A 55,460-nucleotide genomic window follows, 5' to 3' on the forward strand; every position below is an offset into this window, starting at 1 on the left:
ACAGATTGTTGGAGTCTTCAAAAAAGAAGGAAATCAAACTGTTTCTGTTGAACGAATTTATCAACACATTTGGGCTGATAAGAAGAATAGAGGGACTCTTCATATGCATCTTAGAAGGCAAGGTAGAAAATATAGAAAAAGAGGTGCTAGTAAGGATACTAGAGGTATAATAAAAAATAGAGTAAGTATAGAAAAACGACCTGATATTGTTGATAAGCGAGAGCGTTTTGGAGATTTAGAGGTTGACTTAATCATTGGAAAAAATCATAATCAAGCAATTTTAACTATAAATGTATAGAGCTTCAGGAGTATTTAAAATGAAAAAAGTAGTATCAAAAGAAGCAGCATTTATTACTACTGCAATAAATGACCTATTAGAAGACTGGATCCCTTATTTACACACCATTACAGCAGATAATGGAAAAGAATTTGCTGGACATCAAAAAGTAGCAGAAAACTTAAATGTTGATTACTTCTTTGCTCACCCATATCATTCTTGGGAGAGAGGATCTAATGAAAACCTAAACGGCCTGATTCGTCAATATTTCCCAAAAGGTTCTGATTTTAGAAGCATTACTGAACAAAGAATATATGAAATAGAAACAAAGATAAACAATAGACCAAGGAAGAGGTTTGGATACGAAACCCCTATATTTGTAATGAATAAATTATTGTTTAACGAAGAAGTTGCATTTATGAGTTGAATTCAGCTCTTTTTATATTGGAAAAAGCTGAGATCCTCCTTGTTTTGAGTATTTTTACCTAAAATACAAAATTATGTTTAGTAGTGGTCAATTGGTATTTGCAGGTTTCTTTGTTGTAGCCTTTATCTCCATGATGATTTGGAGTTATAGAAAAGATGTTCAACATCATAAAATACATTATAAAAATGTTGGTTATAAAGTTGGAATTGCTTGTGTTTTGATTGTTTTTGTGTTTATTATTCTACGAATTTTAATTCATTAGTCAAAGGATTCTGTTTGGTCTAATAATATATTGATTTAGATTAATTGAACCCTGCCTACTAAAAAAATATAGAAGATTTAAAGTTTGTATTTGTTTTTAAATATTCAAACTGATAAAGGCATAATTTGTACAATTTTTGAAAATAAGATTCTTCGTGGTACTAAAGTAAAATATAGCAAAAGCATCGCTAAACTCTTTTTAGTAGTTTGTTAATTAGAAATAGAATCATACTTATACGATTGTTTTTTAGTTATGTAGTGCTTTTGTTTATATTTACAATCGTTCTTAGTCTGTTTTTTTATATCTATTTAGAACGTTATTCAATTATTAAATTTTCAGAATGAGTGCACTCGAACAAATCAATGGATTAAAGTTAGAAATGTCTAAATCTGTTATTGGTCAGAAAAAACTAATAGACAGGTTGGTTTTGGTTTTATTATCAAACGGAAATATACTTCTTGAAAGTTTGCCAGGTTTGGCTAAGACAAGAACGATTAAATCATTAGCAAAAGAGTTGAATTGTGGTTTGAGTAGAATTCAATTTACGCCCGATTTATTGCCTTCAGATATAACAGGAACGGAAATTTATCAACCTGACTCAGAGGAAAAATTTATTTTTCAAAAAGGACCGATATTTAGCAATCTTATATTGGCTGATGAAATTAATAGAGCACCTGCAAAAGTGCAGTCTGCTTTGTTGGAAGCGATGGAAGAAGGACAAGTTTCTGTAGCGGGATCTACCTATAAAATGGAACCTTTGTTTATGGTAATGGCTACTCAGAATCCTGTGGAACAAGAAGGAACTTATCCTTTACCGGAAGCTCAGATGGATCGATTTTTAATGCATGTAACAATAGATTATCCCGATGACAATTCAGAATTGTTGATTATGAGATTGAATCGTAAGGAGCAGAGTGGTATAAAAGAGGAAGAAAAAAAAAAATTAGATCCAAAAGTTGTTTTTAAAGCTAGAGAAGAGATTGCCAATGTTTCTATATCCGAAAATATGGAACGTTATATTGTAGATCTAATTTCAGCAACTAGAACTCCCGAAAAATATACTAAAGATTTGGCAAAATGGATAGAATATGGAGCAAGTCCGAGAGGTACAATTGCAATAGATAGATCTGCAAGAACACATGCTTGGATGTCTGGTCAGAATTATGTGTCTGTAGATAATATTAGATCCGTAATGCACGATTGTTTACGACATAGAGTTAGTTTGAGTTATGAAGCAAATGCTGAGGGGGTTTCTGTTGAAACTGTTTTGAATGAAATTCTAAATCAAGTTGCGGTAATTGGATAATAGCTTATCATGAATAATGAACCATTTCCTAAGAATGTTTTTGTCTCTCTGAATGATTTGATCAAAATGGAGCGTGTATCCCAGAGCTTTAGCCTTTTGGCGAATAAGCAAAGAGTTAAAAGTATTTTGGGAGGAAAGCATGCTTCTAAATTAAGAGGAAGAGGGTTGGATTTTGAAGAAGTGAGAAATTATGTTCCTGGAGATGATGTACGGAATATTGACTGGAAGGTTACGGCTAGAACACAAAAAACACATTTAAGAATTTTCACTGAGGAAAAGGAAAAACCAGTCTTGATAATTGTCGATCAAACCAAATCAATGTTTTTTGGGAGTCAGCATAAAACCAAATCGGTTGTTGCAGCTGAACTCGCTGCAATTGTGGCTTTTAAAGTTGCTAAAGAAGGAGATAGAGTTGGTGGAATCGTTTTTGGAGATAACGGTGTAGATGCTGTGTTACCCAAAAGAAACAGGAAAAATATCCTGCTCTTTTTTGAGAAGTTAGTCAAAAGAAATAGAGAGCTGAAAGATTCGAATCCTGAAGGATTTGAATTGGGTATCAAACGAGTTTTCGAGAGGATAAGGAATATTATTACTCATGATTATTTGATCTTTATTATTGGAGATTTTCATCGGTATTCTGAAGAAGTAATCAAACATATCTCTTATATGTCAGTTCATAATGATGTGGTTTTGGCTAAGGTCTATGACTCATTAGAGCGTGAATTAATTCCTGTGAAGTATGTAGGTGGAGATGGAAAAAATCAATTGTTAATAAATGGTTTGGAGAAAAAAATAAAAAATAAATTTCAAAAAGGTTTTGATAATGATTATCTGAAGTTTGAAGCTGAAATGAAAAAACATCGAATCCCAATATTCAAAATAAATACAGTGGAAGATGTGAGTCATCAAATTAAAAATATCTTTAAAGGAAGTTAATATGTTTTTATGCTTATTTTATCAGATTCAATTTTTGTTCATGGTAGCTTTACAAAAAGAACAATTAACTGAGGATTTGGGACCTTTGATAGAGCCTGATGCAGTTCCTTTTTCTTTTGATGCGATAGGCTGGAAGTTTTGTGTGTCAATCATTTTAATTAGCATTTTAGTGTTATTAGTACTTCAGGTAGTAAAATATCGAAAGAACTCTTATCGAAGAGAGGTAATAAAAAAGTTAAATAATTTTGATAGGTTAGAGTCTTTTTTGAAAAATAACGAAGTTGTTAATTTTTCAAATTACCTATTAAAGCGTACTGCGATTCAGGTTTATGGAAGAGAGAAAGTGGCAAGTTTATATGGGTTAGAATGGTTGAATTTTTTAGATTCTAAGAGCAAATACACAACATTCTATACTTGTGTTTTAGTGTTTGATAAATCGTCTTATGGAACTGGAGAAATTGATAAGAAAGAACGTGCTAAAATTGTAGATTTAACTGTAAAATGGATAAATACTCATGCCTGAAAATTTTGAACTCATAAATAGTTGGGTGTTTTGGTTGGTTCCTTTACCTCTTTTGATTTTTTTAATGACTCCATCGCTAAAGATAAAAAGTGCATCATTATTAATACCAAATATTAAAAAGGCTTCAGAATACACAAATCAAAGACCTAGGCCTTCTTCTTTGGTGAAAAAGAAGTCAGTTTTAGAGGTGTTTGTTCTTATCCTAATTTGGTTGTTATTATTGACAAGTTTATCTTCACCACAATTGGAGGGAGAAGCTGAGTTAAAAGTGAAAAACTCCAGAAATTTTCTGATAGTCGCCGATTTGTCTTTTAGTATGGCACAAAAAGATTGGAAAATTGACGAAAAATCAGTTAGCCGTTGGCAAGCAGTAACTTCTGTGATGCACGAATTTATTGAAAAAAGAGAAGGAGATAGAATCGGATTAATCCTATTTGGATCAAGTGCTTATGTTCAAGTGCCTTTTACACCAGATTTATCAACGGTTGAGATTTTGTTAGACGAAGCGGCCGTTGGATTAGCGGGACAGACAACCTCTATTGGAAAGGCTATACTGAAGGGGGTTGATTTATTTGCAGAAGATACCATAAAAACAAAAGTTATGCTGTTGTTAACGGATGGAGTTGATGCCGGAATAGGGATATTACCATTGGATGCAGCGGAAATAGCCAAGAGAGATTCTATTCTAATATACACAATTGGTATTGGAGATCCGCATAGCGGAAACTCTGATTTGGATGAAAAGACATTGGAAGATATTTCTGAAATTACTGGATCCCAGTACTTTAGAGCTATTGATTCGGAAGAGCTGAATCAGGTATATAAAGAGTTGGACAAATTAGAACCTATAGAGTATGAAGAGATGAGTTATAGACCAAGAACACTTCTTTATAAATATCCATTGGTATTAGCGATGTTTATTTTTTTAAGCTATTCGCTATTGACAAGTATTGTCTTATTTTATCGAAAACAAATTAAAGATCGTCATGTTTGAAATAATACGTACAGAGTTGTTAGGTAATTTTCATTTTTTAAGACCAGAGTATTTATGGTTGTTAATTCCATTATTAGTAATTGTAGTTCTTTTTGTTTTTTCAAGACAAGAAGAAATATTATGGAAAAAAAATATTTCTGAACATTTACGACCTTTTATGATTCATAAAGGAAATCAATTGAAGGAAATTATATGGAAAGTAGTTTTATATAGTACAGTTATTGTTTCTGTTTTTGGATTAGCTGGTCCTGCATGGGAGAAGATCGAAATACCAGGGAAAACATTAGAAACACCAGTTGTTCTTATACTGGATTTATCTCAAAGTATGATGGCAACAGATATTCAGCCGACTCGATTAGAACGAGCAAAATTTAAAATACTTGATTTATTGAAAGTAAATCCAGGTGCTCGTGTAGCATTGGTTGGGTTTGCTGGAACCTCACATATAATATTGCCTTTAACAAACGATTATTCATTGATTGATGCTCATATAAATCAATTAAACCCCAGTGTGATGCCGTTTTATGGTAGTGATTTAGAAGCAGGACTAGAAAAAGCGATTGCCATAAGTTCTATTACAAATGCCCCAGCTACTTTTATTATATTTACAGATGATTTTGATGAGAATTCGTTTGAAATCATTAATAGAGTAAGTCAAGAATCAACAGCTAAATTTGAAATATTTCCTGTAAATACACGTACAGGATCAACTATTCCTTATGGTCGTTACAAAACAAAGATGAAGAATAAACAAGGGAAAGAGGTTTATTCGAAACTTAATTTTGGAGTTTTAGAAAAGTTGCACTCCTTAGAAAGAGTGAGGGTTAATTATTTAACTCTTGATAATAGTGATGTGGTAAGTGTTGCAAAATCGATTAAAAAGAATTTAAAATTTACTGATGAAGTAGAGAAAAAGGAAGATGATTGGCAAGATCAAGGGTTGTTTTTTGTAATACCGTTCGCATTATCTATTTTGTTTTATTTTAGAAAAGGAATGACTGTATATATTATTCTTTTTGGGATTCTGTTTGGTTCATGTTCTCAAAAGGACAGGTTTAAAGATTTATGGTTTACTAAAGATTTCCAAGGACAAAAAGAGTTTGATAAAAAGAAGTATGAAACGGCTGCGGTTTTATTTAAAGATCCTTTAAGAAAAGGAGTTAGTTTTTATAAAGCTGGTGTATATACTGAGGCGATTCGTTTTTTTTCAAAAGATACAACTGCTGAGGGAATGTATAATTTGGGATTGTCATATTATAAAAATGGTGATTACGTTGCTGCTGCCTTAGCTTTTGGAAAGACAATTGAGTTGGACCCTACAATGAAAATTGCGCAAGAAAATAAAATGATTGCTCAGCACATGTTAGAAGGAACAAGTGAAATGCCAGAGGATGCTACATTGGATAAAAACAATAAAGAAAAAGCACAAAATGAACAAAATAAGAGTCCAGAAGATTTAAGTGGCGGAGGCCAAGAGGCTACCGAAAAGGATATGCAGAAAAAAAGATTGGAAGAAATTACGAATACTGATATTCGAAAAGGAAAGGAGTTGGATGAATTGCCAGATGACTTTGAACTGGGGAAAGTTGGACAAGGTCCGAAAATATTGATGCAAAAAGAAGATGATGATCCGTCATTGTTTTTGAAAAGAAAATTTAGACATCAAGTGAAAGAGTATGGGGTCAAACCAAAACATAAAATGAACAAATGGTAACCCTTAGGAAAATATTTTTACTTTACCTTTTTTTGACTTATTCATTCTCGCTAATAGCTCAGAGACATATTCGGTCAGAAGTCCATTTTAATAAAGCTTCTGTTTATGTAGGGGAACCGATAGAAGTTAGTCTCTCTATATATTCATCTACTTGGTTTACAGAAGGAGTGAATCCGGGTAATATAAAAATTAATGGAGCTTATACTGTTTATTTTCGTTCTTTAAGTACTTCCAAAAAGTTTGATAATAGGTTGTATTCTGGTGTAACATTTTTTTTTAATGTATTTCCATATAATGAGGAGGATGTGGAGTTTCCTTCTTTAGAATTTATTGTTGAAACACCTAATGAAGGAGGATATGTAGGGATAAAGAGGAAAGTGAAAACTAGAGCTAAAACTATAGTTGTAAAGCCAATCCCTCCAGGTATAAATAAAGATTCCTGGATGGTTTCTTCTTCTGTACGTGTTTATGACTCTTGGAAAGGAGATCTATCGAAGGTAAAAGTTGGTGATGTTTTGGAACGAAATATAACTATAAAAGTTGGCGGGACTATTTCAGAGTTAATTACTGATATAGAATGGGATACGATTAATAATGTTAGTTTATACCCGAAACGGTCGTCTTTAAAAAACAATAAATCGAAAATGGCAATAAGTGCCGAAAGAGTTGACGGAACACGTTATTTGTTTGAAAAAGAAGGTGAAATTACAATTCCTGAAATCGTGATTACTTGGTGGAATCCTAGGTATAGTAAAATGTACAAAAGAGTTTTAAAGAAGAGAGTTATTAACGTAGAGACCAATCCAGATTTAGGGATGTTGGAAACCGTACGTAAAAATTTGGAAAATACAGTAGTTACTGAATTGGATAAAAAATTCAAGTTTGAGATTTTCGGAAGGTCGTTAAAGACGTTTTTATCATTTTTTATTGTGTGTCTGATAGGAGTTTTTTTAGTATTTAAGATAGGGAAATGGAGTTTTATAAAAGCTAGAATAAATAGAGAGCTGTATAGGAAGTCTGAAGCATATTTCTTTCAGCTGTTTGTGAAAGAAAGAGACATAAAATTAAAACAACAAAGATTATATAAGTGGATTGATCAATTAAACTTAGAAGAGCCAAGTCTTGCCTGTTTTATTGGTGAGTTTGGAACTGACCTGTTGGTGTTAAATTATAAAAAAAATCTTGTAAATTCTCGAAACACCAATTTTATTCATCAATTTAATAAAGAATGGAAATTATCAAGGGAAAATTTTTTAAAGACTGAAAAAAATTACAAGGATGAAAATAGTGACTGGGTAAATCCTTAGTTTTACAAATAAATTAGATGAGTTATTCATGAATTGTATTGGAGGAAAAAAGGGTGTATTTTTTAAATTCAAGTTTTTAATTGTTGTTTTAATTACTTTTATTAGTTCTTGTAATGAAAAAAAAACAGAATCGTATTCTAGGGTGAATCATGTACATGCAAAATCTAAATTTGTAGGATCTAAAACATGTAAGGAATGTCATCAAAAAGAAACTGTTAGTTGGATGGGGTCTCATCACGATATGGCAATGAAAGTTGCAGATTCAACCACAGTTTTAGGCGATTTTAATATGAGTGAGTTTGTTCATAAAAAGATGAAAACTTCTTTTTATATGAAAGGGAAGGATTATTACGTGACTACGACAAACAAAAAAGGAATTCCGGAAGAATACAAAATTGTCTATACTTTTGGAGTGGCTCCATTACAGCAATATATTGTTGCATTTCCAAATGGTGCTTTCCAGTGTTTATTAACAGCATGGGATTCTGTAGAAAATAAATGGTTTCATTTACAAGAAGATGTTAACTTAAAACATGATGAATGGTTGAACTGGACAGGAGCGTCGTCCAACTGGAATACGATGTGTGCAGATTGTCATTCTACAAATCTTAAAAAGAATTTTGACAGTAAAACAGGTCATTATAAAACCACGTTTAGTGAAATTAATGTGAGTTGTGAGGCTTGTCATGGTCCCGCTTCTACGCATGTTTCTTATTATAAAAATCCGTTAATAAATGAACAGGCTCCAGAAATGTATATGCAAACGAATATGGACACTAAAGAACTGGTTGATAAATGTGCTAGGTGTCATTCTAGACGTACGCAAATCACAGGTTATTTTGATTATAAAGGGACTTTTATGGATCATTATATTCCTCGTTTATTAGAGCCGCCAACTTATGAATTGGATGGACAAATTAAAGATGAAGTTTATGTATATGCTTCGTTTGTGCAAAGTAAAATGTATCATAATGGAGTTTCTTGTAAGGATTGTCATGATGTACACTCTTTAAAGTTGAAAAAACAAGGAAATGACTTGTGTATGAATTGTCATATACCTTCTTATGACACACCAGAACACCATCATCATAAACAAGGTTCTAAACAATCGATGTGTATCAATTGTCATATGGTTGGAAAGGTTTATATGGGGAATGATCATAGACGAGATCATAGTTTTAGAATTCCAAGACCTGATCAATCTGAGAAGTTCGGTACACCTAATGCTTGTATCTTTTGTCATAAGGATAAAACTAATAATTGGGCAGCAAAGGCCATTGTAAAGAATTATGGCACAAAAAGAGCAGATCATTTTTCTGATTATTTATTAGAAGGAAATGCAGGTAATAAAGGAGCATTGTTAAAACTAATATCTTCTGAAGGATATCCTGAAATTTCAAGAGCTACAGCGATGTCACATTTGATAACTCAAAGAGCAACGAGAGAAGAAGTTGCAAAAATTGCGGAAAAATTAAATAGCTCTTCAGCTTTGTTAAGAAGAGAAGCTGTGACTTCTATTGAAAAGATAAGAGATGTTTCTTATTTAAATCAAATCAAACCCTTGTTAAAGGATTCGGTTCGTTCTGTAAGAATTGCAGCGGTAAGTTATTTAGTAACTCTAAAAGTGAAAACAGAGAAAACTAAATTTTATAAAAAGGCAGAAAAGGAATATTTAGATTTTTTAGATATGAATTCTGATTTTGCAAGTGGTCAATTGAAAATTGCAGAGTATTTACAATCTAAAGGCGAGCTAGATTTGGCAATAAAAGCCTATGAAAAAGCTATAAAGATTGATTCTTATTATAACATTGCAAGAATGAATTTAGCTTTGTTATTTTACCAAAAAAATAAATGGGAAAAAAGTATTCAATTGTATAATAAAGTTATAGAATTAGAACCAGAATTTGGTTATTCGTATTATATGTTAGGGCTTTTGTATAGTGAATTAAATCAACCTAAGAAGGCAATTGACTATATGAAATTGGCAACAGAAAAAAATCAAACAAACTACAATGCCTTTTATAACTATGCACTTATGTTGCAGAAGTTGAATAAAATTAATAAATCCTTACAAGTTTTGGAAAAGGCGCTTTATTTATTTCCTAATAATGAAAAATTGTTATATGCTAAGCTTATTACAGAATTGAATAGTAATCTAATTGAAAAAGCTTTGAAAAGTTGTAAGCTTCTGATAGAGATTGATTCTGATAATACGAGGTATCATGAGATTTTGTCGGGATTGGAAAAAAATAATTTTAAAAAAGAGCATTGATTTTTTAAGAGGTAGTTTCTTTTCCTTTCTAAAATTTATTTTAGGAGTTAAAGGGATGCTTTTTTACCGTTTGGATTAGATGAAGGAAAATATTTCATCAAAATAAAATAAATTTAATTTGTGTATTTTTTGAATTATAATAAATAAACAATTACATTTGCCGCACAGTTTAAGATAATGAAAAATACATTTACATATAATAGTTTCTATTTCTTCTTTTATTTTTTTAAAAGAGAAGAGACTTTCTGTGTATTGTAAAAATAAGAATAAGTAATACAATATAGAAAGTCTCGAGAAATCGAGACTTTTTTGTGTTTATATATCTATTGAAAATATGAAAATAGCCATTCAAGGAATTAAAGGATCTTACCATCATATTGTTGCCGAACATTATTTTGGGAAAAACAATGAAATGGAAGAATGTATGACCTTTGCAGAAATGCCAGATAAAGTCTTATCTGAGTCTGTAGATATAGCAGTTATGGCGATAGAAAATTCTATTGCAGGTGCTATTTTACCAAATTACGTCTTGATAGATGAAGCGAATTTAAATGTTGTTGGAGAGTATTATTTACCAATACATCATAATTTAATGGCGTTGAAAGGACAGAAAATTTCTGATATAAAAGAAGTGTATTCTCATCCAATGGCATTGTTGCAGTGTCGAAAATTTTTCAGACAATATCCTCACATAAATCTAATTCAGGATAGGGATACAGCTGATGTAGCTAAAAGAATTACGGACAAGCAATTAAGAGGTGTTGCTGCTGTTGCAAGTAGTTTGGCTGCGGAAATTTATGGTTTGGAAATATTGGCGTCAGAAATTCAAACAATAAAAAATAACCAGACGAGGTTTGTAATAGTTGAGAAAAAAGGAAAAGATATCGTTGAGTTTCCAACAAAAGCCTCTATAAAATTCGTATTAAAAGATAAGAGTGGTTCGTTAGGAGAAGTATTGATAGAATTGGCAAATCATAAGGTTAATTTATCAAAAATTCAGTCTTTGCCAATTATCGATAAGCCATGGGAATATGCTTTTTTTGCCGATTTGGTTTTTATAGATTATATAGAATATAAAAATGCACTGAAAGATATTAGAACAAAAGTATCTAGTTGTAAAGTGCTAGGAGAATATAAAAAGAGTTAAAGTGATGATTTTAAAGGCAAATAGACTGAATGATGTTAAAGAATATTATTTTTCTAAAAAATTAAGAGAGGTAGGTAAATTAATGGCTGAAGGAAAGCCAATTATAAGTTTGGGAATTGGAAGTCCGGATCTAAGTCCTCCAGCAGAAGTACTGGATGCGTTGACGTCGTCGTTGAGTGATACCATGGCGCATGGATATAAAAGTTATCAAGGAATTCCTGAATTGAGAGCAGCGATGTCTGGTTTTTATAAGACATATTATGATGTGGAAGTAAATCCTGTAAATGAGATATTACCTCTTATGGGATCTAAGGAAGGAATAATGCATATTTCTATGGCTTTTTTAAATGAAGGGGATCAAGTTTTAATTCCAAATCCAGGATATCCTACCTATAGTTCGGTTACAAAATTAGTAGGAGCAGAAGTACTTCAGTATAATTTGACTGAAGAGAGTGGTTGGTTGCCGAATTATTCTGAGATAGAGCAAAATGATTTGTCTAAAGTTAAGATTATGTGGGTCAATTATCCTCATATGCCTACAGGAACTAAAGCGACAGATAAACTGTTTATTGAATTGATTGCATTTGCCAAAAAACACAATATATTAATTGTAAATGACAATCCTTATAGTTTTATTTTGAATGATAACCCTAAAAGTATTTTTCAATATAAAGGAGCAAAAGATGTTGCTTTAGAATTAAATTCCTTGAGTAAATCTTTTAATATGGCTGGTTGGCGAGTAGGTATGGTTTTAGGAGCAGATAAATATTTGACAGAATTGTTAAAAGTGAAAAGTAATATGGATTCTGGAATGTTTTATGGAGTTCAAAAAGGAGCAATCAAAGCCTTAGGTTTAACAGGAAATTGGTTTGAGACATTGAACAAAGCTTATGAGAAAAGAAGAACTTTGATTTGGAAGATCTTAATAGCTTTAAATTGTGAGTTTAATAAAGAAAGCGAAGGTTTGTTTGTTTGGGCAAAGTTGCCTAGTGGAATATCATCAGAACAAATGACAGATAAAATGTTATATGAAAAAGATGTTTTTTTAACTCCAGGAACTGTATTTGGTTCTAATGGAGAAGGTTATATAAGGTTGTCGTTATGTGTTCCAGAAGAGAAGTTGAAAGAAGTTTTACAAAGAGTTTCTATAGTTTAGGAATTTTTGAAAGAGATATAAAATGAAGAATAAAGTTGCCATTATAGGGTTAGGATTGATCGGTGGATCTTTGGCATTAGAGTTGAAAAAACATTTCGATTGGACTGTTTTTGGAATTGATTCAAGTGCTGAAAACGCGAAAAAAGCATTGATTTTGGGCGTTATTGACGAGGTTTCTGACTTTTCTATTATTGAAAGTGCTGATATTGTTGTCATTGCAGTGCCTGTTAATTATGGACCACAATTGGTTTTAAAAGTTTTAAATACAATTAAAAAAGATGCACTAGTGTTTGATGTAGGTTCTACTAAAGAATACATATGTAAAAAAGTTGTAAAGCATTCAAAAAGAGTTAATTTTGTCGCCGTTCATCCAATTGCCGGAACTGAGTTTTCTGGTCCTGAAGCAGCAATCTATAATTTGTTCGATGGAAAGGTAAATATCATTTGCGATAAAGAGTTGAGCAGTGAGAAGTCTATTGAAAAAACGATGACAATTTTTAATAGATTAAACATGAGAACTATTTTTATGAATAGTAGAGAACATGACAAGCATATCGCTTATGTTTCTCATCTGTCTCACATTAGTTCTTTTATGTTAGGGAAAACAGTTTTGGAAATTGAAAAAAACGAAAAAAATATTTTTGATATGGCGGGGAGTGGATTTGAATCTACCGTTCGTTTGGCAAAAAGTTCTCCTGAAATGTGGTCACCAATTTTTGTGGGTAACAAAACAAACATTTTAACATCTTTGGAAGGCTTTATTAAAAACCTTCAAGAATTTAAAGAAATGATCGAAAATGAAGATACAGAAGCATTGCGAAATTCAATGTCGGAAACGAATTATATAAAAGAAATATTAAACGGAATTAAAAAACAATAATATAAACAAAAAGCAGGAACGATAACAATCCCTTTTTGTTATCAAACTTAGAAACACTAGATTAAAATGGAAAACACGAAAGAATTCAGAACTTGGTTAGACGATATGCAATTAGACCATCCATTGGTGATTGCTGGACCTTGTAGTGCAGAAACAGAAGAGCAAGTATTAAAAATTGCTCATGAATTAAAAAACACAGATGCTACTGTTTTTAGAGCAGGTGTATGGAAGCCAAGAACAAGACCAGGAGGTTTTGAAGGAGTAGGTGCTGTTGCATTGCCTTGGTTACAAAGAGTAAGAAAAGAAACAGGAATGAAAATTGCTGTAGAGGTTGCAAATTTAGCTCATGTAAAATTAGCTTTAGAAGCAGATATCGATATTCTTTGGTTAGGAGCTAGAACAACAGTTAACCCTTTTGCTGTTCAAGAAATTGCTGATGCGTTAAACGGGACAGATAAAATTGTTTTGGTGAAAAATCCAATCAATCCAGATTTAGCTTTATGGTTAGGTGGTGTTGAGCGTTTACATACAGCGAACATTAAAAATTTAGGAGTGATTCACAGAGGGTTCTCTTCTTATAAAAAGACAAGTTATAGAAACGTACCTCAATGGCAATTACCTATTGAGTTAAAACAACGTTTTCCGGATTTACCAATAATCAATGATCCATCTCATATTTGTGGAAATAGAACAGGAATTGAAGGAATTTCTCAAATAGCCTTAGATTTAAATTTTGAAGGCTTGATGATTGAAACTCATGTAGATCCAGATAATGCATGGTCAGATGCTGCGCAACAAATTACTCCAGGTCGTTTGGTAGAAATCATGGATGATTTGAAAGTAAGAGAACCAAAAGCAGAAGGAGAAGCTTTAAATCAATTGACAGAATTAAGAGCTGAAATCGACGTAATTGACAATCATATTTTAGATACTTTAGCCGAGAGAATGAAAGTTGTTGAGAAAATAGGTGAAGTGAAAAAAGGAAAAAACATCTCTATTTTACAAGATGATAGATGGGCAACTATTTTAGAAACTGTTAAAAAAGAAGCTGTAGTTAGAGGTTTGAGTGATGCTTTTGTTGAATTTATTTTTAAAGCAATTCACCAAGAGTCTATAAATCACCAAGAAACAATTGTGACAGGTAAATAAATTCCTGTAGGATTGTCTTGAATCGTTATAAAATACCACAAGTTTCTCAATTTATTTGAGAGCTTTGTGGTATTTTTGCTTTTAGGTACCTTTCGTATCTAAGATAAAAAAGTATAACAGAGCTGGTAACAGTTTAAATTAGCTAATAATGTATGAATGGAGTTGTAGTAAAATCTACAGGTAGTTGGTATCATGTACGAACAAAATCGGGAAAATTACACAAATGTAGAATTCGAGGTAAATTTCGTATGGAGGGTATTAAAAGTACAAATCCTGTCTCTGTTGGAGATGTGGTAGATTTCGACTTGGAACCTAATAAGGAAACTGGGGTTATTATAAAAATTCATGAAAGATCAAATTATATAGTACGTAAATCAGTAAACCTTTCTAAGCGGACACATATCATTGCATCTAACATAGATATGGCATTTTTATTGGTGACTATTGATAACCCTCCTACAACAACAAGTTTTATTGATCGATTTTTAGTCTCTGCTCAAGCTTACCATATTCCAGTAACTATTTTATTTAATAAGGTTGATTCTTACGGTGAAGAATCGAAAGAATTAAAAGATGAACTTGAAGAAATTTACACATCTATTGGGTACGAGTGTATTGAGATTTCAGCCATAAAAGGTGTAAAAATAGATAAGGTTAAGCAATTGATGAAGGGGAAAGTTACCTTGTTTTCTGGGCATTCAGGTGTTGGAAAATCAACTTTAGTAAATGCCATTGAACCGAGTTTGAATTTAAAAACTTTAGAGTTATCTGAGCAGCACAATCAAGGACAACATACTACAACTTTTGCAGAAATGCATTCTTTAAGTTTTGGTGGGTATATAATAGATACACCTGGAATAAAAGGTTTTGGAATAGTTGATTTTGAAGAGGACGATATCTCAGGTTATTTTCCTGAATTTTTCAAACTTAAGGGAGAGTGTAAGTATCATAATTGTAAACATCTTGATGAACCTAAATGTGCTATCAAAGAAGGTTTAGAAGATGATAGGATCGCAGCTTCAAGATATTTTAGTTATGTTCAAATAATGCAAGGAGAAGAAGAACATTTTAGACAAGATATTTATACTCCTAAAAAATAATATGAAAGCTGTAATCCAAGTTGTAAAAGAGGCCTCTGTTACTATTGATAATAAAGTTTATTCTAAAATTAAAAAGGGCTTGTTAGTTTTGGTTGGTGTTGAAGATATGGATGTTGAAGAGGATATTAATTGGCTTTCCAATAAAGTGACCAATATGAGGATTTTTACCGATGATTTTGATATTATGAATTTATCTGTAAAAGATGTTGATGGTGAAATTCTTATCATTAGTCAGTTTACTCTTCAAGCGAGTACTAAAAAAGGGAATAGACCTTCTTATATAAATGCATCTAAACCAAAAATAGCGATTCCGAAATACGAACAGTTTGTTGCTCAGGTAGAAACAGATTTGGGTAAACAAATAGCTACGGGTGTTTTTGGAGCCGACATGACAGTAACTTTGATAAATGAAGGACCTACAACTATTGTTATTGATTCCAAAGCTAAAAATTAATATTTTATCGATTAAAAATTACAAATAATATACTATGTCTGATACCTCTGAATCGAAAAGTCAATTGAAAATTAATGAAGCGCTAGTTCCAGTTGTTGTATTAATGTCTTTACTTGCTTTTAATATATTCTTCGCAGATGGAGTTTTATTAGGAGATTATTCTAACCAATTTATATTATTAATAGCAGCGTTTGTTGGATTGTTAACAGGCTTTAAGAATAACATAAAAACAAGTGTGATAGTGCATGAAATCTATCAAAACTTAAAAAGTGTTTTAGTTCCGGTATTGATTCTTTTTCTTGTAGGAGCCCTTGCGGGAACTTGGCTAATAAGTGGTGTTATACCAGCTATGGTTTATTATGGACTTCAAGTACTGGATCCAGATATTTTCTTGCCAGCTGCGGTAATTATCTCTGCAATTATTTCTATAGCAACAGGTAGTTCTTGGACCACCTCTGCAACAGTAGGTATTGCTTTGGTGGGTGTTGGTACGGCTTTAGGTATTGCGCCAGGTATGGTAGCAGGAGCGGTTATTTCTGGCGCTTATTTTGGCGATAAAATGTCTCCTTTGAGTGATACTACAAATTTGGCCCCGGCTATGGCAGGAACGGATTTGTTTACACATATCAAATATATGTCTATTACAACCATTCCAACTTTAGTAATAACTTTAATTGTATTTACGCTTATCAGTATGAATCTGAATACGACAGGAAGTACAGACTTATCAGACATGCTTTTGGTTATTAAAAACACTTTTTATATTTCACCTTGGCTTTTTGCGGTTCCTATTACTGTTGTTGCTTTAATTTTATTAAAAGTGAAGCCCTTAATTTCATTGTTATCAGGGGTAGTTTTAGCAGCTGTTTTTGCTGTTGTTTTCCAAGGAGATATAACTTTAAGTCTTGCAGATTCAACTTTGGGAGGTATTGTAAAAGCAGTCTTGACAGATATTCAAATTATAACAGATAATGAAGCGTTAAATAAATTATTTTCTTCGGGAGGAATGAAGGGAATGATTTGGACAATTTTGTTAATTATAAGTGCTATGATTTTTGGAGGTATTATGGATGGAATTGGTGCGCTAGCTTTAGTTACGGTCTCTTTATTAAAGATGACTAGCTCTGTATTTGGATTGTTTGCAAGCACAGTAGTCAGTTGCTTAGGTTTAAATTTAATAGCATCAGATCAGTATTTGGCAATTGTAATTCCTGGAAAAATGTTCAAACAAGCCTATAAAGATAAAAATTTAGCTCCAGAAAATTTAAGTAGAACACTTGAAGATTCTGGAACTGTGACTTCTGTTTTAATTCCTTGGAATACTTGTGGAGCATATCAATCTTCAGTATTAGGTGTTTCTGTAGCAGATTATTTTGTCTTTGCAATATTTAATTATTTGAGTCCTATTACAACTTTGGTCTTTGCCGCTTTTAATATAAAAATAAGACAACTTTTAAACAAATAACCATAATTTGATCAATGAGAAATCAACTTACTGTATTTTTTTTATTTATAGTTTTATGCATTCATGCACAGAAATATTCAGTAGAAACATTTCCGAATAGGTTAAGAATGAGCTGGGAAACTGTTTCAATGACTGCTGAACCTGATCTTGGGTTTATTGGAATTGGATATGATTTGTTTCATTTGGTCAATAAAACTAACACCATTTATGTCGGTTTAAGTTCTTATTCTGCAATTACGGGTATCAGACCTGGTTTAATTACTTTAGGTATGTCTGCTGGTTGGTGTCCACAAATATCAAGAAAAGGTTTATTTCTTGATTTGGGAGCTTTTTTAGGAGGTGGAGGCGGAGGTGGTGCTGCTGATGGGGGAGGGCTAATTGTACGTCCTCATTTAGATTTAGAACAGAGGTTTGGGAATTTGGGAGTTCGATTTGGGGTTTCTAGAATTGATTTTCCTTCTGGAGAAATAACAGGAAATCAAATAAATGTAGGTTTGTCTTTTAGTGGAAATAATTATTTTAAAGTAGAAGATTCAGGATATAGATATTTCGATTCTAGTCGTTTAAACACGAATAAATTAAGAGTTGCTTTGGTAGGGACTCAGTACTATAATTTACTGGAAGGATCAGTGTCATCAAAACCAGATGTTGATAGAATAGGTCTTGTTGGAATACAAGTGGAAAGATCAATCAATCCTTATTTATATGGTCTAATAAAGTTAAGTGGAGCTATGTCAGGAGGAACGGATGGTTATATGTCAATCTTTTTTGGAGCAGGTGGTAGGTTACCCGTTGTTAAGAATCGAATAAATATAGAGTCAAGGTTACTATTTGGCCCTACTGGAGGTGGTGGAATTGAGTCTGGAGGAGGAGCGACAGTCCAAGCAGAAGCTGGACTTTCTTTAATGTTTGGTAATGGATATGATTTAAAACTTATGACAGGTAAAACGTTTTCACCTTGGGGGGATTTTGAAACAAACCATGTAGAAATAGGGCTTGGGAAGTCTTTTGATAGACTTTTTCCTGAAAAATCTACAATAGGTATTGACGAATTTGATGTTGATGGAAAAGATTTTACCATTAATAATATGGCATTTACTATTTATAATAGAATCTATTTACCTCCAGAAGCAACAACTAAAAATGGAACACCATATTTAAATAGCTTTAATTCTTTGGGATTTGAGTTTCAAAAATATATAGGAGAAAAATTCACGATCAATGGAGGAACTGTATGGGCTTATCAGGGAGACTATGGAGCTTATGCAGAAGGGTTGTTAGGAGTTACTTATTATCAACCTGTTTTTAGTAAAACTAAATTAGCGTTTAAAGGAATGTTTGGAGCAGCTGGAGGAGGGGATATTGATCTCGGTTCTGGATTGTTGTTTCAATACGCACTTGGTTTAGAAAGAAGCTTAAATGAACGATGGGATTTTGTTTTTTATGTTGGTCAAACACAACCTATTGAAGGTAATTTCAATCCTGTGAGTATTGATGTTGGTTTGAAATTTCATGTGAGTCAATTGTTGAAAAACTAGACCTCTGAAATTTATTTTGTTGTTAAGACCTCGTTAAAAAAGTTAACAGGAGTTAAAGTTAACTTCAGAACCTTTATGTTTTTTATCTTTGAGTAATAATTAAATATTCAAAAATGAAAAAAATAGCAAGTTTAGTGTTTGTTGCTTTTCTAGGAGGAGCAATTTCTTTGGTTGGATTTTCTTATATGATGAATAACCAACGCATTGATAATAATGAATCAATATCAGCTGTTTCTAATGGTTTTGTCTCGGTACCAGCACATTATTCAAGTTTGCCCAATATAGCCGGAGAAAAAACAGATTTTGTAGACGCAGCATCTATGAGTTTGGATGCCGTGGTTCATGTTAAAAACACCTCCATGAGCACTTATTATGATCCTTTTTCAGATTTCTTTTATGGAAGAAGAAATGGACAAACAAGACAAAGAGAGCAAGTAGGAACAGGTAGTGGTGTTTTGATTTCTCCAGATGGATATATTGTTACTAATAATCATGTAATTGACAATGCAAGTTCTATTGAAGTAACGTTAAATAATAGAAAAGTATATCAGGCAGAGTTGATAGGTACAGATCCTTCGAGTGATATTGCTTTGTTGAAAATTGAAGGAGAAGGTTTTGAATCCATACCATTTGCAAATTCAGACGCTATCGAAGTTGGGGAATGGGTATTGGCTATTGGAAATCCATATAATTTAACTTCTACAGTAACTGCTGGAATTATTAGTGCTAAAGGACGTGATTTGGGAGGGAATTCTAGTACGGAATCCTTTATTCAAACCGATGCAGCTGTCAACCCTGGAAATAGTGGAGGAGCTTTGGTCAATACTAGAGGAGAATTGATTGGTATCAATACGGCTATTTCTTCACAAACAGGTTCTTTTGTAGGTTATTCTTTTGCGGTGCCTTCTAATATTGCTAAAAAAGTAATAGAGGATATTATGGAGTTTGGTAATGTTCAAAAAGCACTAATTGGAATTCAGTATGATCCTCGAAAAGACGATTTAGAAGGGGTAATGATAACGTCTGTTACCAAAGGAGGTGGTGCTAAAAAAGCGGGGTTGTTAGAAGAAGATATAATTGTAAAAATTGAAAATGTGAAAATTAGAAAATTTTCGGATTTGAAAGGGCAATTGAGTGCTAAAAGACCAGGGGACAAAATTCAGGTAACTGTTTTAAGAGGTGAAACTTATATAACGAAAACGGTTGAGTTGACCGAGTACAAAACCCTTAAAATAAACGTATTAGGATTCTCTGTAGAGAAGCTAACGAAAGAAGAATTGAAAAAATACAAAATTAAATCAGGAGTAAAAATAGTAAACATCAAAAATTCTGAGTTACAAGAATTGGGCGTTTCTGAAGGAGATGTATTGGTTGAAATAAATAACGAAAAGGTGAGCTCTGTAGATCAGGTTGATAAATTGTTAAAGGAGAAGTCGTTAATGGGGTATTTTAAAATGGGAGTTTTAAATTCAAAGGGAGTAAAAGAAAATTATATATTTAAATAAGGTGAGTATTTTTAATAAGAGCCGATGTTGAAAAGTGTCGACTCTTTTTTTATAGCGTATTGTTTTAATAATCAATATAATATATCACAAAATTAGGTTAGACTTATGCCGTTTTAATATTTAAATGACGCATTAAATTCGTTTCTTTTTCATTTCACACAAAAACAAAACCGTAGCTGAGCTATTCTTCAATTTTTATTGCTTATCTGAATAAAAAAGATTCCAAATTATTATTACGTCATTTATAAATAAAACTGGTATTAGGAGGAAGATAAAAAGAAAGATCAACTGAAAATTGAAAAAGAAGGGAAAATGAAATAACAAAAAAGTGAGTTAAGTTTGATACACTTTTTTTTGATATTTATTTACTCAATAATTGAAATTGTTTTTTCATTTGTTAACTTTGTAGGTATCCAAATACTTATAAGTATAATGAATAATAAAATTGAATCACATATAAAAGATCTTCGTAAAGAATTAGAGAAACACAATTATAGTTATTATATAAAGGACGATGCAATGATATCAGATTATGAATTTGATGTACTGCTGAAGAAGTTATCTGATTTAGAAGGAAAGTATCCACAATATTTTGATGAAAATTCTCCAACTCAAAGAGTAGGGGGGACAGTAACAAAGAATTTTGAAACAGTGGTACACAAGAATCGAATGTATTCTTTAGATAATTCATATTCTTTAGATGATTTGTTGGATTGGGAAAAAAGGATAAAAAAAATAATTGAAGGACCTATTGAATATACCTGTGAGTTGAAATATGATGGAGCGTCAATCAATTTAACTTATGAAGCAGGGGAGTTAATAAAGGCCGTTACTCGTGGAGATGGATTTCAGGGGGATGATGTAACAATAAATATTAAAACCATTCGATCTCTACCGTTAAAATTGCGCAAACCATTTTTAGACTCTTTTGAAATAAGAGGAGAGATAATTCTTCCTTTGGAAGGATTTCATAAAATGAATGAGGTACGTATTTTGGTAGGAGAAGAGGTATATGCCAATCCTAGAAATACTGCCAGTGGAAGTTTAAAGTTACAAGATAGTACAGAGGTTGGAAAACGTCCTTTGGATTGTTTATTGTATCAGGTTGTTGTTGATAAATCAAAATTTACATCTCATTTTGACCTTCTTAGTGAGGCTAGAGATTGTGGATTTAAAGTGCCTACAGCTATTTTTGTAGCCAAGAATATTGATGAGGTTTTTGATTTTGTGAAAGAATGGGATACTAAAAGGATCGATCTGCCTTTTGAAACAGATGGAGTTGTGATTAAGGTAAATTCTTTAAGACAACAAGAAGAACTTGGTTACACCGCTAAAGCACCTCGTTGGGCAATCGCATACAAGTTTAAAACAGAGCAGCAAAGTACTGTTTTAAAAGAGATTACTTATCAAGTAGGCAGAACAGGAGCAATTACACCTGTGGCTAATTTGCAGGCGGTTCAACTTGGAGGAACAACGGTAAGAAGAGCATCATTACATAATGAAGATCAGATTGAAAAATTAGACATTCGTGTGGGGGATACCGTTTTTGTAGAAAAAGGAGGAGAGATTATTCCTAAAATAGTTGGGGTAGATTTGTTACAAAGACCTTTAAATTCCGTGGCGACAATATATGCAAAAAGATGTCCAGAGTGTAAAACAGAATTGCTTAGAAAAGAAGGTGATGCAAAACATTATTGCCCAAATGAATTTGGTTGCCCTACTCAAATTACTGGAAGAATTCAACATTTTATTAGTCGTAAGGCGATGGATATTGATGGTCTGGGAGGTGAAACTGTTGATTTATTAAGAAAAGAAGGGTTGATTCAAAGTTATGCGGATTTATATGATTTATCAGTTGATCAAATTTTACCTTTAGAACGAATGGCTGAAAAGTCAGCTCAGAACATAGTATCTGGAATCAAAAAATCGAAAGCAATACCGTTTGAAAAAGTTTTATTTGCTTTAGGTATTCGTTTTGTTGGAGAAACGGTAGCTAAAAAGTTAGCAAAATATTTTAAGAATATAGATTCTTTGATGAATGCTTCTTTTGAAGAATTGGTGTTGGTTGATGAGATTGGAGATAAAATAGCCAAAAGTATTGTTGCTTATTCTAATGATTATTTGAATATTGAATTGGTAAACAGGTTAAAGGTATATGGAGTTCAATTGGAGTTGTCTGCTGAAATTTTAGAAAACCAATCAGATAAATTAAAAGGGAAAATATTTGTTGTATCAGGGGTTTTTCATAAGATGTCGCGTAATGAATTGAAAAAATCAATAGAGGATAATGCAGGGAAAATTTCTAGTTCTATTTCAAAAAAGACTACGTTTATAATTGCTGGTGATAATATGGGACCTGCTAAATTGGAGAAAGCAAATATATTGGGTGTCTCTATAATATCAGAAGATGAGTTTATTGCGATCTTAAAGAATTAAAAAGTTGCTACAAATTGTAATCCCACCATTGAACTAGAAATTTGAGGAATCAATTGTTTTTTTACCTCAATTTTATTGCTTCTTTTTCTAATAGCTAATTTGTTTTTATCTTTTTCTATATGTTTTCTGCTATTGAGTACTACACTTCGTCCAATTATAGTACCAATTAATCCTCCAACCAACATGTCAGAAACCCAATGGTCATGATCTTCTAGATTAGCAAAAAAGACAAACGTGGCAAAAGAATATGGGATCCAGTAATTGTCATATTCCATCTGTATTACTTTAGCGACAGCATAATAAGCCGTTGCGTGTAATGAAGGCATGGCTGTTCCTCTATGATCAGAGCCTCCATAAATTGCTTTTGTGTTAAAAAAGTCCCAATTATCTCGTGTGTAAGGTGGATTTACAGCTTCGTTGTCTGCTAAGCTTCTATGAGGTCTATTTCTTCCAAATACTGCTTTTAAAGCTATATGTGATATAATAAAAGAATAGGCCATTGATTTGAAAGCATTCGCTGCCGCTCTTTGTCCTTTTTCGCTGTTAACAATTATGGATCCTGCATATAATCCAATTAGAGGGTAAGAGATATAGGCATCTTCTCCAGAAAGCCATGCCATATGGTTGTTTTTTCCTATGGTAATATCAGGTAAAGTATAATCTATAGCAGGTTCAATGGTTTCGTGTAAAAAGGTTGTTGTATACCCATCAACGGCAATCAAGCCAATAATACCAGCAGTGTAAATAGCTGTTGTTTTCCAGTCCTTAGAGATGTTTTGTCCCATCTGTCCAAAATCTCCTGGAATCGTAATAATGCTATTTTTTATGACACGCCCTGCAACTTTAAATCGATTTTTTTTTTTTGAACTCTTATGATTTAAGCTGTCTATTTGTGTAAACCCTGTAAGTGAGCACAGTAGTAACGCAAGAATAATTATCTTTTTCATGTAGTGATTTTTTTGTCTAAAATAGGCATAAAATAATGGTTGTAAAAGAGTGAATTTTCCCTGTGAATGGTTTAGTTGTTTGAAATTCATTCCAGATAAGCTTGGAGTTTGAGTGATGTCATACTTTTTCGTAAGAGGTTTGTATCTTGTATATTCATCCGTTATTACTTTTGCTATCTTTTAGAAATCTCAATTAAATATTTTGAGGAGAAACCAGGTATTGATAAAGATTAAACACTTTTAACTTGGGTATACCGTTTTAAGATTTAAATGACGTATTAAGTTTGTTTCTTATTCATATTTTACATAAAAACAAAACCGTAGCGGTGCTATGCTTCAGCTTTTATTGCTTATCTGAATAAAAAATATTTCAAATTATTTAGTGAGTTATTTAAAAATAAAATTGGTATTGGTCAATTCTATAGCATATACATTTTCTTCTTTTTTGTGTTCTTACTTCTACCATTATTATGTTTTATTTACCCTTAATTGTAAACTTGTCAACATGAATTTCCCCTTTAATTAGGATATTCATTGAGCCTGTCATAGATATTAATTTTTTTTATTAAATCTTACAGGTATTGTTTACATGGTAAATCAGTATCAAAATGCTCTATAAATTTAAGGGAATTCTCTCCTTTAAATATTCATAACAATATCTTTTTTAAAGATAATGAATTGTATCAAAGTGAATTCCTCTATTCTTTAATTAAATCTATATGTTTATCATGGTATCCAAGAAGGTAAAGAACACCATCCAATCCAATACTAGAAATAGAACTTTGTGCATTGTCTTTTACAGTTGGTTTTGCATGAAAAGCAATGCCTAACCCCGCCAAATTTAACATTGGCAAGTCATTGGCGCCATCACCAACGGCGATTGTTTGGCTAATATCGATTCCTTCTTTTTCTGCAATTTGCTTAAGGTATTCTGCTTTTTTATTTCCATCAACGATTTCACCTAAATAACCACCTGTTAAGAAACCGTTTTTAATTTCTAATTGATTTGCATAAACATAATCAATCCCTAATTCTTTTTGAAGGTAGTCACCGAAATAAGTAAATCCACCAGAAAGGATTGCTGTTTTAAAACCATAATTTTTTAAGGTTTTTATCAATCTATGTGCTCCTTTTGTAATGGGTAAATTTATTGCTACTTCTTTAAGGACGTCTTCACTAAGTCCTTCCAGTAATGCCATGCGTTTTTTAAAACTTTCGTTGAAATCTATTTCACCTTGCATTGCCATTTCTGTGATAGCTTTTACCTGTGCTCCTACACCGGCTAATTCTGCTAATTCGTCAATAACTTCAGTTTGGATCAAAGTTGAGTCCATGTCAAAACATACCAAACGCCTGTTTCTTCTGTAGATATTGTCTTCTTGAAATGCGATATCTACATTTAAATCTCTTGAGATTTGCATGAATTTTGCCGTTATATCTGCTTTGTTTTTAATTTCTCCTCTAATTGATAGTTGAATAGATGCTCTTGGGTATGGGTCTTTTTTTACCAAAGATATTCTACCTGTCAATCTTTTGATAGAATCAATATTTAAATTCAAATCTGAAACAACACTGGTTACTGCAGAAATCTGTTCAGCAGCTAATTTTTTCCCTAGAATAGTTACAATATATCGGTTTTTTCCTTGTGATGAAACCCATTTTTCATACTTTTCTAAAGTAATCGGACTAAATTTTGCTGTAATCCCAAGTTTATATGCTTTGAATAATAAATCTTTTAAAACAGGAGCAGAACTCGAATTAGCCTTTATTTCAAAAAGAATTCCTAAAGATAAAGTGTCGTGAATATTCGCTTGACCAATGTCGAGAATTTTCGCACCATACTCAGCAAGGACACCCGTTAAACTAGAGGTGAGACCTGGTTTATCTTGTCCTGATATATTTAATAAAATAATTTCTTTCTCCATGATGTTTTGAGTTTTCTTTTTGTTCTATCTCGAATATTAGAATAATGATTGGTCTGGTGTACTTCGTTGTTCGTATTTTAAGTCACTTAAAATAGATGCTTTTACACCAATGAAAAAATAATAAGAAGTAGTAGTACCAAAAGGCACCCAGTTGAAGTTAACCCTCCAGCTGTCCAGGTCTCTTGAAAATCGTAATTGCGTATAGGAAAAACCTTTGTTTACAAAATCATAACCAGAAGAAACACCAACTTTCCATTTAGGAGTTAGCTCTACGTCTCCTGAAAACATTAAACTACTATTGGTAATTTCGCTCTCTCGATTACTGTTTGAGTATGTTCCTGAGTAGGATAAACGCAAACTCCAGGGGATTTTATTTTGATAGAGCACTGTTTTTTCATCCTTTCTGGAGTTCTCATCTTCTTTAGAAGAATTCTCAGATTCATCATCTCTAAAGTTGTTCATGTTTTGACCAAACAAATCAGAATTCTGCTCATTTTGCATATCATCTTTTTTATCTTCTTTGTCTTCACTTTTGTCAAAGTCTTTATTTGATAATGAATAACTCAATGTAAGGTTGGCTCTTGTCAGACGAAATAAACTTCCATCATTGTGGATGTTAAAGGTGTTATACCTCTGTCCGTTTGAATTAATTGCATAGGGATCTAATGTTGCACCAGTATTGACACTCAATTTATTGTTGAAAATCTGTGTGCCGGCAGTTACATTTACAGTACTCCATTTTAAACTATCTGCGACAACATTGTAACTAGTAGAAAAGTTTAGGTTATTAAGAAGGGTGATCTTTTTGAATTCTTCATCTCCCGAAGGATCTTTGTTTCTTACTTTAGCTTCAAAGTTGTTGTTCAGTGAAAGACCAATAGATTGAGACAATCCTTGTGAAGGACTGCCATAGGCACCATAGTCAAAAGGAGAATATTCTTCTAGGTCTAAAGGATCACCACTTGCTTGAACTGTTTCGTAATAGTAACTAAAATCAGGTCTATAGTTGTATGAAATAGAAGGGCGCATCGTGTGTCGAATTGCGTCTAATCTTTTTCCTTTAAATTTAAACATACCATATATACTCGTAGATAAAGACGCACCTGCAGAATATTCTCTAAAAGAAACAAAACCATTAATCGTATCTGTAACTATTTCTTGATTTAGCTCATCGTAATTTTTATCTATGGATTTAAAATACCAAACTTCTTTATAAGTTACACTTGGAGATAAAGTTAAGTATTTTAATACTTTCATATTAGTACTCAGAGAAATGTTGTGTTGTACTCCGGTCTTCGCTTCATCAAACATTTTTGCCTTGAAAAAGTCTTCCTCCATTACTTCTATTTTGTTTTCTGCTTTTAACCCGTAATTAAATCCTATTTTTTGAAATGCATTATTTTGACTCCCCGATTTTGGAGCAAAAGGGTAAATTCTATCCATATTTAATATAAATGACGGAAGGGTCATGGAAATAATTTCAGTATTAGTGTTTTGAGAATGTGACGCTGATGTGGTAAAGCTAAAAGGTGTTCCAACCAATTTTCTGTAATAACTAATAGAAGAACTCAGTGTATTTGTAAGTGAATAAGGACTATTGTATTGATTTATTGATTGACTATAATAGTTGCTACTCCCTAAGTTTACAGAAGCCGATAGTTTAGAGTTAGGGTTGGATTTAGCATCTTGTGAATGTGACCAACGTATATTATAGTTTTTACTTTTACTATAATCATCAAAACCATCAATATTATAAATTAAACTTTCATAATTTATATTGAAATTCCCTGAGTATTTATATCTTCTTTTGTAAGAAGATTTTGTGCTTAAGCCCCAGCTTCCGTTAGAATAAAGATCAGCTAAAACGGTTAAGTCATAAAAGTCATTTCCTGCAAAATAATATCCTCCATTTTGCATAAAAAAACCTTGACTGGTAGATTGTCCATAGGTTGGAACTATAATTCCCGATGTTTTGGTCGATGTTAAAGGAAAATAAGCAAAAGGTAAAAATATAGGCGTGGGAACATCTGCGACCACTAGATGAGTCAAGCCAACAATGATTTTCTTGCCAGGGACTATTTTGGCTTTTTTTGTCTGTAAATAGTAATCTGGGTTTTCTTTATCTGAAGTTGTAAATCGTATATTTCTAACAAAAATGGTAGAGTCATTTATCCGTTTCATTTTTTCACCTAAAGTATAGATTCCATCCTGTTCAGTGCTAAGTCCATAAACAAGTGCTTTTTCAGATTTAAAATTAAAAACAATAGAATCTTGAGTGGACTCTTCATTTCCTTGTCTGAAAATAGGTAACTGAGAATACACACCAACACTATCTTTAATTCCTCTAGCAATAATTGTATTTGTTCCGTGATCTATTTTTATATCTCCCGCTTTAATGTTGATATCTTTATAGTTAATCTCAGCGTTATTATAAAGGTAGGTTATTTTTTTAATTATATCTTCAATAATATAATCATCCGCAGTATGTTCAATAATTGCATCTATTGACTCTTTTTCTTTTTCTAAGGCCTGTAGACTATCATTATGAATACTGTCATTTTTAATTAAATTTTCTGTTGATGGAATACTATCATTTAAACTTATTTTACTGTTCGGAGTAATCTTTGCCCCATCTTTACTCTGAGCGTAGCCGTGCGTTAGTCCGATATGGATAAAGCCAAGTAATAAAAGTATATGTGTTATATTTGTTCGCAATGCTATATCTGCTATTTTTGTGGCGTTAAGTAAGCTTTTTTAAGTTTATTCATAAGTTGCCAAAATTAATTAAAAAATATTGATGAACTTGATACATTCTCTTAAAATTAACTATAAAATAAAACAAACTATATTTTCTCTTTTGTTTTTACAAATATTTTATTTTTCATCAGCTGTAAATTCACAGGAAAAAACATTTACAGTAGTCTTAGATGCGGGACATGGAGGTAAGGATCCAGGTAAGGTAGCGTATAAAAAATACAAAGAAAAAGAAATTGCCCTCGATATCGTTCTATTAATAGGGAAGAACTTGAAAAAAGAGCAAAACGTAAAGGTTATTTATACCCGGAAAAAAGATGTATTTGTCAATTTATGGGAGAGAGGGAGAATTGCCAATAAAGCAGATGCAGATTTGTTTGTTTCTGTCCATTGTAATGCTCATAACTCACAAGCTTCAGGTTCTGAGACATGGGTGCTAGGACTGCACGCTAACAAAAGAAATTTTGAAGTAGCAAAAGCTGAAAATGAGGTGATATTATTGGAAGATAATTATCAAGAAAAATACAAAGGTTTTGATCCTAGTTCACCCGAATCTATGATTGGACTTACCTTAGAACAAGAGGAAAGTTTAGATGAAAGTATATCTTTGGCAAGTTCAGTACAAAAAATATTTCAAGGAACTTTGAAACGCACCAACAGGGGTGTTAAACAAGCTGGTTTTGCAGTCTTACACCAAACCTACATGCCTAGTATATTAATTGAAATGGGGTTTATAAGTAATAAAAAAGAAGGTGCGTATTTGAATTCAAATAAAGGGAAGAATGAAATGGCATCGGCAATCTCCAAAGCAATTAGCAAACATATAGAAGGGGTAAGGTTGAATACTGTTTCTACAGTAAATATTATAGAATCTGTTGCTCAAGCCTCAGTAGAGAACAGTAAAACTCCTTATTTTAAAGTTCAAATAGCGTCAGGAAAAAAAAAAATAAGCACTGCTAGTTATAATTTTAAAGGCTTAAAGGCTGTAAATCGAGTGCCAGTAGGAGAGTATTATAAATATTACTTAGGACATACTGAAAATTATAAAGAAGCAAAATTATTATTGAAAAAAGCTAAAAAAGCAGGATATAAATCATCATTTATAGCTGCATTTGTTGATAATGAAAGGATTGCCTTGTCAAAGGCAATAAAGTAATATTTAATTTTTACTCACAGATATAATTAGTAATTTTGCTTGGAAAATTAGATAAACATTTTATGATTAAGAATTCTAGAGAATTTAAAACAGGAGTGGTTGTAATTATAGTGATAGCCGTTTTTATTTGGGGGTTTAACTTTTTAAAAGGACATAATATTTTTGAAGGGAGATCAGATACTTACTTTGCTAGGTATGTGAATGTTCAAGGGTTAAATACTGCAAGTCCTGTAACGGTCAATGGTTTTGAAATAGGACGGGTTGTTGAAATTTCTTTTGATAATGATCCCGAAAAAAGAGGGGAATTAATTGTAGAATTTAGTATTGAAAAACCTTTTGTGTTTGGCAAGAAAAGTGTTGCTGAAATTTATAGTACCAGTTTAATGGGAGGAAAATCTTTAGCGATTGTTCCATCATATGACAGTGACCCCGTAGAATCTGGTGATTTTTTAATGGGGAAAATTGAGTCTGATATTTTTTCTTCTGTTGGAGAAAAATTGAACCCATTACAAGCCAAGCTTGAACACGTAATGACAAGTGCGGATTCTCTTTTGGTAAATATCAATCGAATATTAGACGATGAATCGAAAACCCATATAAAAAACACAATTGCAAGTTTGGATGCTACAATGCTATCTCTAGAACGATTGGCTTTAAATTCAGAATTATTAATTGTTGAGAATAGAAAAACCTTTAGTGCATCTATGGCGAATATCGAAAATGTTTCTCGAAATTTTTCTGCAATTTCTGATACACTTGCCAATGCTAATTTAGGAGGGTTGATCTCTAAAATTGATTTTACAATGTCTAATTTAAAAAGTATTACAAACACAATTAATAATGGTAAAGGGACAATCGGGAAATTAGTTAACGATCCTTCGGTTTATCAGAATTTAGACAAAGCAACTAAGGAATTAGGAGAGTTGTTAGAGGATTTAAAATTACACCCTAAACGTTATGTTCATATTTCTGTCTTTGGAAAGAAAGAGAAAGAGTACGTAAAAAACGATTCAATTTTGATTGAAGGTTCGGGAAATTAAAAACCACAACTAACTCATAAGAAGACATGGAGTATTTACCGAATCTCATTTTTGCGCTATTGGCAATAATAAGTATTGGATTTTTTATTAGAAATGTAAAGAAAATAAAAAGAAATATTTTTTTAGGAAAAGAAATTGATAGATCCGGAAATTCTAAGGAACGTTGGGGAAATATGATGCGAATTGCCTTAGGGCAATCAAAAATAGTGAAACGTCCTGTTTCAGGTTTTTTACATGTCATTGTTTATTTGGGGTTTATTATCATTAATATTGAAGTTTTAGAAATAATTTTAGATGGTATTCTTGGAACACACAGATTATTTTATCCTGTATTGGGAGAAACTCTTTATGGAGGATTAATTGGAATCTTTGAAATATTAGCCTTTTTGGTTTTGATATCTGTTATTATTTTTTGGATTCGAAGAAATATAATCAAAGTTAAAAGATTCTGGAATAAAGAAATGACATCATGGCCTAAGAATGATGGGAATATTATTTTGTATTTTGAAATGATATTGATGTCGTTGTTTTTAATTATGAATGCGACTGATGTGTACTTTCAAGAAGCGAGTATTGGCAATCCAATAAGCCAATTTATTAGTCCATTATTTTCTGGGCTTTCTATTGAGGTTATTTATATGATAGAAAGAACAACATGGTGGATTCATATTTGTGGCATATTCGCTTTCTTAAACTATTTATATTATTCAAAGCATTTACATATTTTGTTAGCGTTTCCAAATACATTTTACGCGAACCTTGAGATACTTGGTAAGTTTAAAAATAATCCAGTTGTAACCAAAGAAGTGCAGACGATGATGGATCCTAATGCTGATCCATATGCCGTTCCCGTAGAAACAGTAGGAGAACCTGAAAAATTTGGAGCTAGTGATGTTACCGATTTAAATTGGATTCAGCTGATGAATGCATATACCTGTACTGAGTGTGGTAGGTGCACCTCCGTTTGCCCTGCCAACCAAACAGGAAAAGAATTGTCTCCAAGAGCTATTATGATGAAAACTCGTGATAGATTAGAAGAGGTAGGAAAAAACATCGATGACAATAAAGGGGTCTTTAAAGCTGATGGAAGACAACTATTAGGAGAAGGATATATTACACAAGAAGAAATTTGGGCATGTACTAGTTGTAATGCTTGTGTTGAGGAGTGTCCTTTAAATATTGATCCTTTATCGATAATAATGGAGATGCGACAATATTTAGTTATGGAGGAGTCATCTGCGCCGCAAGAATTAAATATTATGATGAATAATATTGAAAATAATGGTGCGCCGTGGCCATACAATCAAATGGATCGTATGAATTGGAAAGAGGAATAACGAGTTGTGAATTTTAAGTTTTTATCAATTTTAGATCATAAACTCATAACAAAAAACTAATATAAAAGATGAATGTACCTACGATGGCAGAAATGATGGCTCAAGGAAAACAACCAGAAGTGTTGTTTTGGGTTGGATGTGCAGGGAGTTTTGATGATAGAGCAAAAAAAATAACCAAGGCATTTATAAAGATATTAAATAAAGCGAATGTTGATTTTGCAGTATTAGGAACTGAAGAGAGTTGTACAGGGGATCCTGCGAAACGTGCAGGTAATGAGTTTTTGTTTCAAATGCAAGCAATGACAAATATAGAGGTTTTAAACGGTTATAAAATCAAGAAGATTGTAACGGCTTGCCCTCACTGTTTCAATACGATTAAAAATGAGTATCCTGAGTTAGGTGGGCGCTATGAAGTAGTACATCATACCCAGTTATTAAAAGAACTTTTAGATTCTGGTAAAATGACAATCGAGGGTGGTGCATTTAAAGGAAAGAAAATAACTTTCCACGATCCTTGTTATTTAGGTCGTGCCAATAATGTTTATAAAGCTCCGAGGGAATTGATTAGAAAGCTAGATGTAGAGTTGGTAGAAATGAAGCGTTGTAAAACAAACGGTTTGTGTTGTGGCGCAGGTGGAGCTCAGATGTTTAAGGATGCAGAGAAAGGAACGAAAGAAGTGAACGTTTTACGTACTGAAGATGCATTAGAAGTAAAGCCGGAAATTATCGCTACAGGCTGTCCTTTCTGCAATACGATGATGACAGATGGTGTTAAGAATAAAGACAAAGAAGGAGATATTCAAGTCATGGACATTGCAGAAATGATTGCGACAGCCCAAGATCTTTAAAACTTATTGTTCCTTTGTACAGTGTTTTATAAAAGCCACTATTTTTTTGATGTTTTTATCGGACTGTTGTTAGTTAATTCAGAAGTTGCGTTTATGAGTTGAATTCAGCCCCTGTTGAAAGTACATTCATAATTTTATTGTTATGCTTTTAGTTAAAGTGTTTTTTAGCTTCGTCCCAAAACACATCCATTTCAGCTAAAGTCATATCAGATAATTTTTTATTGTCTTTTTTTGCCTCCTCTTCTAAAAATTGAAATCTTTTAGTAAACTTTTTATTAGTACGCTCAAGAGCATTTTCTGGGTTTACGTTTATAAATCTTGCGTAATTAATTATAGAGAACAATACATCTCCAAATTCAGATTCGATTCTATCGATATTTCCTTTTTCTATTTCTTCATTTAATTCGTTCAGTTCTTCTTGAACTTTTTCCCAGACCTGTTTTGGTTCTTCCCAATCAAAACCAACTCCAGCTACTTTTTCTTGAATTCTACTAGCTTTAACCAATGCTGGTAATGATTTAGGAACTCCTTCTAGAACAGAATTTTTACCTTCTTTGAGTTTGAGTTTTTCCCAATTCCTTTTCACCTCTTCTTCATTTGTAACTTTTACGTTTCCGTAAATATGTGGATGTCTATGAATCAATTTTTCTACAATAGATTCAGAAATACTACCAAGATCAAAAGAGTCTGTTTCTGAGCCTATTTTTGCGTAAAAAACAATGTGTAATAATAAGTCGCCTAGTTCTTTTTTGATTTCTTCTTTGTTGTCTTCCAAAATAGCATCGGCTAACTCGTAGGTTTCTTCTATTGTAAGATGACGAAGTGATTCAAAGGTTTGTTTCTTGTCCCAAGGACATTTTTCCCTTAATTCATCCATTACATCCAAAAGTTTATTGAAAGATGCTAATTGTTGTTCTCTTGAGTTCATTGAATATTTTTTGTAAAAATAGAAAATACCTGTCCGATATTAACGCTTTTAAAGCATAAAAAAAACCTGATGGAATTCCATCAGGTTTTTTTTATATAATATAGGAGTTTTAAGACTCCTCTGTTTTTTCAGGGTTTTCTGTTTCTTCGGACTCTTTAATCGTAGAAAAATCAAATTCGGCAGCAATTAAAATATTGTACCATTGCAATACTTTTTTGATGTTTGATGGGTATACCCTTTCTTGATCAAAATCAGGTAAGATCTCAATAAAATAATTGATTAATGTTTTATTATCAGATTTATGACTGATTGTTTTTTTTCCTGATTCTTTTTCATTAATTGTTAAGAATACCTCTCTTAAAGGGACTTCCTTTTCATATGTGTAAATAGCAATATCATTTAAAACACTAACATTGTGAGTATTTGAAATCGGGAATTTCTTCTGATCCCCTAATGATTGTACAACGAATCCTCCTTTAGATTGAGAGATGATATTAAATAAACCAGGTTTTCCTGAAATAGCTATAGTTTTAGTAAGCTCCATGTAATTTTTTTTATAATTATTTTCTTTTAAGATTAGGAAATCGCATTCTATAATCTGCTGTGATTTTCCCTTTTGAAATATTAGCTAATTTCTTTTTTAGCAATCGTTTTTTTAAAGAGGATAATTTATCAGTAAATAAAATTCCTTCAATATGATCATATTCATGTTGAAATACTCTTGCTACAAGACCATTTAATGTTTTTGTTTGTTTGTTGAAGTTTTCGTCTTGATATTCTATTGTTATTTGCTCTTTTCTGAAAACATCTTCACGGATATCAGGAATACTCAAACAACCTTCATTAAAAGCCCATTCATCACCTTCTTCGGTTAATATTTGTGCATTTATAAAAACATGCTTGAAATCCTTTAGAGTGTTTTTGTCTTCTTCAGATAAGTCTTCATCTTTAGCGTAAGGAGAGGTGTCTATTATAAATAAGCGAATTGATTTTCCTATTTGAGGAGCAGCAAGACCAACACCTTGAGCATTGCTCATCGTCTCCCACATATTAGTTATAAGTTTTTCCAGTTCTGGATAATCTGTATCGATATTTTTCCCTGCTTTTCTCAAAACAGGATCTCCATAAGCAACGATTGGTAAAATCATTTGTAGACTCTTTTAAATTATTGTCTGCAAAAGTACAAAATATAGTAAATGTTTTAAAACTTTTTTTAGATTAAAAGAGTTGTATTATACCAATTTGTCATTATAAATGTCAAAATGGTGTTACTTTGAGTATAGATAGGACTGTAAGATAATAGTTGCACTTATTTCATCTACAAGTGCTTTATCTCTTCTCTTTTTTTTTGATAACCCACTGTCAATCATTGTCTGAAAGGCCATTTTGGAAGTGAATCGCTCGTCTTCTCTTATGATTGGTATATTGGGGAACTTATTATTTAGTTTGTCAATGAATTTAAGGATTAAAATTTCGCTTTCTGAGTCGGTATAATTCATTTGTTTAGGTTGTCCAACTACAAAAGTTTCTACAGATTCTTTCTTGACATAATCGGTTAAAAATGAAAGTAATTGATTGGTGTTAACAGTTGTTAGTCCTGAAGCAATGATTTGTAAATCATCCGTAACAGCAATACCGGTTCTTTTTATTCCATAATCAATTGCTAAAATTTTACTCATTTCTTATTCCGTATAAAGTTGTTGTTGTTTTGGAGGTACGAGTTACTTTGCGAATAGCGTCGTTTTTTTTCCAACTATCATCATTGACATAAGCTCTTGGATGGTCCAAATGTATAACTATGGCACTATATCGGATTTGTTTAGATTGAATACCTAAGTTTTTTAATCGCTCTCCCAGTTCTCTATCTTGACCACCATATTGCATCCTTTCATCGAAGCCATTTACAGCTAGAATGTCTTTTTTCCAACCAGATGAGTTGTGTCCATTCCAAGTGGCTTTGGTAGGTGTGAAAAAATTTAAAAATTTAGAGAGTTTTTTATTTTTTTTAAGCTTGTTGTTTTTCATTGAGTCTTTCAATCCATTATCTTTAAGCCAATCAAGATTAAAACAGACTTGTGAAGAAATATGTTCGGGGTTTATTTTATTTGAGATGTTAGAAGGTAGCATAAAATAGCCTCCAGATAGAAAATATCCTTTTTCTTTATATTTGTTGTGTCTTTCAACAAATGTATTCCTAGGAATACAGTCTCCATCAGACATAATAATATAGGGAGTAGTACTTGCTTTGACGGCTTTGTTTAAAATTTGTGATTTTTGAAAACCATTATCATCTTGCCATACATGTACGATAGGGTATCGACTTTTTTTTCTGAAATTTTCAATTAAAATTTTAGTTTTTTTTGTAGAGCCGTCATCTGCGATCACTAATTCAAAGTTTCTGAAAGTCTGTTCGTTATACCCAAGAAGAGCTTTAAGGAGCCATTGTTCGGCGTTATAGGTGCTTATAATTACGGAAATTTCATTTGAATTCATAAATCAATTATACAATAAATTCAGATAAAAGAGAATTTTTTTTTAATTATTCCCTTAATTCACAGCTGAATTTTAGGTAGAAAAGGAAATTCATGTACAATTATTAGTTCAATACTTTTCCGTTTCTATTCTTTTTACCTTGTCGGTTGATAACAGGAATGATGTAATTTACAACAACGACAAAAAAAATATTTTTTTGTAAATTTAATTTTATCTCCTAAAATTTCAATAATCTACATTTGTTTTAGTTGCCAGAATGCCAGTGCTTCACGTTTGGATTCTACGATTGTTAAAAAAAAATATTTCTGTTTTATTTTTATCTGTTAGAGATTGTCGCTAATACATTCAATAACATTTAGCTTATAATTTTCAATAGATTATCAATTTAAAAGTGTATTTTATCAATGCCATTGGTCATGAATTATTATAGTTTTGCTATGAGATATAACCATATAAGTTATCATGGAACTCAAATATTGGATGATTACTCATAAAACCTTGAATGTATTATATAGGCTACTAAAAACAAAGGGTCTAAAACTCAATAAAAACAGTGATTATCAATTTATTCCTTATAAAATGGATGATTCAAAAAAATATAAGATGAATTTAGGATGCTTTATGTTTTGACCCCTATAAAATAAATTGTTCATCTCGAAAACAGAATTAGTAATGTAAAATATATGTAATCGGATGTGGTAAAAAACACTTAGCTTTTTGTAAATTCGCATTCTTAAAATAAACCCAATAAAACATAAAACTGCAATATTTTGAAATAAAGTGGATTTACATAAAATAGTGAGACTAATCAGAGATGTAACTTTCGGATTAGTTGTATTAATATAATGGATGATTATTTGGATTTAGTATAGATTTTTTCAAAAAGATTGTTTTTTTTAAAAGGAAACACTCTTATTAATATCTGTTTATTTAGTTTTTAATATTACATTTGTCGAATATCAATAAAAGTGACCTGTAAGTATATGAGAATAGGATTTGATGCAAAAAGAATTTATCATAATTTCACTGGACTAGGTAATTATAGCCGTGACTTGGTAAGTCTTTTGTCAAAATTTCAGTCAAAAAATGTCTATCTTCTGTATAATCCTAAAAAGAAGAAAATAGATAGACTCAAAGAGTCTGGAAATTTAATTGAAAGATTACCCAAATCTAAATTTTGGATTTTTTTTTCTTCTTTATGGAGGCAAGGACCTGTTGTTAAGCAGTTATGTAAAGATAATGTACAGATATTTCATGGGTTATCTGGCGAAATCCCTAGAGGAATCGAGTTTACAAATATAAAAAGTGTTGTGACTATTCATGATTTAATTTTCATGAGGTATCCAGATATGTATCACATATTGGATCGCAAGATTCATTTAAAAAAATTTTTATACGCATCCAATCAAGCTGATATTGTGATTGCAATTAGTGAACAAACAAAAAGAGATATTATTCAATTTCTAGATGTAGATCCAAATAAAATAAGAGTAGTATATCAAGGCTGCCATAATTATTTTAAAACAGAACTTTCAGAAGAATTTAAAAACGGCGTACTGAATGAGTTTTCGCTTCCAGAAAATTTCATTCTTAATGTTGGAACTATTGAAGAAAGAAAGAATTTATTATCACTGGTGAAAGCAGTAAAGGATTTGGATGTAAATTTGGTTGTTGTAGGAGGTAAAACACCATATTATAAGGTAATTACTAATTATATTAAAAAGAATAATTTAGGTCATAAAGTTACTTTTCTTGAAAATGTAGGTATAAAACAATTGGTGGCGCTATATCAATTGGCTAATTTATTTGTTTATCCAAGTATATTTGAAGGCTTTGGAATTCCAATTATAGAAGCTTTATTTAGTAAAACTCCTGTTATTACTTCAAAAGGGGGGTGCTTTTCAGAATCAGGAGGACCTTCTACTGTGTACATTGATGCTTTGGATGTTGAAGCCTTAAAAGAAAATATCGAAATGATATTATCTGATAAAGTTTTGGTAAATAAAATGACTGAAAAAGGCTTTGAATTTGTTCAGAAGTTTAATGATCATTTGATATCTGAAAATATAATTAAGATTTATAGGGAGATTTTGTAGTATGAAAAAAGATAAGAAAGTGTTGCTGGATTTAGAAAGGCTCCGTTATCCATACTCTGGAATAGCAAATGTTTTTAGAAACTTGGCATTGGGTTTTAATAAACTTAAGTCAGAAATAGAATTAGATATCTCTTTGTATGGTCCTTTAAATGAATTGCAGTCTTTGGATACACAATTTAAGATAGTTAATCATAAATCAATTCACAAAGTAATGTTTTTTTTTACTGCTGGTTACTCTATATTGCATTCGAGTCACCAATTGTCTTCTTATTTTAATTATAAAAGGAAGTGGCAAAAAAAAATAGTTACGTTACATGATTTAAATTTTTTACGTGAGGATTTTTCTGAAAATAAAAAAAATCAAACATATAAAATAGTCAAAAAAAACATATCAAATGCTGATGTAATAGTTTGTATATCGAACTTTACAAAAAAGGATTTATTACTTAATGATAATTTATTTAGGTATAAGACAAAACCTGAGATAATTGTTATACATAACGGATTGAAATTTCCTGAATTAAAAGAATACCCTTTAGGTCGGTTTTCTTTTTTGAAAGAAAAAAAATATATTTTAAATATAGGTGTTTTATTTTTTAAAAAAAATCAAATATTATTAGTTAAGATGTTGCCATTTATTGATGAAGATTTAGTTTTAGTAGTTTCGGGAGAAAAAGAAGATTACAAAAATGAAATGCTTTCTGAAATAAAACGATTGAATTTGACCAACAGAGTTCATATTATAAGTAATATACCGGAAGATGAAAAATGGGCATTAATTCAGAATGCAACTTCGATGTGTCATCCTTCATTAGCTGAAGGTTTTGGGATTCCTCCTATAGAAGCAATGTATTTTGGGAAACCTGTATTTCTTAGTAATCTGACTAGTTTACCTGAAATAGGAGGAGAGGTAGCTTATTATTTTGATTCCTTTGAAATAGCAGCAATGGTAACGGTTTATAGACAAGGAATGAATGAATATAATTCGGATAAAGTGAATCAAGTAATAAAATTGAATAGTTGGGCACTAAATTATGACTATGAAAAAATGGCGAAAAAATATTTGGAATTGTATAAGAGGTTATAATTTACTTTAGAATTTTTTCTAATTGTTCAACCGTAGTTTCTTCCCATATTTTATGGCAACCAAATGCATTAGTATTAATGACATTTTCTGTAGCGAAATCAAAAGCTTTATTAAATATTGCAAGATTATATTTTTGTTTCTTTATAATTTGGCAGATATATACATCTTCAGGCATGTTTTTCTTTCGAGGAATATCTTGTTCAATTATTGCTAACATCATTTTCTTTGATCGAATTGACAAACCTCCGTTACCAACATTGACTTTATTTTTTTTTCGAATGTGCTTTTTCCAAGGGGCTCCAATATAGTCGTATAAAAGGAATTTTTCGTCTAATGGTTTAAATGTTATCGCATCTGTTTGGAAAATTAATATTTTATCACTTTTAAAATTACTCCAAAAGTGTTTGGACAACATAATTTTGTTATAGCCTTCAATGTCAAGGTTAATGACGTTTAAGTTTATGTATTTTATGTTTTTGTATTCTTTAAGAGATTCTTTAATGAAAATTTCGTTTTCAGAACCATGATAAATATGTAGACATACATTCAAATGCTGTAAATTTGAAATTACATTTTGTACTACAACTTTAAAGTGAGGATGTTTTCTGGCTTCAACTATTACTGCGGTTAAATTAGATTTTTTGACAATATTTAAATGAAGAGAATCATATCTATTAGGTAAAGTTTCTTCTAAATAAAAGTTCCAAAGGGTTTTGTTCTTACGTGCATTTTCTTTTTGAATTTTAAGTAAGAGCTGTTTTATTCCTTGCTTGTTTAATTGATTATTTTTTAGTTCTCTTTTTATTTTATCTAAAGTATTTTCTGGAATCTTAATATTACAAACCAGTTTTCTGTACCAAGTAGGTATTTTACATGTATAGTATTGAAAATTGAAAGAGGTATATATAAAGTCTAACATATGTTTTTAAAGAAAATTAATCAATTCAGTAGTTCGGTAATCCAACTGTCAAATGAGTACTTTTTAAGTGTGCTTAAATCTATTTCAGAATATTCAGAATTAATAAATCTCTCAAGTATTTCTGGAGTATCATTATCCTGGTTCAGAATATAAATGTTATTTGGGTGATAAAAATCGTATTCTTTTACAGTAGAATTATCAGTGATTACTTTAACTCCATATTTAAGAGCTTCAAAGAACCTAAACGATAATCCCGAATGATGATTGACCTTTACATCTAATACTATTTTAGCACTCTTTAAAAGAGATAAGTTTTCTTCATACATAATAGGCTTAGAAAAGAATCGGATATCTTTATTTTGATATTTCTTAATAATGTTTTGATCATCACTATTAATCATAATATTAAATGTCAAATCAAAATTACTTAATCTAGCATATAGATTTATAAAACTGTCAAACCTACCTTCATTATATGTACCTATGTAAAAAACGTCACAGTTTTTTGTGTTTAATGTAGGCTCAATAGTTGGATAGAAATTTTGTGTTAAATATAGGTTTGAATATGTCTGTTGATATTGTTCAAAGTCTTTATTGTCAAAAATATAAAATTTATCAAAGAAATCAATTCTTTTGAATACTTCTGGGTAACGATTTAGGCCATCCCATTGGTATGCAATAGATTTTTTACATAAAACTATTATACGATTGATTACTTCTATTGGATATAAATCAGACCGGATGATTAGTGAATAATTAAAATAGTTTTTATCATAAGACTTTAATTGCTCTAAATTTTTTTGAGTTTTATATCTATCTGTTAATGTGATTTTTTTATAATTTTTATCTTTTAAAAATATTTTTCTAAAAAGATTAATTATTCTGTCTTTGTTGTTCTTATATTTGAAACTTTCATCATTTGTGTTTAAGTAGACTACCTCAAAACCAAGGTTTTCAAGGTTTCTAATAATGATTTTGTAAATTTCAAAATGAGAGGGGGCGGCAAATAATATTTTTTTTTTCATTTTTAATGAATTTCGATTTAATGCTTGCCTTTAGTCAGCTTATATATTTGTGAAACTATATCACTCTTTGTAAAATAATTTTTTTTTGTTTTCTTAAATAAGTAGAGTTCCTCTTCTTGAGTCAAAGTCCCTTTATAATATCGTTTGCACCAAGTAGTGAATTTTAATTTTATGTAAGGATATGTTGTTATAAAAACTAGTTTTTTAACGAATTTTGAATTTAAAAAAGTTCTAATAAGAGGGAGATGTTTTTTTATAAATATTTCCTTTCTAAGTTCTTTTAAATCTTTGGAGAAATCTAATTTATGGTCAAACCAATAAAACCAGGGGTTTCCTCTTCTTAAATCACATGAAAGATATAGTATTTTTTTGAAATTAAGTTTCCAAGTACAGTAGTTGAAACTTAATTGATCTCTTTTACTTCTTTTTTTTACAAAACCCCACCATAATTCCATTAATGCTTTTACATCTTCCTTGTTGTGTTTTCTTATAAGAACAGCAGCAAAAATTAAACCATTGTTTTGTGGATAGCAGTTTGATTTTAGGTAGTTAATTTGATCCTCCATAACTTCTAAAGAGTCACGGTGATTATTATTGATTTCAGCTATTTTTACCAGCTCTTCATGTTCTTTATAAATACAATCTCTGGGGTCTAATATTGTTTGGTTATGGTCAAAACAAACCATGTCAAAATCCTTAAGTTTATTTATAACCATTGATGAAAAATCAGCAATAATCAAATAATTAGCATCAATATAAACACTCGTTTCATATTCTTTTAAATGCAGGTGAGGATTGATTTTATAATAACGATTGGATCGTGTATTATCATTTAAAATAGGCGGTTCAACTTTTATGATTTTCCAAGAATTAGAAGTGAAATCTTGATCGGTATAACAGATATAATCTACTCCTTCTATTTTAGGCTGTTCTATTAAGCCGCTATAATTCCCGAACAGGGCTGTGTATACAACTATTTTAGGTTCTGTCATGTTAATTGTTTATTGGTAAATGGATCATATCACCAAATATTTTATCCCATTTATTTGGGTGAAACTTAGTTAATGCTCCTCCTGGATAAAATGTAATTTCTCCAAAAAATATTTTTTCATCATTTATGTAATATAGGTCAACTCTCGCAAATATAAAAGGAGAAGAAAGTTTTTTACATAAAGAAATCATTTCTTTGAGTTTTCTCGGTTTTGCAATCTTTTTGCTTGAAGGGATATCACCTCTAGTAATATGAAGGATGTTCCAGTCTAAATCATAGATGTTTCTTGAATGAGAACTCTCTCTCTCTATTTCTAATTGAATATAGTTTACTTTTCCTTTTGTACAATAAAATCTATAGTCATTAGGGACTTTTCCATTTTTTTGAATCAATAATTTCTCAACTATTATTCTTGGCGGAATGTTTTTGTAGGGCCATTCTCTTGACGCAAAATAAAAATTATTATGGAGTGATGCTTTAAGTTTTTCTTTTAATTCTTTCCAGTTATATTCTTTCTTATCTCTAATAATAAAAGTTGAACCACTATCGTGATTTGTTTTAATAATAGTTGGGTAATCAGGTAATATCTTTGGAGAAATATCTGAAATTTTTTTTGTTGAAAAAATTAATGGAATCAAATATTTGTCACCTATTTTTTCTGAAACATAATTTCTAACTAGTAATTTATCTGCACAAATCGTGTGCAAATCTTTTCGGTCATTTAATTTTAACCATTGTAATTTTTCGTTAAAAGTAACCGGTTTATCTAGATCTAATGAATATGTAAAAATTGATTTAAAAGAAGATTTAATAAATTTTTCATCCTCATAAGGGTAAAGAAAATCAATTAATTTGTCAATTGTTTTTTTAATTGATTCTTGTCCAATCCTATTTCTATACTTTTCATACCTCTTTAATATTTTTCTTTTTATAGCTTTTTTCATGATTTTTACTTAAAACAAAAACTGAGTTATTTCATTTTTTTTTTGAATAAATTACGAAAAATTGATTTGTTTTTAGGTTTCATTTGTAATGAGTCTAGATGTCTACTAGTCCAATAACCTACAGGCTTTCTTTTTGCCAAGTGGAACTCTTTATCAAAGATGTTTTCTAAAAATGAAATTAAATTTTGGTTTTGTAATTCGTGAAAATTATTTTCAAAAAAGATGCTTTTTGAAGATTTTAGCATTTTTAAATACTGATTCTTATCATTGTCAATTTCCTTTATCCTTTCAATAACCTCTTCAAATGATGTATAGTCATGACAATTGATAAATCCACTAGGATCAATTTCTTTATTGATATTTGGGTTTCCCCAATATATTGGAATAGATTTAGCTTGAAAAGACGAGATTATTTTTTCGGTTGTATATCCTTTGTATAAAGCGTTTTCAAAAGCTAAAGAAAACTTATAGTTAGATTTTGTGTCGATACTGCCTTGATACCAGTTACCTCCTCTAGGTTCAATTTCAAGATCAGTATTTTTCAAGTGACTTCCTAAAGAGTCCACCTTTTTATATTTATTTAGGAGGTGGAAGAATTTATCTCTATTTTGATGAGCATCAGGATTGGCATAAATAAAATTACAAAATTCCCTGTTAAAAGGATTATTAATTGTTTTAGCTGTATTTCCCCGTTTTTTAGTATTTGCTAATGGAAGAAATCTAAAATATCTATCATCGTAATTAAATTCGTCAAATCCAATTGCATAATCAAAATAATTAAAATCTGGAAAAATAGCTTCTCCAGGATAAAATATAGAAATTTTATCTCGAGTCTGTCTGATGTAAGAATATGGGTTAAAAGATCCTATAAAAACATATTGTGAATCTTTTGAGATTTTTACGTTATAATTTTTACCTAGTAATTTTACAATAGAACTATTTTCTATTTGTAAATCAGGATGAAAGCCTAGAAAATCAAGATAAATAGTTTTCATTGTATTTGTGTATCGGATATTTTATGTAGTTCATTTTAAGATATAGATGAAAATAGAATGCTAAAACCTAAGAAATAAAATTTAATATTGGTTTGTTTACGATTCCAACTTCTGTAATGTCACCAAATTATTATATGCACCCTTAAGGGTCATTAGTTGTTCATGAGTACCTTGTTCTACGATCAGTCCTTTTTTCATCACTACGATTAAATCAGCATTCTGAATTGTAGACAATCTATGCGCAATAACTAATGATGTTCTGTTTTGCATCATGTTTTCTATAGCTTCTTGTACCAATTGTTCAGATTCCGTATCTAATGCAGAAGTTGCTTCATCTAAAATCATGATAGGTGGGTTTTTCATAACCGCTCTTGCAATAGAAATTCTTTGTTTCTGACCTCCAGACAGCATTCCTCCACCATCTCCTACCGGACTATTATATTGCTCAGGGAACTCCATAATAAAATCATGTGCATTGGCAATTTTTGCTGCTTCTACTATTTTTTCATGGCTAGGGTTTTCGATACCTAAAGAAATGTTGTTTGCAATAGTGTCATTAAATAAAATAGAATCTTGCGTTACAATTCCCATTTGTTTCCGTAAAGATGATGTTGTAACATCTTTGATGTTAATACCGTCAATAGTTATCTGTCCTTTAGTAACATCCCAAAAACGAGTTATTAAATTTGCTAATGTTGATTTTCCACTTCCAGAATGTCCAACCAAAGCAATTTTTTTCCCTTTTGGCACTATCAAAGAAAAATCTTTTAGTACATACTCTGTATTGTATTTGAAAGAGATGTTTTCAAATTTAACCTCCTTTTTAAATGTGGATAATTGATGTGGTTTTTCTTTGTCTTGTAATGGGTTTATTGTATCTAATACTTCAAAAACTCTTTCCGCGGCTGAGTTTCCGATTTTGACTGCATTACTTGCTTTTGATATGGCTTTAGCCGGAGTTAGGATGTTATAGGCTAATCCCATAAAAGCGATAAAGGTACTTGCATTTAAACTTGCATCAATTAGAACCATACGTCCTCCAAACCATAATAAGGAGGCGATTGTTACGATTCCTAAAAACTCACTCAAAGGAGATGCCATCGCATTTCTTTTAGAGAGTTGGTTGCTTAGAGTTTTAATATCGGTATTGAATTTGTCATATTTTTTGGTGAAAAAGGACTCGGAATTAAAGGCTTTAATTACTTTTAGCCCAGTAATTGTTTCTTCAATTATACTAAGCATTATACCACCCTGTTTAAACAAAGTAGCTGATTGACTTTTGATTTTTTTACTTATTAAAGAAATAATCCAACCAGATAGAGGAATAAATGTAAATACGAATAAAGACAATTCAGGACTTAAATTCACCATAAAGATTAAAGTAAAAATAATGTTTAATGGTTCTCTAATGATAACAATAGATAAGTTTAAAAAAGTCTCATTAATAGTTCCAATATCTCCCGTTGACCTTGCAATTGTATCTCCTTTTCTTTTTTGTGAAAAATAGGATATTGGTAGGCTTATTATTTTTTCATAAATTTCATTTCGTAAATCTTTTAATACTGAGTTTTTTAAGAAAACCATAAAAAGTCCACCTAAGTAGCCAAATAGGTTTTTAAGAAAAAATACGATAACAATACTAAATACCATATAGGCCAGCGTGCTTTCTGGACCTTGGTTTTGAGTATTTATAGTGATTAAATAATTTAAATAATTTTCAAGATATTCTTTGCTGACAGTTGAGAATTCACCTAAAATAGGCTCTTGATATATTTTTTTTGTATCACCAAACAATACATTTAACATTGGTATTAATGTCAAAAAGGAGAGTGCAGAAAATAAGGCATACAAAATATTTAAAAAGATACTAGTGATACCAATCCACTTATATGGGATTGCGTATTTTAAAAAACGTTTGAAGTATGTCATTTATTTATTTATTTTAAAAAAACTTTCGGATAGATGTAGGTTAGACATCTTCACTTCTAAAAAAGCAATGCAAATATACTGTTTTAACATTTGAAGCCTTTAGAAAATATATTTTTCTCTCACTTAGAGTGTTGAATTTATTAGAAATGAGAATCAATTGGTGGAAATGATTTATTTTTGAAAAATGAATTCAATAGCAGTAAAAAATATTAAACAAGGAAAAGTTGTTTTATACCCTACAGATACAATTTGGGGCTTGGGCTGTGATGCAACAAATGAAAAAGCAATTGATAAAATTTTTAAGATAAAACAGAGGTCTGAAAGTAAAAGTCTAATCATACTTGTAGATTCGATTGATATGTTGAAAAATTATGTAGAATCTGTTCCTGAAGCTGTTTTAGATATATTAAAGCATGCCACACGGCCTACAACAATTGTATATCCATATCCAAAAGGCTTGGCTAAAAATGTGATTGCTAATGACAATACCGTTGCCATAAGAATTGTAAAACATAATTTTTGTGAAGGTTTGATTAAGGAAATTGGAAAACCTATCGTTTCTACTTCTGCAAATATTAGTGGTAAACCTACACCAAAATCATTTGCAGAAATAAGTCAGGCAATTTTGGATAGCGTAGATTATGTGGTAGCTTTGCAGCAAGATTCAAATTCAGAAAAATCGTCGAGAATCTTAAAAATTAATAAAGACGGTTCTATAGAAGTGATTAGAGATTGATATGCATTCAAAGGATTTTACAAAAGCATTAACCCACCCTGTTTTTTCATTTATAACAAAAGCAAGTGAAGAATTAAATTTACAAAGTTTTGTGATTGGCGGTTTTGTCCGTGATTTTATATTGAACAGGGGAAGTGCCAAAGATATTGATATTGTAACTGTAGGTAGTGGAATTGAATTGGCTAAAAAAGTAGCTCAATTATTGCCGAATAAGCCAAAAGTTCAAGTGTTTAAAACCTATGGTACCGCTATGTTGCGCTATCAAGATATTGAAATCGAGTTTGTTGGGGCAAGAAAAGAGTCATATACAGAGGGAAGTAGAAACCCTGAGGTTTCCGAAGGTACTTTAAAGGACGATCAAAACCGAAGAGATTTTACCATCAATGCATTGGCTTTGAGTTTGAATGAGGAAACGTTTGCGGATTTGTTAGATCCGTTTGATGGAATTTCCGACCTGAAGCGAAAAATTATTCGTACTCCGTTGAATCCAGATATTACCTATTCTGATGATCCACTTAGAATGATGAGAGCCATTCGATTTGCAACCCAGTTGAATTTTGTAATTGAAAAAGAGTCTTTAGCCTCAATTAGTAAAAACAAGGATAGAATAGAAATAATTACAAGAGAACGAATTATAGTTGAAATTCAAAAAATCATGGAGTCTTCGGTTCCATCAATTGGTTTTTTATTACTAGAGCAAACAGGATTGTTAGAGATACTTATTCCTGAATTAACGGCTTTAAAAGGAGTTGATGAAATAGAAGGACAAAAACACAAGGATAATTTTTATCATACGCTGGAGGTTGTTGATAATATTGCGCCAAATACAGAAGATGTTTGGTTGCGTTGGGCAGCTTTGTTACATGATATTGGAAAGGCTCCAACAAAACGTTTTGATAATAAAAATGGCTGGAGTTTTCATGCTCATGAATTTGTAGGTGCAAAAATGGTGTATAAATTGTTTAAACGATTAAAAATGCCACTGAATAACAAAATGAAATTTGTTCAAAAAATGGTCTTGTTAAGTTCTCGGCCAATTGTTTTAGCATCTAATGTTACTGACTCCGCAGTAAGAAGGTTACTTTTTGATGCAGGAGAAGATTTGGATAGTTTAATGATTTTATGTGAGGCAGATATCACTACAAAAAACCTTGCTAAATTTAAAAAATACCATAATAATTTTAAAATTGTTAGAGCTAAAGTAAAGCAGGTTGAAGAGAGGGATCGTATCCGTGATTTTCAGCCACCAATTTCAGGAGAGCTTATTATGGAAACGTTTAAGTTAAAACCTTGTAGAGAAATAGGTCAAATTAAAAATGTTATTAAAGAAGCTATCTTAGACGGTAAAATCCCGAATGAATATCAAGAAGCTTTTAATTTGATGTTGTCTTATGGGAAAAAAATAAAATTGGAAGTACAAGATTAGTAACTTAATTTTCTGAAAATAATTTTTTAATTTTGTATAACAATTTCCCCGAGAATATGTCAGTACTGTTGATCTTAACTGTTTTTTAATTTGGTCATCTTTGCAAATAAGTTCAATATGCTCTTTAGCATCTGTCTTTGGATCAAAACAATACCTTTGTTCCCTTGCTCTGTAAATCACACCAATTTAACTGTTAAAATGGTATTATAAGAGTTTATTTCTTTTTCAATTCTAATTTTTCTTGAAAATAGTCACAAAAATCTCTCATGGTAGCTCCCATCTTTTCATCATTGGTGGCTCTTTCAAAAGTATGACTCATGGATACTAAAGTTTGATGAAAAAATTGTTTCATTTCATCTACAGGCATATCTTTTGTCCATAAATCAATTCGTAAAGTGTCTTTCTTTTTCGGATCCCAAACAGACATCATGATTGCTTTTGTTTCTTCTTTAGCTATCCCACCGTCTTTTGCATTCCATTTTATTTTCTGAGGAACCTTATTCTCATCCAACTCAATTTCGAATTCTATTTTTGATTTATGTACTACAGCCATTATATTTAGTCTTAATATTTTGTACTGCAAAGATACATTAAAGAAGAAGAATCAGAAATATAAAAAAGAGACTCGAAATATCAAACAAAATTCAATAAATAAATCCAACTTCATTGGAAATAATTATATTTGTATTTTATCAAATATTAAACAATGACCACAAAGGAAATTAGTAAAAGTATTATTCTTAAATATGGCTTTTTATTAGGACTTGTTTCGGTAGCCATTAACGTGGTGTTATTTTTCCAAGACAAGCATCTTGAACAAAATCAAACTGTTGGAGTCATCAGTATATTATTTATACTTGTGGCAATAATTTTAGGAATTAGAACGTTTGCTAAACTAAATGAATTAAATTTTTCAGAAGGTTTAAAAATCGGAATTGGAATTGCTGTTGTAGGTGCTATAATTATTACGATTTACAATTATATTTTCACAACATACATCGATCCAAACTTTGTAAGTGAACTAGGAGAAGTTCAGAGAAAAGCAATGGAGTCTTCGGGTCAACTAGCGGAAGATGAGATAGATGATCGAATAGAGATGTTGCAAAAAGGGGCTAGGTCATTTATCACCCCAGCAATCGGAATTGTTTTTACAGCATTTTTAGGTTTTGTGTTTTCTGTTATAACTACGGTTATCTTTATCAAAATCTATGAAAAAAAACAACAAACATAATATGCAACTATCCTTAGTTATTCCACTTCTTAATGAAGAAGAGTCTTTAAAAGAATTACACGATTGGATTGTTAGAGTAATGATTGATCATTCTTATAGTTACGAAATTTTATTTATTGATGATGGTAGTACAGATAATTCTTGGAAAATTATAGAATCCTTACGAGAAATTAACCCTAATGTAAAAGCGCTTCGTTTTTCTAAAAACTTTGGTAAATCACAAGCATTAAATGCAGGATTTAAAAAAGTAAAAGGTGATGTTATTATCACCATGGATGCGGATCTACAAGACGCTCCTGATGAAATCCCTGCGCTTTACAATAAAATTACATCTGGAAATTTTGATTTAGTAAGTGGTTGGAAAAAGAAAAGGTACGATTCGAAATTTAAAAAGAATTTACCTTCAAAACTTTTTAATTGGGCTGCAAGAAAAACATCAGGTATTCAATTAAATGATTTTAACTGTGGCCTAAAAGCTTATGATAAAAAAGTTATCAAAACTATTGACGTTCAAGGCGAAATGCATCGATACATTCCTGTTCTCGCAAAAAATGCAGGTTTTACAAATATAGGAGAACAAGTAGTAAAACATCAAGCAAGAAAATACGGATATACAAAATTTGGCATGGAACGTTTTATAAATGGTTTCTTAGACTTATTGACAATTTGGTTTGTCAGTAAATTTGGAAAAAGACCCATGCATCTTTTTGGTCTACTGGGAACCTTAATGTTTATCATTGGGTTTTTTTCCGCTTTTTATATAGGTACAAGTAAACTCTTTAATGTTTTTTATTTTAATACTCCTTCGCCTCTCGTAACTGATAGCCCATGGTTTTATATTTCTTTAGGGACTATGATTTTAGGAACACAATTGTTTTTGGCTGGTTTTATTGGTGAATTGTTTTTAAGGTCTAAAAAAAACAATCCGAATTATCAAATTTCAAAAGAAATATAAATTTCAGTAATAATAAAGAAGACATTTTATATATTAAGTAAATAATTTATTTCTCCAAAAAATAATAAAACTATATGAGTACTCAAAACATTATCGCCGTAGCCAAAAAATGGTTGACATCAACTTTTGACCAAGACACTCAAGAGGAAGTTCAAAATTTAATCGACTCTAATTCTGATATTTTAGCAGATAGTTTTTACAAAGATTTAGAATTTGGAACCGGAGGTATTAGAGGCCTTATGGGAGCTGGTACAAATCGTATCAATAAATATACTTTGGGAAAAGCAACTCAGGGATTGGCAAATTATATTTTACGGCAAAATAATAACTCACAAGACAGTGTTGTAATTGCCTATGATTGTAGACACAATAGTGATACATTGGCAAAAACTGTAGCAGATGTATTGACAGCAAATGGGATTAAAGTATTTCTTTTTGAGGCCCTGCGTACAACTCCAGAATTATCTTTTGCCGTTAATTATTTAAACTGTACGGCAGGAATCGTATTGACAGCATCTCACAATCCTCCTGAATATAATGGATATAAAGTTTACTGGAAAGACGGTGGACAAATTGTACCTCCTAATGATAGTGGTATAATTGACTTAGTAAATAAATTAGATTTTTCTGAAATAAAATTTGATGCTGATTCTAATTTGTTAGAATATATAGGTGAAGAGGTAGACAATGCCTTTACGGATGCATCTGTAAAAAACGGTTGTTTGGAGTTGTCTAATAGAGATGATTTAACAATTGTATTCACATCATTACACGGAACTGCTATTACAGCAATGCCACAAACTTTTGAAAAGGCTGGTTATAAAAATGTTCATATCGTTGAGGAACAGCGTAAACCAGACGGGAATTTTCCTACCGTAGCATCTCCTAATCCAGAAGAACCTGCGGCGTTAAAAATGGCTTTAGAGTTAGCCGACAAAGTTGGTGCAGACATTGTAATTGGTACAGACCCTGATAGTGATCGAGTTGGAATTGCTGTAAGAGATTTAAATGGGAATTTAAAACTTTTAAATGGGAATCAGACAATGGTTGTCATGACTGATTTTTTAATGAAGAAATGGCAAAAAGAAGATCGAATTAACGGAAAACAATTTGTTGGTACTACTATTGTATCGACTGATTTGGTTGCTGAAGTAGCCAATTCTTATAACGTAGAAACTAAAATTTGTTTAACAGGTTTTAAATGGATTGCCAAAATGATTGTGGATTACTCTGAACTGGAATTTATTGGAGGTGGTGAAGAAAGTTTTGGATATATGGTAAGTGATTTTGTAAGAGATAAAGATGCAATTACTTCTGCTCTTTTGGCTTGTGAAATTGCTACATATGCGAAATCTCAAGGAAGTTCTTTTTATAATGAATTACTTCAACTATATGTAAAACATAATTTATACAAAGAACATTTAATATCTATTACTAAAAAAGGAATGGATGGCGCAGCCAAGATTACACAAATGATGGTTGATTTGAGAGCAAATGCTCCTCAAGAAATAGATGGAGAGAAAGTTGTATTTGCATATGATTATGAATTTTCTATCTGTAAAAACTTAGTTACAGGAGAAGAAACTACAATTGATATGCCTAAATCTAATGTCTTGATTTTTTATACAGAAAAAGGTACACGAGTAGCGGCTAGACCTAGTGGAACAGAACCTAAAATAAAATTCTATTTTAGTGTGAATAGTACTTGCGATTCAATTGACTGCGTAGATCTTGTTGAAAAGGAATTGAGTGTAAAAATTCAAAGAATTATTAAAGAGCTGAATCTTTAATAAAAAGCTATATAATAAAAAAACTCATTTACAATATCTAAAATGAGTTTTTTATTTACCGATACTTGGTTAGGTTTGTCTCTACTATAATAATGAAAGAGTTTTATCTTCCCATAATTCAAATATATAAGGGTATGAACTTGATTAAATCGTGCCAAGAAAAGGTTGATGCTCACATATGAAAGGGTTGAGTTATGATTTAGTTTGTTGATCTTTAAGGTTTACTTATAGAATGTATTGTTTTTTTTATAGCACCTGTATCATTGCACTGTTCGATGTTTTTGAGTAAACTAAAATTGTTAAAAGGGTAAGGGTCTTCATCGTAAATATCAGCTAGTGGAATAAGTACAAATTTTCTTTCCAAAGTCCTTGGGTGTGGGATAATCAAGTTTTGACTAGTAATTTTAATACTTTCGTAAAGTATGATGTCAATATCAATATTTCTATTTTGATATTCCTGTGTGTCTTTTCTTTTTCTTCCTAGTGTTTTTTCCAACTCTAGAATGTTGCTTAATAGTTCGTTAGGTTGGAGAGTTGTTTTTGTTTTCAAGCAAAGGTTATAAAAAACATCACCTTCAAATCCCCAAGAAGGTGTTTCGTAGATGTTTGAAATTTGTATAATTTTTCCGATGTTTATATCAATCGCATTGACTGCATTTTTTAAGTTCTCTAACTTATCTCCAAGATTACTACCCAATGAAAGATAAGAAGTAAAAGTTTGATTCATAATTTAATTTTAAAATCGGATATGATTATGTTCAATCCTTTAATGCCAAATGATTTTCAGAATGGTTGATAATAAATTTGAATTATTTTTCTTTAGATGAAATAAAAAATATAATCCTAGTCTAGGTTACGGTTCTATTTAATATTGAAATATAAAGGAAATAGAAACTAATTTAATCAATCATTTTGATGTTTATCTGGTATAAGTTAAGTAACTGATGTATATTTCACAATCACAAAGAAACAAAAGAAAATAGAATAGTTTATATTTGTTTTAAAAAAATAACATGAATTTTCTTAAAAATATTATTTCGTCAGCCATTGGCTTTATGGTTGCAGCAGGTTTTCTAATTATATTTACTGTTGTGGTTGTCGTAGTTTTGGGTAGTGATAACGAAGTAAAAGTTAGTGAGAATAGTATACTTCGATTAGAATTGAATAAAGAGATAAAGGACTTTGCTCCTATGGAGATCGATCCGTTTGCTCAAATTCTTGGGCTTCCTCCACAATATTTGGGACTTAATGAGATTCTGTCTGCAATTGAAAAAGCGAAATCAGACCCTAGAATAAAGGGAATAAGTATTGAAGGTGATTTGGCTAGTGGTGGGATTACTCAGTTATTTGCCATTCGAAATGCGATTGTTGATTTTAAATATTCAGGAAAGCCCGTGTTTGCTTATGCAGATACTTACGGACAAAGAGAATATTTTTTAAGTTCCGTTGCAGACTCTGTATTTGTGAGTCCTGTTGGACAAGTGGAGTTGAAGGGATTGACGTCTGAAATTTTGTTTTTTAAAGATTTTCAGGATAAATATGGTATCAAGATGGAGGTGATTCGTCATGGTAAATACAAAAGTGCTGTTGAGCCTTTTATTGCAAATAAAATGAGTGAATCTAATAGGATCCAAATAAAAGAATTACTCGGGTCATTATGGTTTGATATGGTAGATGCTATTTCTCTTTCCAGAGGTCTTTCTGTTGATGGAATTAATGAAATTGCTGATGGATTGTTAGGAAGAACTTCAGAACGGTCTTTAAAAAATAATTTGGTAGACGGTGTATTGTATAAAGATGAGTACAAGGAGAAATTAAAGAATATTATTTCTGTTGAAAAATACGAGACAACAAGATTGATTGATTATATACAATCGAATATGTCTTTTGATTTTGAAGCAAATTCTGATGCAGCTAAAATTGCTGTCATTTATGCCCAAGGAGATATCATTTATGGAGAAGGAGACGAAGAGAGTATTGGCCAAGGAATGATGGTTAAGGCTATAAATAAAGCAGCAAAAAACGACGCTATCAAAGCGATTGTTTTACGAGTTAATTCACCTGGAGGTAGTGCGCTTGCGTCAGATTTAATTTGGAGAGCTTTAGAAACGGCCAAAAAGGAAAAGCCATTAGTGGTTTCTATGGGGGATTATGCCGCTTCTGGAGGCTATTATATATCGTGTAATGCAGATAGTATTTTTGCTGAATCAGCTACTGTTACAGGGTCTATAGGTGTATTTGGTATATTACCTAATGCAAGTGAGTTTACAAATAAAATTGGAATTTATTCTGAAAAAGTAAATACTAATAATAGTCCTTCTTATAGCCCTTTTTCAAAATTAGATCCAAAATTTCATGAAGTAACCAAAGAAAGTGTGGATCAAATATATAAAACTTTTGTGTCTAAAGTAGCTAAGGGGAGAGGAATGAGTTTTGACGAAGTTGATCAATTAGCTCAAGGAAGAGTTTGGACTGGTAAACAAGCAAAGGAGAATGGTTTGATTGATGCCGTTGGAAGCCTTGAAAATGCAATTTCATCAGCAGCATTATTGGCTGAAATTGAGGATTATAAAATTGAAAATTACCCTAAATATGAAAAGGATATTAGAGAGTCTTTTAGAAAGATGCCGTTTATGAATTTAAAAGAAGACCTAATGAAAGAATGGTTGGGGGATGCTAATTTTATTTTGTTTAAACAATTAAATACGTTTAAGTCTGTTGAAGGTATTCAGATGGGGCTTCCTTATCTGTTAAAAATAAAATAAAAATGTATGCAAAAGAGGATATTTGAATTGTGATTTATACCATTTTAACATTCAAATGACGGATTAAATTCGTTTATTTTTCATTCATATTTCACACAAAAACAAAATCGTAACGGGGCTATGCTTCTATTTTTATTGCTTATCTGAATAAAAGAAGACCGTTGCAAGGTACATGACAAAAACAAACATCCAAACTTAGGATATAAATCATTGTTTGTTAGCTTATTAAGATGTATATTCAAGCCATGAAACTACAAATAACACCTACTTTTGCAGATAGCATTTGTGATTTACG

Annotated in this window: 48 protein-coding genes; 32 read left to right on the top strand and 16 right to left on the bottom strand. The window is 31.2% G+C overall.

The window, feature by feature from the left end; genetic code table 11:
- From V5787_RS07720 to ligA, 20 genes are all read left to right on the top strand, one after another.
- On the top strand, positions 1-298 hold a 298-nt coding region (locus tag V5787_RS07720; protein ID WP_336892670.1), incomplete at its 5' end, for an IS30 family transposase.
- 19 nt (positions 299-317) lie between these two features.
- Positions 318-704, top strand: a complete 387-nt coding sequence (locus tag V5787_RS07725; protein ID WP_336892671.1) for an IS30 family transposase — start codon at positions 318-320, stop codon at positions 702-704.
- A gap of 73 nt (positions 705-777) precedes the next feature.
- Complete coding sequence (locus V5787_RS07730) at positions 778-966, top strand: hypothetical protein (RefSeq protein ID WP_336892672.1); 189 nt, start codon at positions 778-780, stop codon at positions 964-966.
- A 340-nt stretch (positions 967-1,306) separates the two neighbouring features.
- Positions 1,307-2,272 (top strand): MoxR family ATPase, encoded by a 966-nt coding sequence (locus tag V5787_RS07735; RefSeq protein WP_336892673.1) that lies wholly within the window; start codon positions 1,307-1,309, stop codon positions 2,270-2,272.
- Between the two features lie 9 nt (positions 2,273-2,281).
- Positions 2,282-3,208, top strand: coding sequence for a DUF58 domain-containing protein (locus V5787_RS07740; RefSeq protein WP_336892674.1), 927 nt, complete (start codon positions 2,282-2,284; stop codon positions 3,206-3,208).
- Between the two features lie 40 nt (positions 3,209-3,248).
- Positions 3,249-3,731: a DUF4381 domain-containing protein gene (locus V5787_RS07745; RefSeq protein ID WP_336892675.1), complete on the top strand. Its 483-nt coding sequence runs from the start codon at positions 3,249-3,251 to the stop codon at positions 3,729-3,731.
- Positions 3,724-4,725, top strand: coding sequence for a VWA domain-containing protein (locus V5787_RS07750; RefSeq protein ID WP_336892676.1), 1,002 nt, complete (start codon positions 3,724-3,726; stop codon positions 4,723-4,725). The genes V5787_RS07745 and V5787_RS07750 overlap by 8 nt, the downstream gene beginning before the upstream one ends.
- Positions 4,718-6,439, top strand: a complete 1,722-nt coding sequence (locus V5787_RS07755; RefSeq protein WP_336892677.1) for a VWA domain-containing protein — start codon at positions 4,718-4,720, stop codon at positions 6,437-6,439. Before V5787_RS07750 ends, V5787_RS07755 begins: the two co-directional genes overlap by 8 nt.
- 32 nt (positions 6,440-6,471) lie before the next feature.
- Positions 6,472-7,746, top strand: coding sequence for a hypothetical protein (locus tag V5787_RS07760; protein WP_336892678.1), 1,275 nt, complete (start codon positions 6,472-6,474; stop codon positions 7,744-7,746).
- A 28-nt stretch (positions 7,747-7,774) separates the two neighbouring features.
- Complete coding sequence (locus V5787_RS07765; RefSeq protein WP_336892679.1) at positions 7,775-10,018, top strand: tetratricopeptide repeat protein; 2,244 nt, start codon at positions 7,775-7,777, stop codon at positions 10,016-10,018.
- A gap of 334 nt (positions 10,019-10,352) precedes the next feature.
- Positions 10,353-11,165, top strand: a complete 813-nt coding sequence (locus tag V5787_RS07770) for a prephenate dehydratase (RefSeq protein WP_336892680.1) — start codon at positions 10,353-10,355, stop codon at positions 11,163-11,165.
- A gap of 4 nt (positions 11,166-11,169) precedes the next feature.
- Positions 11,170-12,321 (top strand): aminotransferase class I/II-fold pyridoxal phosphate-dependent enzyme, encoded by a 1,152-nt coding sequence (locus V5787_RS07775; RefSeq protein WP_336892717.1) that lies wholly within the window; start codon positions 11,170-11,172, stop codon positions 12,319-12,321.
- Positions 12,322-12,343: 22 nt separating this feature from the next.
- Entirely contained in the window at positions 12,344-13,201 is an 858-nt protein-coding gene (locus V5787_RS07780) for a prephenate dehydrogenase (protein WP_336892681.1), read from the top strand.
- A gap of 66 nt (positions 13,202-13,267) precedes the next feature.
- On the top strand, positions 13,268-14,350 hold the full coding sequence (locus V5787_RS07785) for a bifunctional 3-deoxy-7-phosphoheptulonate synthase/chorismate mutase type II (RefSeq protein WP_336892682.1): 1,083 nt from the start codon (positions 13,268-13,270) through the stop codon (positions 14,348-14,350).
- 152 nt (positions 14,351-14,502) lie between these two features.
- The gene (rsgA, locus tag V5787_RS07790) at positions 14,503-15,450 is read left to right on the top strand and encodes a ribosome small subunit-dependent GTPase A (protein ID WP_336892683.1); all 948 of its coding nucleotides are present in this window, start codon (positions 14,503-14,505) and stop codon (positions 15,448-15,450) included.
- 1 nt (position 15,451) lies between these two features.
- Positions 15,452-15,904 (top strand): D-aminoacyl-tRNA deacylase, encoded by a 453-nt coding sequence (gene dtd / locus V5787_RS07795; protein WP_336892684.1) that lies wholly within the window; start codon positions 15,452-15,454, stop codon positions 15,902-15,904.
- A gap of 34 nt (positions 15,905-15,938) precedes the next feature.
- Positions 15,939-17,369, top strand: coding sequence for a Na+/H+ antiporter NhaC (gene nhaC / locus V5787_RS07800; RefSeq protein ID WP_336892685.1), 1,431 nt, complete (start codon positions 15,939-15,941; stop codon positions 17,367-17,369).
- A gap of 14 nt (positions 17,370-17,383) precedes the next feature.
- Positions 17,384-18,907, top strand: a complete 1,524-nt coding sequence (locus tag V5787_RS07805) for a hypothetical protein (RefSeq protein WP_336892686.1) — start codon at positions 17,384-17,386, stop codon at positions 18,905-18,907.
- Between the two features lie 113 nt (positions 18,908-19,020).
- Positions 19,021-20,412 carry a trypsin-like peptidase domain-containing protein gene (locus tag V5787_RS07810; RefSeq protein ID WP_336892687.1) on the top strand — a complete coding sequence of 464 codons (1,392 nt, stop codon included), beginning with the start codon at positions 19,021-19,023 and terminating at the stop codon, positions 20,410-20,412.
- A 432-nt stretch (positions 20,413-20,844) separates the two neighbouring features.
- Positions 20,845-22,848, top strand: coding sequence for an NAD-dependent DNA ligase LigA (gene ligA / locus V5787_RS07815; protein WP_336892688.1), 2,004 nt, complete (start codon positions 20,845-20,847; stop codon positions 22,846-22,848).
- Here ligA and V5787_RS07820 read toward each other — a convergent pair.
- From V5787_RS07820 to V5787_RS07830, 3 genes are all read right to left on the bottom strand, one after another.
- Positions 22,845-23,795 (bottom strand): phosphatase PAP2 family protein, encoded by a 951-nt coding sequence (locus V5787_RS07820; RefSeq protein ID WP_336892689.1) that lies wholly within the window; start codon positions 23,793-23,795, stop codon positions 22,845-22,847. The two genes, ligA and V5787_RS07820, sit on opposite strands and share 4 nt — an antisense overlap.
- Positions 23,796-24,493: 698 nt before the next feature.
- Positions 24,494-25,720: a phosphoserine phosphatase SerB gene (gene serB, locus V5787_RS07825; RefSeq protein ID WP_336892690.1), complete on the bottom strand. Its 1,227-nt coding sequence runs from the start codon at positions 25,718-25,720 to the stop codon at positions 24,494-24,496.
- A 36-nt stretch (positions 25,721-25,756) separates the two neighbouring features.
- Positions 25,757-28,435 (bottom strand): putative LPS assembly protein LptD, encoded by a 2,679-nt coding sequence (locus V5787_RS07830; protein WP_336892691.1) that lies wholly within the window; start codon positions 28,433-28,435, stop codon positions 25,757-25,759.
- A 142-nt stretch (positions 28,436-28,577) separates the two neighbouring features.
- Here V5787_RS07830 and V5787_RS07835 point away from each other — a divergent pair, with 142 nt between their 5' ends.
- The 4 genes from V5787_RS07835 (at position 28,578) to V5787_RS07850 (ending at position 32,855) form a co-directional block, all read left to right on the top strand.
- Complete coding sequence (locus V5787_RS07835) at positions 28,578-29,630, top strand: N-acetylmuramoyl-L-alanine amidase (protein ID WP_336892692.1); 1,053 nt, start codon at positions 28,578-28,580, stop codon at positions 29,628-29,630.
- 62 nt (positions 29,631-29,692) lie between these two features.
- Positions 29,693-30,670 carry an MlaD family protein gene (locus V5787_RS07840; RefSeq protein WP_336892693.1) on the top strand — a complete coding sequence of 326 codons (978 nt, stop codon included), beginning with the start codon at positions 29,693-29,695 and terminating at the stop codon, positions 30,668-30,670.
- A gap of 26 nt (positions 30,671-30,696) precedes the next feature.
- Positions 30,697-32,007 (top strand): (Fe-S)-binding protein, encoded by a 1,311-nt coding sequence (locus V5787_RS07845; protein WP_336892694.1) that lies wholly within the window; start codon positions 30,697-30,699, stop codon positions 32,005-32,007.
- A 68-nt stretch (positions 32,008-32,075) separates the two neighbouring features.
- Positions 32,076-32,855: a (Fe-S)-binding protein gene (locus V5787_RS07850; protein WP_336892695.1), complete on the top strand. Its 780-nt coding sequence runs from the start codon at positions 32,076-32,078 to the stop codon at positions 32,853-32,855.
- A 148-nt stretch (positions 32,856-33,003) separates the two neighbouring features.
- Here the strand turns inward: V5787_RS07850 and mazG are convergent, their stop codons facing one another.
- The 5 genes from mazG to V5787_RS07875 all read right to left on the bottom strand — a co-directional run bounded on the left by mazG (position 33,004) and on the right by V5787_RS07875 (position 36,276).
- On the bottom strand, positions 33,004-33,783 hold the full coding sequence (gene mazG, locus V5787_RS07855; protein WP_336892696.1) for a nucleoside triphosphate pyrophosphohydrolase: 780 nt from the start codon (positions 33,781-33,783) through the stop codon (positions 33,004-33,006).
- A 109-nt stretch (positions 33,784-33,892) separates the two neighbouring features.
- A complete protein-coding gene (locus V5787_RS07860; protein WP_336892697.1) occupies positions 33,893-34,327 on the bottom strand; it encodes a DUF5606 domain-containing protein in 435 nt (144 codons plus the stop codon).
- A gap of 16 nt (positions 34,328-34,343) precedes the next feature.
- On the bottom strand, positions 34,344-34,931 hold the full coding sequence (gene def / locus V5787_RS07865) for a peptide deformylase (protein WP_336892698.1): 588 nt from the start codon (positions 34,929-34,931) through the stop codon (positions 34,344-34,346).
- 120 nt (positions 34,932-35,051) lie between these two features.
- On the bottom strand, positions 35,052-35,462 hold the full coding sequence (gene ruvX / locus V5787_RS07870) for a Holliday junction resolvase RuvX (protein ID WP_336892699.1): 411 nt from the start codon (positions 35,460-35,462) through the stop codon (positions 35,052-35,054).
- Complete coding sequence (locus tag V5787_RS07875) at positions 35,455-36,276, bottom strand: glycosyltransferase family 2 protein (protein WP_336892700.1); 822 nt, start codon at positions 36,274-36,276, stop codon at positions 35,455-35,457. Before V5787_RS07875 ends, ruvX begins: the two co-directional genes overlap by 8 nt.
- A gap of 983 nt (positions 36,277-37,259) precedes the next feature.
- On the opposite strand from V5787_RS07875, the gene V5787_RS07880 reads away from it, so the two are divergent.
- On the top strand, positions 37,260-38,372 hold the full coding sequence (locus V5787_RS07880; RefSeq protein ID WP_336892701.1) for a glycosyltransferase family 1 protein: 1,113 nt from the start codon (positions 37,260-37,262) through the stop codon (positions 38,370-38,372).
- 1 nt (position 38,373) lies between these two features.
- Positions 38,374-39,459, top strand: a complete 1,086-nt coding sequence (locus V5787_RS07885; RefSeq protein ID WP_336892702.1) for a glycosyltransferase family 1 protein — start codon at positions 38,374-38,376, stop codon at positions 39,457-39,459.
- A gap of 1 nt (position 39,460) precedes the next feature.
- On the opposite strand, the gene V5787_RS07890 is transcribed toward V5787_RS07885, so the two are convergent.
- From V5787_RS07890 to V5787_RS07915, 6 genes are all read right to left on the bottom strand, one after another.
- Positions 39,461-40,378 carry a DUF5672 family protein gene (locus V5787_RS07890; RefSeq protein WP_336892703.1) on the bottom strand — a complete coding sequence of 306 codons (918 nt, stop codon included), beginning with the start codon at positions 40,376-40,378 and terminating at the stop codon, positions 39,461-39,463.
- A gap of 20 nt (positions 40,379-40,398) precedes the next feature.
- On the bottom strand, positions 40,399-41,403 hold the full coding sequence (locus tag V5787_RS07895; RefSeq protein WP_336892704.1) for a hypothetical protein: 1,005 nt from the start codon (positions 41,401-41,403) through the stop codon (positions 40,399-40,401).
- Between the two features lie 17 nt (positions 41,404-41,420).
- The gene (locus tag V5787_RS07900; RefSeq protein ID WP_336892705.1) at positions 41,421-42,395 is read right to left on the bottom strand and encodes a glycosyltransferase domain-containing protein; all 975 of its coding nucleotides are present in this window, start codon (positions 42,393-42,395) and stop codon (positions 41,421-41,423) included.
- 1 nt (position 42,396) lies between these two features.
- A complete protein-coding gene (locus V5787_RS07905) occupies positions 42,397-43,338 on the bottom strand; it encodes an ATP-grasp fold amidoligase family protein (RefSeq protein ID WP_336892706.1) in 942 nt (313 codons plus the stop codon).
- Between the two features lie 26 nt (positions 43,339-43,364).
- Positions 43,365-44,333, bottom strand: a complete 969-nt coding sequence (locus tag V5787_RS07910; RefSeq protein ID WP_336892707.1) for a glycosyltransferase family 10 — start codon at positions 44,331-44,333, stop codon at positions 43,365-43,367.
- Positions 44,334-44,429: 96 nt separating this feature from the next.
- Positions 44,430-46,262, bottom strand: coding sequence for an ABC transporter ATP-binding protein (locus V5787_RS07915; protein ID WP_336892708.1), 1,833 nt, complete (start codon positions 46,260-46,262; stop codon positions 44,430-44,432).
- A gap of 184 nt (positions 46,263-46,446) precedes the next feature.
- Between V5787_RS07915 and V5787_RS07920 the strand changes: the two genes are divergently transcribed.
- Positions 46,447-46,998, top strand: a complete 552-nt coding sequence (locus V5787_RS07920) for an L-threonylcarbamoyladenylate synthase (protein WP_336892709.1) — start codon at positions 46,447-46,449, stop codon at positions 46,996-46,998.
- Between the two features lies 1 nt (position 46,999).
- Positions 47,000-48,424 carry an HD domain-containing protein gene (locus V5787_RS07925; protein WP_336892710.1) on the top strand — a complete coding sequence of 475 codons (1,425 nt, stop codon included), beginning with the start codon at positions 47,000-47,002 and terminating at the stop codon, positions 48,422-48,424.
- 214 nt (positions 48,425-48,638) lie between these two features.
- On the opposite strand, the gene gldC is transcribed toward V5787_RS07925, so the two are convergent.
- Positions 48,639-48,977, bottom strand: a complete 339-nt coding sequence (gene gldC / locus V5787_RS07930; protein ID WP_336892711.1) for a gliding motility protein GldC — start codon at positions 48,975-48,977, stop codon at positions 48,639-48,641.
- A gap of 153 nt (positions 48,978-49,130) precedes the next feature.
- Here gldC and V5787_RS07935 point away from each other — a divergent pair, with 153 nt between their 5' ends.
- The 3 genes from V5787_RS07935 to V5787_RS07945 all read left to right on the top strand — a co-directional run bounded on the left by V5787_RS07935 (position 49,131) and on the right by V5787_RS07945 (position 52,400).
- Positions 49,131-49,655, top strand: coding sequence for a DUF4199 domain-containing protein (locus V5787_RS07935; protein WP_336892712.1), 525 nt, complete (start codon positions 49,131-49,133; stop codon positions 49,653-49,655).
- A gap of 1 nt (position 49,656) precedes the next feature.
- Complete coding sequence (locus V5787_RS07940; RefSeq protein WP_336892713.1) at positions 49,657-50,610, top strand: glycosyltransferase family 2 protein; 954 nt, start codon at positions 49,657-49,659, stop codon at positions 50,608-50,610.
- Between the two features lie 74 nt (positions 50,611-50,684).
- Positions 50,685-52,400, top strand: coding sequence for a phospho-sugar mutase (locus tag V5787_RS07945; protein WP_336892714.1), 1,716 nt, complete (start codon positions 50,685-50,687; stop codon positions 52,398-52,400).
- Between the two features lie 214 nt (positions 52,401-52,614).
- Here V5787_RS07945 and folK read toward each other — a convergent pair whose 3' ends face one another.
- Positions 52,615-53,127 carry a 2-amino-4-hydroxy-6-hydroxymethyldihydropteridine diphosphokinase gene (gene folK, locus V5787_RS07950; protein WP_336892715.1) on the bottom strand — a complete coding sequence of 171 codons (513 nt, stop codon included), beginning with the start codon at positions 53,125-53,127 and terminating at the stop codon, positions 52,615-52,617.
- Between the two features lie 286 nt (positions 53,128-53,413).
- Here folK and sppA point away from each other — a divergent pair, with 286 nt between their 5' ends.
- Positions 53,414-55,165 carry a signal peptide peptidase SppA gene (gene sppA, locus V5787_RS07955; RefSeq protein WP_336892716.1) on the top strand — a complete coding sequence of 584 codons (1,752 nt, stop codon included), beginning with the start codon at positions 53,414-53,416 and terminating at the stop codon, positions 55,163-55,165.
- Positions 55,166-55,460: the final 295 nt, after the last annotated feature.

The sequence above is a fragment of the Flavicella sp. genome, from assembly GCF_037132785.1.
In the GTDB taxonomy this organism is placed as follows: domain Bacteria; phylum Bacteroidota; class Bacteroidia; order Flavobacteriales; family Flavobacteriaceae; genus Flavicella.

Bases quoted from the DNA above. Each gene is read 5' to 3' on its own strand.
- V5787_RS07725 (WP_336892671.1), top strand. From the start codon at position 318: ATGAAAAAAGTAGTATCAAAAGAAGCAGCATTTATTACTACTGCAATA.
- V5787_RS07730 (WP_336892672.1), top strand. From the start codon at position 778: ATGTTTAGTAGTGGTCAATTGGTATTTGCAGGTTTCTTTGTTGTAGCC.
- V5787_RS07735 (WP_336892673.1), top strand. From the start codon at position 1,307: ATGAGTGCACTCGAACAAATCAATGGATTAAAGTTAGAAATGTCTAAA.
- V5787_RS07740 (WP_336892674.1), top strand. From the start codon at position 2,282: ATGAATAATGAACCATTTCCTAAGAATGTTTTTGTCTCTCTGAATGAT.
- V5787_RS07745 (WP_336892675.1), top strand. From the start codon at position 3,249: ATGGTAGCTTTACAAAAAGAACAATTAACTGAGGATTTGGGACCTTTG.
- V5787_RS07750 (WP_336892676.1), top strand. From the start codon at position 3,724: ATGCCTGAAAATTTTGAACTCATAAATAGTTGGGTGTTTTGGTTGGTT.
- V5787_RS07755 (WP_336892677.1), top strand. From the start codon at position 4,718: ATGTTTGAAATAATACGTACAGAGTTGTTAGGTAATTTTCATTTTTTA.
- V5787_RS07765 (WP_336892679.1), top strand. From the start codon at position 7,775: ATGAATTGTATTGGAGGAAAAAAGGGTGTATTTTTTAAATTCAAGTTT.
- V5787_RS07770 (WP_336892680.1), top strand. From the start codon at position 10,353: ATGAAAATAGCCATTCAAGGAATTAAAGGATCTTACCATCATATTGTT.
- V5787_RS07775 (WP_336892717.1), top strand. From the start codon at position 11,170: ATGATTTTAAAGGCAAATAGACTGAATGATGTTAAAGAATATTATTTT.
- V5787_RS07780 (WP_336892681.1), top strand. From the start codon at position 12,344: ATGAAGAATAAAGTTGCCATTATAGGGTTAGGATTGATCGGTGGATCT.
- V5787_RS07785 (WP_336892682.1), top strand. From the start codon at position 13,268: ATGGAAAACACGAAAGAATTCAGAACTTGGTTAGACGATATGCAATTA.
- rsgA (WP_336892683.1), top strand. From the start codon at position 14,503: ATGAATGGAGTTGTAGTAAAATCTACAGGTAGTTGGTATCATGTACGA.
- dtd (WP_336892684.1), top strand. From the start codon at position 15,452: ATGAAAGCTGTAATCCAAGTTGTAAAAGAGGCCTCTGTTACTATTGAT.
- nhaC (WP_336892685.1), top strand. From the start codon at position 15,939: ATGTCTGATACCTCTGAATCGAAAAGTCAATTGAAAATTAATGAAGCG.
- V5787_RS07805 (WP_336892686.1), top strand. From the start codon at position 17,384: ATGAGAAATCAACTTACTGTATTTTTTTTATTTATAGTTTTATGCATT.
- V5787_RS07810 (WP_336892687.1), top strand. From the start codon at position 19,021: ATGAAAAAAATAGCAAGTTTAGTGTTTGTTGCTTTTCTAGGAGGAGCA.
- ligA (WP_336892688.1), top strand. From the start codon at position 20,845: ATGAATAATAAAATTGAATCACATATAAAAGATCTTCGTAAAGAATTA.
- V5787_RS07820 (WP_336892689.1), bottom strand. From the start codon at position 23,795: ATGAAAAAGATAATTATTCTTGCGTTACTACTGTGCTCACTTACAGGG.
- serB (WP_336892690.1), bottom strand. From the start codon at position 25,720: ATGGAGAAAGAAATTATTTTATTAAATATATCAGGACAAGATAAACCA.
- V5787_RS07840 (WP_336892693.1), top strand. From the start codon at position 29,693: ATGATTAAGAATTCTAGAGAATTTAAAACAGGAGTGGTTGTAATTATA.
- V5787_RS07845 (WP_336892694.1), top strand. From the start codon at position 30,697: ATGGAGTATTTACCGAATCTCATTTTTGCGCTATTGGCAATAATAAGT.
- V5787_RS07850 (WP_336892695.1), top strand. From the start codon at position 32,076: ATGAATGTACCTACGATGGCAGAAATGATGGCTCAAGGAAAACAACCA.
- mazG (WP_336892696.1), bottom strand. From the start codon at position 33,783: ATGAACTCAAGAGAACAACAATTAGCATCTTTCAATAAACTTTTGGAT.
- V5787_RS07860 (WP_336892697.1), bottom strand. From the start codon at position 34,327: ATGGAGCTTACTAAAACTATAGCTATTTCAGGAAAACCTGGTTTATTT.
- def (WP_336892698.1), bottom strand. From the start codon at position 34,931: ATGATTTTACCAATCGTTGCTTATGGAGATCCTGTTTTGAGAAAAGCA.
- ruvX (WP_336892699.1), bottom strand. From the start codon at position 35,462: ATGAGTAAAATTTTAGCAATTGATTATGGAATAAAAAGAACCGGTATT.
- V5787_RS07875 (WP_336892700.1), bottom strand. From the start codon at position 36,276: ATGAATTCAAATGAAATTTCCGTAATTATAAGCACCTATAACGCCGAA.
- V5787_RS07880 (WP_336892701.1), top strand. From the start codon at position 37,260: ATGAGAATAGGATTTGATGCAAAAAGAATTTATCATAATTTCACTGGA.
- V5787_RS07885 (WP_336892702.1), top strand. From the start codon at position 38,374: ATGAAAAAAGATAAGAAAGTGTTGCTGGATTTAGAAAGGCTCCGTTAT.
- V5787_RS07890 (WP_336892703.1), bottom strand. From the start codon at position 40,378: ATGTTAGACTTTATATATACCTCTTTCAATTTTCAATACTATACATGT.
- V5787_RS07895 (WP_336892704.1), bottom strand. From the start codon at position 41,403: ATGAAAAAAAAAATATTATTTGCCGCCCCCTCTCATTTTGAAATTTAC.
- V5787_RS07900 (WP_336892705.1), bottom strand. From the start codon at position 42,395: ATGACAGAACCTAAAATAGTTGTATACACAGCCCTGTTCGGGAATTAT.
- V5787_RS07905 (WP_336892706.1), bottom strand. From the start codon at position 43,338: ATGAAAAAAGCTATAAAAAGAAAAATATTAAAGAGGTATGAAAAGTAT.
- V5787_RS07910 (WP_336892707.1), bottom strand. From the start codon at position 44,333: ATGAAAACTATTTATCTTGATTTTCTAGGCTTTCATCCTGATTTACAA.
- V5787_RS07915 (WP_336892708.1), bottom strand. From the start codon at position 46,262: ATGACATACTTCAAACGTTTTTTAAAATACGCAATCCCATATAAGTGG.
- V5787_RS07920 (WP_336892709.1), top strand. From the start codon at position 46,447: ATGAATTCAATAGCAGTAAAAAATATTAAACAAGGAAAAGTTGTTTTA.
- V5787_RS07925 (WP_336892710.1), top strand. From the start codon at position 47,000: ATGCATTCAAAGGATTTTACAAAAGCATTAACCCACCCTGTTTTTTCA.
- gldC (WP_336892711.1), bottom strand. From the start codon at position 48,977: ATGGCTGTAGTACATAAATCAAAAATAGAATTCGAAATTGAGTTGGAT.
- V5787_RS07935 (WP_336892712.1), top strand. From the start codon at position 49,131: ATGACCACAAAGGAAATTAGTAAAAGTATTATTCTTAAATATGGCTTT.
- V5787_RS07940 (WP_336892713.1), top strand. From the start codon at position 49,657: ATGCAACTATCCTTAGTTATTCCACTTCTTAATGAAGAAGAGTCTTTA.
- V5787_RS07945 (WP_336892714.1), top strand. From the start codon at position 50,685: ATGAGTACTCAAAACATTATCGCCGTAGCCAAAAAATGGTTGACATCA.
- folK (WP_336892715.1), bottom strand. From the start codon at position 53,127: ATGAATCAAACTTTTACTTCTTATCTTTCATTGGGTAGTAATCTTGGA.
- sppA (WP_336892716.1), top strand. From the start codon at position 53,414: ATGAATTTTCTTAAAAATATTATTTCGTCAGCCATTGGCTTTATGGTT.